Annotated in this window: 65 protein-coding genes; 37 read left to right on the forward strand and 28 right to left on the reverse strand. The window is 65.3% G+C overall.

Translation table 11 applies throughout. The features are described 5' to 3' along the window. Positions 1-50: 50 nt before the first annotated feature. The 16 genes from rpsJ (at position 51) to CCA01S_RS16195 (ending at position 11,942) form a co-directional block, all read left to right on the forward strand. Positions 51-362, forward strand: a complete 312-nt coding sequence (gene rpsJ / locus CCA01S_RS04390; protein WP_043679008.1) for a 30S ribosomal protein S10 — start codon at positions 51-53, stop codon at positions 360-362. A 238-nt stretch (positions 363-600) separates the two neighbouring features. Then, on the forward strand, positions 601-1,290 hold the full coding sequence (rplC, locus tag CCA01S_RS04395) for a 50S ribosomal protein L3 (RefSeq protein ID WP_066454616.1): 690 nt from the start codon (positions 601-603) through the stop codon (positions 1,288-1,290). Between the two features lie 2 nt (positions 1,291-1,292). Then, the gene (gene rplD / locus CCA01S_RS04400) at positions 1,293-1,916 is read left to right on the forward strand and encodes a 50S ribosomal protein L4 (RefSeq protein WP_066454619.1); all 624 of its coding nucleotides are present in this window, start codon (positions 1,293-1,295) and stop codon (positions 1,914-1,916) included. After that, positions 1,913-2,209: a 50S ribosomal protein L23 gene (gene rplW / locus CCA01S_RS04405; protein WP_066454627.1), complete on the forward strand. Its 297-nt coding sequence runs from the start codon at positions 1,913-1,915 to the stop codon at positions 2,207-2,209. Before rplD ends, rplW begins: the two co-directional genes overlap by 4 nt. Then, positions 2,210-3,037: a 50S ribosomal protein L2 gene (gene rplB, locus CCA01S_RS04410; RefSeq protein ID WP_066454631.1), complete on the forward strand. Its 828-nt coding sequence runs from the start codon at positions 2,210-2,212 to the stop codon at positions 3,035-3,037. 12 nt (positions 3,038-3,049) lie between these two features. Next, positions 3,050-3,325, forward strand: a complete 276-nt coding sequence (rpsS, locus tag CCA01S_RS04415; protein ID WP_066454635.1) for a 30S ribosomal protein S19 — start codon at positions 3,050-3,052, stop codon at positions 3,323-3,325. Between the two features lie 3 nt (positions 3,326-3,328). Beyond that, positions 3,329-3,658 (forward strand): 50S ribosomal protein L22, encoded by a 330-nt coding sequence (gene rplV / locus CCA01S_RS04420; protein ID WP_066454639.1) that lies wholly within the window; start codon positions 3,329-3,331, stop codon positions 3,656-3,658. Positions 3,659-3,667: 9 nt separating this feature from the next. Continuing rightward, positions 3,668-4,456: a 30S ribosomal protein S3 gene (gene rpsC / locus CCA01S_RS04425; protein WP_066454642.1), complete on the forward strand. Its 789-nt coding sequence runs from the start codon at positions 3,668-3,670 to the stop codon at positions 4,454-4,456. Positions 4,457-4,458: 2 nt separating this feature from the next. After that, positions 4,459-4,875, forward strand: coding sequence for a 50S ribosomal protein L16 (gene rplP, locus CCA01S_RS04430; protein WP_066454643.1), 417 nt, complete (start codon positions 4,459-4,461; stop codon positions 4,873-4,875). An 11-nt stretch (positions 4,876-4,886) separates the two neighbouring features. Then, complete coding sequence (gene rpmC / locus CCA01S_RS04435; protein ID WP_066454649.1) at positions 4,887-5,078, forward strand: 50S ribosomal protein L29; 192 nt, start codon at positions 4,887-4,889, stop codon at positions 5,076-5,078. A gap of 1 nt (position 5,079) precedes the next feature. Beyond that, positions 5,080-5,361 carry a 30S ribosomal protein S17 gene (gene rpsQ / locus CCA01S_RS04440; protein WP_066454651.1) on the forward strand — a complete coding sequence of 94 codons (282 nt, stop codon included), beginning with the start codon at positions 5,080-5,082 and terminating at the stop codon, positions 5,359-5,361. 214 nt (positions 5,362-5,575) lie between these two features. Beyond that, complete coding sequence (ggt, locus tag CCA01S_RS04445; protein WP_066454652.1) at positions 5,576-7,351, forward strand: gamma-glutamyltransferase; 1,776 nt, start codon at positions 5,576-5,578, stop codon at positions 7,349-7,351. Positions 7,352-7,481: 130 nt separating this feature from the next. After that, the gene (locus CCA01S_RS04450) at positions 7,482-8,771 is read left to right on the forward strand and encodes an SLC13 family permease (protein ID WP_066454654.1); all 1,290 of its coding nucleotides are present in this window, start codon (positions 7,482-7,484) and stop codon (positions 8,769-8,771) included. Continuing rightward, positions 8,772-9,581: an amidohydrolase family protein gene (locus CCA01S_RS04455; protein WP_066454657.1), complete on the forward strand. Its 810-nt coding sequence runs from the start codon at positions 8,772-8,774 to the stop codon at positions 9,579-9,581. Next, positions 9,578-10,324, forward strand: a complete 747-nt coding sequence (locus CCA01S_RS04460; RefSeq protein WP_066454659.1) for a GntR family transcriptional regulator — start codon at positions 9,578-9,580, stop codon at positions 10,322-10,324. Before CCA01S_RS04455 ends, CCA01S_RS04460 begins: the two co-directional genes overlap by 4 nt. Before the next feature lie 46 nt (positions 10,325-10,370). Then, complete coding sequence (locus CCA01S_RS16195) at positions 10,371-11,942, forward strand: methyl-accepting chemotaxis protein (protein ID WP_066454665.1); 1,572 nt, start codon at positions 10,371-10,373, stop codon at positions 11,940-11,942. Here the strand turns inward: CCA01S_RS16195 and CCA01S_RS04470 are convergent. From CCA01S_RS04470 to CCA01S_RS04490, 5 genes are all read right to left on the reverse strand, one after another. Beyond that, a complete protein-coding gene (locus CCA01S_RS04470) occupies positions 11,906-13,597 on the reverse strand; it encodes an AMP-binding protein (protein WP_066454668.1) in 1,692 nt (563 codons plus the stop codon). The two genes, CCA01S_RS16195 and CCA01S_RS04470, sit on opposite strands and share 37 nt — an antisense overlap. A 31-nt stretch (positions 13,598-13,628) precedes the next feature. Beyond that, positions 13,629-14,324, reverse strand: a complete 696-nt coding sequence (locus CCA01S_RS04475; protein WP_066454670.1) for a chalcone isomerase family protein — start codon at positions 14,322-14,324, stop codon at positions 13,629-13,631. After that, on the reverse strand, positions 14,321-14,848 hold the full coding sequence (locus CCA01S_RS04480) for a DUF4442 domain-containing protein (RefSeq protein ID WP_066455138.1): 528 nt from the start codon (positions 14,846-14,848) through the stop codon (positions 14,321-14,323). The genes CCA01S_RS04475 and CCA01S_RS04480 overlap by 4 nt, the downstream gene beginning before the upstream one ends. Before the next feature lie 176 nt (positions 14,849-15,024). Beyond that, positions 15,025-16,371, reverse strand: coding sequence for an OmpP1/FadL family transporter (locus CCA01S_RS04485; RefSeq protein ID WP_066454671.1), 1,347 nt, complete (start codon positions 16,369-16,371; stop codon positions 15,025-15,027). A 188-nt stretch (positions 16,372-16,559) separates the two neighbouring features. Further along, on the reverse strand, positions 16,560-17,324 hold the full coding sequence (locus tag CCA01S_RS04490; protein ID WP_084386476.1) for a TetR/AcrR family transcriptional regulator: 765 nt from the start codon (positions 17,322-17,324) through the stop codon (positions 16,560-16,562). A gap of 169 nt (positions 17,325-17,493) precedes the next feature. On the opposite strand from CCA01S_RS04490, the gene CCA01S_RS04495 reads away from it, so the two are divergent. The 21 genes from CCA01S_RS04495 (at position 17,494) to CCA01S_RS04595 (ending at position 31,590) form a co-directional block, all read left to right on the forward strand. Continuing rightward, positions 17,494-19,398: an EAL domain-containing protein gene (locus CCA01S_RS04495; RefSeq protein ID WP_066454672.1), complete on the forward strand. Its 1,905-nt coding sequence runs from the start codon at positions 17,494-17,496 to the stop codon at positions 19,396-19,398. A gap of 298 nt (positions 19,399-19,696) precedes the next feature. Continuing rightward, positions 19,697-20,065, forward strand: coding sequence for a 50S ribosomal protein L14 (gene rplN / locus CCA01S_RS04500; RefSeq protein WP_066454675.1), 369 nt, complete (start codon positions 19,697-19,699; stop codon positions 20,063-20,065). Positions 20,066-20,075: 10 nt separating this feature from the next. Next, positions 20,076-20,396 (forward strand): 50S ribosomal protein L24, encoded by a 321-nt coding sequence (gene rplX / locus CCA01S_RS04505; RefSeq protein ID WP_066454681.1) that lies wholly within the window; start codon positions 20,076-20,078, stop codon positions 20,394-20,396. Between the two features lie 12 nt (positions 20,397-20,408). Further along, on the forward strand, positions 20,409-20,948 hold the full coding sequence (gene rplE, locus CCA01S_RS04510; RefSeq protein ID WP_066454689.1) for a 50S ribosomal protein L5: 540 nt from the start codon (positions 20,409-20,411) through the stop codon (positions 20,946-20,948). Between the two features lie 9 nt (positions 20,949-20,957). Then, positions 20,958-21,263, forward strand: a complete 306-nt coding sequence (gene rpsN / locus CCA01S_RS04515) for a 30S ribosomal protein S14 (RefSeq protein WP_066454692.1) — start codon at positions 20,958-20,960, stop codon at positions 21,261-21,263. An 11-nt stretch (positions 21,264-21,274) separates the two neighbouring features. Beyond that, positions 21,275-21,670, forward strand: coding sequence for a 30S ribosomal protein S8 (rpsH, locus tag CCA01S_RS04520; RefSeq protein ID WP_066454694.1), 396 nt, complete (start codon positions 21,275-21,277; stop codon positions 21,668-21,670). A 13-nt stretch (positions 21,671-21,683) separates the two neighbouring features. Then, entirely contained in the window at positions 21,684-22,217 is a 534-nt protein-coding gene (gene rplF, locus CCA01S_RS04525; protein ID WP_066454697.1) for a 50S ribosomal protein L6, read from the forward strand. Between the two features lie 21 nt (positions 22,218-22,238). Then, complete coding sequence (gene rplR, locus CCA01S_RS04530) at positions 22,239-22,604, forward strand: 50S ribosomal protein L18 (RefSeq protein WP_066454708.1); 366 nt, start codon at positions 22,239-22,241, stop codon at positions 22,602-22,604. A gap of 9 nt (positions 22,605-22,613) precedes the next feature. Then, positions 22,614-23,135, forward strand: coding sequence for a 30S ribosomal protein S5 (rpsE, locus tag CCA01S_RS04535; RefSeq protein WP_066454710.1), 522 nt, complete (start codon positions 22,614-22,616; stop codon positions 23,133-23,135). A 3-nt stretch (positions 23,136-23,138) separates the two neighbouring features. Continuing rightward, positions 23,139-23,324: a 50S ribosomal protein L30 gene (gene rpmD, locus CCA01S_RS04540; protein ID WP_066454712.1), complete on the forward strand. Its 186-nt coding sequence runs from the start codon at positions 23,139-23,141 to the stop codon at positions 23,322-23,324. A 14-nt stretch (positions 23,325-23,338) separates the two neighbouring features. Continuing rightward, a complete protein-coding gene (gene rplO, locus CCA01S_RS04545) occupies positions 23,339-23,779 on the forward strand; it encodes a 50S ribosomal protein L15 (protein ID WP_066454714.1) in 441 nt (146 codons plus the stop codon). Between the two features lie 9 nt (positions 23,780-23,788). Further along, positions 23,789-25,111, forward strand: coding sequence for a preprotein translocase subunit SecY (gene secY / locus CCA01S_RS04550; protein ID WP_066454720.1), 1,323 nt, complete (start codon positions 23,789-23,791; stop codon positions 25,109-25,111). Between the two features lie 6 nt (positions 25,112-25,117). Further along, positions 25,118-25,336, forward strand: coding sequence for a translation initiation factor IF-1 (gene infA, locus CCA01S_RS04555; RefSeq protein ID WP_043678924.1), 219 nt, complete (start codon positions 25,118-25,120; stop codon positions 25,334-25,336). Positions 25,337-25,363: 27 nt separating this feature from the next. Then, entirely contained in the window at positions 25,364-25,477 is a 114-nt protein-coding gene (gene rpmJ, locus CCA01S_RS04560) for a 50S ribosomal protein L36 (protein ID WP_003805360.1), read from the forward strand. A 33-nt stretch (positions 25,478-25,510) separates the two neighbouring features. Continuing rightward, on the forward strand, positions 25,511-25,876 hold the full coding sequence (gene rpsM / locus CCA01S_RS04565; protein ID WP_066454721.1) for a 30S ribosomal protein S13: 366 nt from the start codon (positions 25,511-25,513) through the stop codon (positions 25,874-25,876). A gap of 13 nt (positions 25,877-25,889) precedes the next feature. After that, a complete protein-coding gene (gene rpsK, locus CCA01S_RS04570) occupies positions 25,890-26,288 on the forward strand; it encodes a 30S ribosomal protein S11 (RefSeq protein WP_066454722.1) in 399 nt (132 codons plus the stop codon). A gap of 10 nt (positions 26,289-26,298) precedes the next feature. Further along, entirely contained in the window at positions 26,299-26,922 is a 624-nt protein-coding gene (gene rpsD / locus CCA01S_RS04575) for a 30S ribosomal protein S4 (RefSeq protein ID WP_066454723.1), read from the forward strand. A 135-nt stretch (positions 26,923-27,057) separates the two neighbouring features. After that, a complete protein-coding gene (locus CCA01S_RS04580; RefSeq protein WP_066454724.1) occupies positions 27,058-28,056 on the forward strand; it encodes a DNA-directed RNA polymerase subunit alpha in 999 nt (332 codons plus the stop codon). Between the two features lie 192 nt (positions 28,057-28,248). Then, positions 28,249-28,629, forward strand: a complete 381-nt coding sequence (gene rplQ, locus CCA01S_RS04585; protein ID WP_066454726.1) for a 50S ribosomal protein L17 — start codon at positions 28,249-28,251, stop codon at positions 28,627-28,629. A gap of 172 nt (positions 28,630-28,801) precedes the next feature. After that, on the forward strand, positions 28,802-29,233 hold the full coding sequence (gene cutA / locus CCA01S_RS04590; protein ID WP_084386478.1) for a divalent-cation tolerance protein CutA: 432 nt from the start codon (positions 28,802-28,804) through the stop codon (positions 29,231-29,233). Between the two features lie 104 nt (positions 29,234-29,337). After that, the gene (locus CCA01S_RS04595; protein WP_066454728.1) at positions 29,338-31,590 is read left to right on the forward strand and encodes a cytochrome c biogenesis protein CcdA; all 2,253 of its coding nucleotides are present in this window, start codon (positions 29,338-29,340) and stop codon (positions 31,588-31,590) included. 89 nt (positions 31,591-31,679) lie between these two features. Here the strand turns inward: CCA01S_RS04595 and tatC are convergent, their stop codons facing one another. The 23 genes from tatC to CCA01S_RS04710 all read right to left on the reverse strand — a co-directional run bounded on the left by tatC (position 31,680) and on the right by CCA01S_RS04710 (position 53,344). After that, entirely contained in the window at positions 31,680-32,498 is an 819-nt protein-coding gene (gene tatC, locus CCA01S_RS04600; protein ID WP_066454731.1) for a twin-arginine translocase subunit TatC, read from the reverse strand. Next, on the reverse strand, positions 32,495-33,070 hold the full coding sequence (gene tatB, locus CCA01S_RS04605) for a Sec-independent protein translocase protein TatB (protein ID WP_066454734.1): 576 nt from the start codon (positions 33,068-33,070) through the stop codon (positions 32,495-32,497). The genes tatC and tatB overlap by 4 nt, the downstream gene beginning before the upstream one ends. 26 nt (positions 33,071-33,096) lie before the next feature. After that, entirely contained in the window at positions 33,097-33,330 is a 234-nt protein-coding gene (tatA, locus tag CCA01S_RS04610; protein WP_066454736.1) for a Sec-independent protein translocase subunit TatA, read from the reverse strand. Between the two features lie 9 nt (positions 33,331-33,339). Next, positions 33,340-33,708: a histidine triad nucleotide-binding protein gene (locus tag CCA01S_RS04615; protein ID WP_066454738.1), complete on the reverse strand. Its 369-nt coding sequence runs from the start codon at positions 33,706-33,708 to the stop codon at positions 33,340-33,342. Positions 33,709-33,855: 147 nt separating this feature from the next. Further along, positions 33,856-34,203 (reverse strand): phosphoribosyl-ATP diphosphatase, encoded by a 348-nt coding sequence (locus tag CCA01S_RS04620; protein WP_066454745.1) that lies wholly within the window; start codon positions 34,201-34,203, stop codon positions 33,856-33,858. 25 nt (positions 34,204-34,228) lie between these two features. Beyond that, positions 34,229-34,672, reverse strand: coding sequence for a phosphoribosyl-AMP cyclohydrolase (hisI, locus tag CCA01S_RS04625; protein ID WP_066454747.1), 444 nt, complete (start codon positions 34,670-34,672; stop codon positions 34,229-34,231). Further along, positions 34,669-35,520 carry an imidazole glycerol phosphate synthase subunit HisF gene (gene hisF, locus CCA01S_RS04630; protein ID WP_084386480.1) on the reverse strand — a complete coding sequence of 284 codons (852 nt, stop codon included), beginning with the start codon at positions 35,518-35,520 and terminating at the stop codon, positions 34,669-34,671. Before hisF ends, hisI begins: the two co-directional genes overlap by 4 nt. Continuing rightward, positions 35,517-36,308: a 1-(5-phosphoribosyl)-5-[(5-phosphoribosylamino)methylideneamino]imidazole-4-carboxamide isomerase gene (gene hisA / locus CCA01S_RS04635; protein WP_066454754.1), complete on the reverse strand. Its 792-nt coding sequence runs from the start codon at positions 36,306-36,308 to the stop codon at positions 35,517-35,519. Before hisA ends, hisF begins: the two co-directional genes overlap by 4 nt. A 48-nt stretch (positions 36,309-36,356) precedes the next feature. Further along, positions 36,357-37,076: an imidazole glycerol phosphate synthase subunit HisH gene (locus tag CCA01S_RS04640; RefSeq protein WP_066454757.1), complete on the reverse strand. Its 720-nt coding sequence runs from the start codon at positions 37,074-37,076 to the stop codon at positions 36,357-36,359. Beyond that, complete coding sequence (hisB, locus tag CCA01S_RS04645) at positions 37,077-37,664, reverse strand: imidazoleglycerol-phosphate dehydratase HisB (RefSeq protein WP_066454760.1); 588 nt, start codon at positions 37,662-37,664, stop codon at positions 37,077-37,079. A gap of 95 nt (positions 37,665-37,759) precedes the next feature. Continuing rightward, positions 37,760-39,061, reverse strand: a complete 1,302-nt coding sequence (gene hisD, locus CCA01S_RS04650) for a histidinol dehydrogenase (protein WP_066454763.1) — start codon at positions 39,059-39,061, stop codon at positions 37,760-37,762. Between the two features lie 114 nt (positions 39,062-39,175). Continuing rightward, positions 39,176-39,841, reverse strand: a complete 666-nt coding sequence (hisG, locus tag CCA01S_RS04655; protein WP_066454770.1) for an ATP phosphoribosyltransferase — start codon at positions 39,839-39,841, stop codon at positions 39,176-39,178. Positions 39,842-39,862: 21 nt separating this feature from the next. Further along, positions 39,863-41,116 carry a UDP-N-acetylglucosamine 1-carboxyvinyltransferase gene (murA, locus tag CCA01S_RS04660; RefSeq protein ID WP_066454773.1) on the reverse strand — a complete coding sequence of 418 codons (1,254 nt, stop codon included), beginning with the start codon at positions 41,114-41,116 and terminating at the stop codon, positions 39,863-39,865. Then, positions 41,109-41,360: a BolA family protein gene (locus tag CCA01S_RS04665; RefSeq protein ID WP_066454775.1), complete on the reverse strand. Its 252-nt coding sequence runs from the start codon at positions 41,358-41,360 to the stop codon at positions 41,109-41,111. The genes murA and CCA01S_RS04665 overlap by 8 nt, the downstream gene beginning before the upstream one ends. Before the next feature lie 3 nt (positions 41,361-41,363). Continuing rightward, on the reverse strand, positions 41,364-42,122 hold the full coding sequence (locus CCA01S_RS04670) for an ABC transporter permease (RefSeq protein ID WP_066454779.1): 759 nt from the start codon (positions 42,120-42,122) through the stop codon (positions 41,364-41,366). Between the two features lie 76 nt (positions 42,123-42,198). Next, the gene (locus CCA01S_RS04675) at positions 42,199-42,990 is read right to left on the reverse strand and encodes an ABC transporter ATP-binding protein (RefSeq protein WP_066454781.1); all 792 of its coding nucleotides are present in this window, start codon (positions 42,988-42,990) and stop codon (positions 42,199-42,201) included. 131 nt (positions 42,991-43,121) lie between these two features. Beyond that, positions 43,122-43,763 (reverse strand): MlaC/ttg2D family ABC transporter substrate-binding protein, encoded by a 642-nt coding sequence (locus CCA01S_RS04680; protein WP_066455144.1) that lies wholly within the window; start codon positions 43,761-43,763, stop codon positions 43,122-43,124. Positions 43,764-43,848: 85 nt separating this feature from the next. Continuing rightward, entirely contained in the window at positions 43,849-44,691 is an 843-nt protein-coding gene (locus tag CCA01S_RS04685) for an MlaA family lipoprotein (protein WP_066454785.1), read from the reverse strand. Between the two features lie 158 nt (positions 44,692-44,849). Continuing rightward, a complete protein-coding gene (gene mlaD, locus CCA01S_RS04690) occupies positions 44,850-45,383 on the reverse strand; it encodes an outer membrane lipid asymmetry maintenance protein MlaD (protein WP_066454787.1) in 534 nt (177 codons plus the stop codon). Between the two features lie 12 nt (positions 45,384-45,395). Continuing rightward, entirely contained in the window at positions 45,396-46,184 is a 789-nt protein-coding gene (gene mlaE / locus CCA01S_RS04695; protein WP_066454789.1) for a lipid asymmetry maintenance ABC transporter permease subunit MlaE, read from the reverse strand. Continuing rightward, positions 46,181-47,002, reverse strand: coding sequence for an ABC transporter ATP-binding protein (locus CCA01S_RS04700; protein WP_066454791.1), 822 nt, complete (start codon positions 47,000-47,002; stop codon positions 46,181-46,183). The genes mlaE and CCA01S_RS04700 overlap by 4 nt, the downstream gene beginning before the upstream one ends. Positions 47,003-47,168: 166 nt before the next feature. Next, entirely contained in the window at positions 47,169-48,632 is a 1,464-nt protein-coding gene (locus CCA01S_RS04705; protein WP_066454792.1) for a glutamate synthase subunit beta, read from the reverse strand. 14 nt (positions 48,633-48,646) lie between these two features. Next, complete coding sequence (locus CCA01S_RS04710) at positions 48,647-53,344, reverse strand: glutamate synthase-related protein (protein ID WP_066454797.1); 4,698 nt, start codon at positions 53,342-53,344, stop codon at positions 48,647-48,649. Positions 53,345-53,651: the final 307 nt, after the last annotated feature.

A 53,651-nucleotide genomic window follows, 5' to 3' on the forward strand; every position in this document is an offset into this window, starting at 1 on the left:
CGCAGGCGAAGGCTTCGGCCTTCGCCCAGACTCGTTCTTTAGGGATACCCATGAAAAGCCAGAAAATCCGCATCCGCCTCAAGGCGTTCGACTACAAGCTGATCGATCAGTCCGCCGCCGAGATCGTCGATACGGCCAAGCGCACTGGCGCCGTGGTTCGTGGCCCGGTGCCGCTGCCCACGCGCATCCGTCGCTATGACGTGCTGCGTTCGCCGCACGTCAACAAGACCTCGCGCGATCAGTTTGAAATGCGCACCCATCAGCGCCTGATGGACATTGTCGATCCCACCGACAAGACCGTGGACGCCCTGATGCGTCTGGACTTGCCCGCTGGCGTGGACGTCGAAATCGCGCTGCAGTAATCCGGTAGCCCGCCCCCCTGTGGGGCGTATACCTCAAGCCGCTCTGTTTGTCTAGGCAGAGCGGCTTTTGCATGTTAGAATGCAAGGCTTCGCTATCTGTATTTATGGGTAGCGTGCGCGGCGCTTGCAGTACGCGCCGTCTGGGATGGCGTTTGCAGCATCAGGGCGCCGCCCATCGAGCCCCGGCCAATCGTAGTCGGGATTTAAGCTTACGGGTTTCAATACCCCGGAGAAAACAATGTCGAATTCGACACCTACGCCCGCGGCCTGGCGCCTCGGGCTCGTGGGACGCAAGGTCGGCATGACCCGCATCTTTACCGAGGAAGGCGAGTCCATCCCGGTCACTGTGCTGGACGTGTCCAACAACCGCGTCGCCCAGGTCAAGACGCCTGAAGTCGACGGCTATGCGGCTGTGCAGCTTGCCTATGGCACGCGGCGCGCCACGCGCGTAACCAAGGCGCAAGCCGGTCATTACGCCAAAGCAGGCATCGAAGCTGGCTCCAGCCTCAAAGAATTCCGTCTCGATCCCGCCCGCGCCGCCGAATTCACGGCAGGTGCCGTGGTCGCCGTCGAGTCCGTGTTCGAAGTGGGTCAACAGGTTGACGTCACGGGCACCTCGATCGGTAAAGGCTTTGCCGGTACGATCAAGCGCCACAACTTCGGTTCGCAGCGCGCTTCGCACGGCAACTCCCGCTCGCACCGCGTGCCCGGCTCCATCGGCCAGGCGCAAGATCCGGGCCGCATCTTCCCCGGCAAACGCATGTCCGGTCACATGGGCGACGTCACCTGCACCGTGCAGAACCTGGACGTCGTGCGCGTGGACGCCGAGCGCGGTCTGCTGCTGGTCAAGGGCGCCGTCCCCGGCCACAAAGATGCCGACATCGTCGTGTGCCCTGCCGTCAAGGCAGCGCCCAAGAAAGGAGCCTAATCATGGAACTCAAGCTCCTGAACGATCAGGGTCAGTCGTCGGCCACCGTTGCCGGCAACGATGAAATTTTCGGTCGCGAATTCAACGAAGCGCTGGTTCACCAGATCGTGGTGGCCTACCAGGCCAACGCCCGCATGGGCAACCGCGCGCAAAAGAATCGCGAAACGGTCAAGCACTCCACGAAGAAGCCCTGGCGCCAGAAAGGCACCGGTCGTGCGCGCTCCGGGATGACGTCCTCGCCCATCTGGCGTGGGGGTGGTCGCGCGTTCCCGAACTCGCCCGACGAAAACTTTAGCCACAAGGTCAACAAGAAAATGTACCGCGCAGGTCTGCGCGCCATTTTCTCGCAGCTGGTGCGCGAAGACCGTCTGGCCGTGGTGGAAAGCTTCACCCTCGAAGCCCCGAAGACCAAGCTGGCTGCCGCCAAGCTGAAAGATCTGGGCATCGCCGAGTCCGTCCTCATCATCACTGATGCGCTGGACGAAAACGTCTATCTCGCGACGCGCAACCTGCCTCACGTGGCGGTCATTGAAACGCGCTACGCCGACCCGCTTTCGCTGGTGCACTACAAGAAAGTGCTGGTCACCAAGCCGGCGGTCGCCCAACTCGAGGAGTTGCTGGGATGAATGCCGAACGTCTGATGCAAGTCATTCTGGCGCCCGTGGTCACTGAAAAGGCCACGATGATCGCCGAAAAGAACAACCAGGTCGCTTTCCGCGTGATTGCCGACGCCACCAAGCCCGAAATCAAGGCCGCCGTCGAGCTGCTGTTCAAGGTCGAGGTCGAGTCCGTGCAGGTTGCCAACCGCAAGGGCAAGGAAAAGCGTTTCGGCCGTTTCATCGGTCGTCGCCGCAACGAGCGCAAGGCCTTCGTCTCCCTGAAGGCCGGCCAGGAAATCGACTTTACGGAGGTAAACTAAATGCCGCTGGTTAAAGTCAAACCGACGTCCGCTGGCCGTCGTGGCATGGTCAAGGTCGTGCACCCCGAACTGCACAAGGGCCCGGGCTATGCGCCGCTGCTCGAACAGAAAACGCGTGGCTCTGGTCGCAACAACAATGGCCACATCACGGTGCGCCATCGTGGGGGCGGTCATAAGCAGCACTACCGCGTCGTCGATTTCCGTCGCAACAAAGACGGCATCGTCGCCAAGGTAGAGCGTCTCGAATACGACCCCAACCGCACGGCCCACCTGGCCCTGCTGTGCTACGCCGATGGCGAGCGCCGTTACATCATCGCTCCGCGCGGTCTTGAAGTCGGTGCCACCGTGGTGTCCGGCGCCGAAGCCCCCATCCGCTCCGGCAACACGCTGCCCATCCGTGCCATCCCCGTGGGTGCCACGATCCACTGCATCGAAATGCAGCCGGGCAAGGGCGCCCAGATGGCCCGCTCGGCCGGCGCATCCGCCGTGCTGCTGGCCCGCGAAGGCGTCTACGCCCAGGTTCGTCTGCGCTCGGGCGAAGTGCGCCGCGTGCACATCGATTGCCGCGCCACCATCGGTGAAGTCGGCAACGGCGACCACAGCCTGCGCCAGATCGGCAAGGCCGGTGCCACGCGTTGGCGCGGTATCCGCCCGACCGTTCGTGGCGTGGTCATGAACCCGGTGGATCACCCGCACGGTGGTGGTGAAGGCCGCACAGGCGAAGGCCGCGTGCCCGTCAGTCCGTGGGGCACTCCGACGAAGGGTTATCGTACCCGTCGTAACAAGCGCACAGACAATATGATTGTCTCGCGCCGCAAGCGCAAATAAGGGGCGAACACTATGTCACGTTCGATCAAGAAAGGCCCATTCGTCGATGCGCATCTGATCAAAAAGGTCGATGCCGCCGTCGGGGGCAAAGAAAAGAAGCCGATCAAGACCTGGTCGCGTCGTTCCACCATCCTGCCCGAGTTCATCGGTCTGACGATTGCCGTGCACAATGGCCGTCAGCACGTTCCCGTGTACATCAACGAGAACATGGTCGGTCACAAGCTCGGCGAATTCGCCCTGACGCGTACCTTCAAGGGTCACGCGGCAGACAAAAAGGCCAAGAGGTAAGCCATGGAAACTACCGCAGTCATTCGCGGCGTCCATATTTCCGCTCAGAAGACCCGCCTGGTGGCGGATCTGATCCGTGGAAAATCCGTGGCGCATGCGCTCAACATCCTGACGTTCAGCCCGAAAAAGGCGGCTGGCATCCTCAAGAAAGCGCTCGAATCGGCCATCGCCAATGCCGAGCACAATGACGGTGCCGACATCGACGAACTGAAGGTCACCACCGTTTATGTGGACAAGGGCCAGTCGATGAAGCGTTTCTCGGCACGCGCCAAGGGCCGTGGCAACCGCATCGAAAAGCAGACCTGCCACATCGTGGTCAAGGTCGGGGCGTAAGGAGTCGCAATGGGACAGAAAATCCACCCAATCGGGTTCCGCCTCGCGGTCAACCACAACTGGACTTCTCGCTGGTACGCCAACGATAAGGTCTACGGCGACATGCTGGCCGAAGACATTCGTGTGCGCGAGTACCTGAAGAAGAAACTGAAATCGGCTTCGGTCGGTCGTGTCGTCATCGAACGTCCAGCCAAGAACGCCCGCATCACGGTCTACTCGGCTCGCCCGGGTGTGGTGATCGGCCGTCGCGGCGAAGACATCGAGACGCTCAAGACCGATCTGCAGCGCCTGATGGGCGTGCCCGTGCACGTCAACATCGAAGAGATCCGCAAGCCTGAAACCGACGCGCAACTGATCGCCGACTCGATTGCCCAGCAACTCGAAAAGCGCATCATGTTCCGTCGCGCCATGAAGCGTGCCATGCAAAACGCCATGCGTCTGGGTGCCCAGGGCATCAAGATCATGTCGTCGGGCCGTCTGAACGGCATCGAAATCGCGCGTACCGAATGGTATCGCGAAGGCCGTGTGCCGCTGCACACCCTGCGTGCCAACATCGACTACGGCTTCTCCGAAGCGCAGACGACGTACGGCATCATCGGCATCAAGGTCTGGGTCTACAAGGGCGACATGCTGCCCAACGGCGAAATGCCGCCGGAAACCGCTGCCCCGCGCGACGAAGAACGTCGCCCGCGCCGCCCGCGTGGTGATCGTCCGGGCCGTCCCGGCGACAACCGTGGCCGTGGCCGTGGCCCGCGCCGCGACGCCGCCTCGGCGGCACCGGCGCCTGAAGGAGAATAACCATGTTGTCACCCTCTCGCAGGAAATACCGCAAAGAGCAAAAAGGCCGCAACACCGGCCTGGCGACGCGCGGCACCAACGTGTCGTTTGGCGAGTACGGCCTGAAGTCCACCGATCGCGGCCGCCTCACGGCGCGCCAGATCGAGGCTGCCCGTCGTGCCATCAACCGCCACATCAAGCGCGGCGGCCGCATCTGGATCCGCATCTTCCCGGACAAGCCCATTTCCCAAAAGCCCGCCGAAGTCCGGATGGGTAACGGCAAGGGCAATCCAGAATTCTGGGTCGCTGAAATTCAACCTGGCAAAGTGCTGTACGAAATGGAAGGCGTGTCCGAAGAAGTCGCACGCGAAGCATTCCGTCTGGCCGCCGCCAAGCTGCCCCTGCGCACGACCTTCGTGTCGCGCCGCGTGGGCGCCTAAGGGGACCATCTATGAAAGCCAGTGAACTGCGCGAAAAAGATGCCGCCGGGCTCCAGACCGAGCTCGAGAGCCTGCTGAAGGCACACTTCAACCTGCGCATGCAGCGTGCCACTCAGCAGCTTTCCAACACCAGCCAGTTGGGCAAGGTGCGCCGCGACATCGCGCGCATCCGCACCATCATGACTGAGAACGCAGGAAAGTAATATGACTACCGAAACGCAAAAAGACACCGCGAAGCGTCAACGCACGCTGACCGGCAAGGTCGTCAGCAACAAGATGGACAAGACGGTCGTCGTCAGCGTCCAGACCCGCGTCAAGCACCCCGTGCTGGGCAAGTTCGTCAACCGCACCGCGAAGTACAAGGCGCATGACGAAGCCAACCAGTACAACGAAGGCGATACCGTCGAGATCGCCGAAGGCCGTCCCATCTCCAAGCAGAAGTCCTGGACGGTGGTGCGCCTGATCGAGGCTGTGCGCATCATCTGATGCCGCCGTGTCCGGCTGGGGCTTGCGCCCTGGCTGGTCGGCCCGATTCGTGTGACCTCGCAGTACCCCAAGCCCCGCCCCGTGCGGGGTTTGTTCGTTGTGCGGCGTCCGTGGATGTCGCCTCCCGGCTGGTGACGAACGGCTTCAGGCCTGGTGAATCGGCCAAGTCCCGTGTTAGCGTAGCAGGCAGAAAAACCCCAAGAGGAGACCTGCCATGCCGATACGCCGATTGTTTCTGCCGCTGGCGGTGGTGGCCGCGCTGCTGTCCGCCTGCGCCACGCCCGCCCCGCACGATGCCGCGCGCGCCGCGCCGACCACCACCGCCGCGGCGCAGTCCGCCGCTGCCGCCTACGACTTCGACATGGACGTCTTCCATCCGGTCGTGGCCAAGCACGGCATGGTGGTCTCCGAACAGGCCCTGGCCAGCCAGGCGGGCCTCGAAACCCTCAAGGCGGGTGGCAATGCGGTGGATGCCGCCGTGGCCGTGGGCTTTGCCCTGGCGGTGGTGCTGCCCAATGCCGGCAACCTGGGCGGTGGCGGTTTCATGATGGTGCACAGCGCCCAGGATGGCCGCGACATTGCCCTCGATTTCCGCGAGACGGCGCCGGGCCGGGCGTCGCGCGACATGTATCTGGACGCCAGCGGCCAGGTGGCGGATGGCCGTTCGCTGTTCACGCACCTGGCTGTGGGCGTGCCCGGCAGTGTGGCCGGCCTCACCCATGCCCAGCAGCGCTGGGGCACGCTGCCGCTGTCGCGGGTGATGGCGCCCGCCATCCGCCTGGCCGAACGGGGCTATCCGGTCAGCCAGACCCTGGCCGAGACCCTGGCCAAGACGGCCAAGACGATGGGCCAGTGGCCGGCCACGCGCGCCATCTTCTGGCGCGATGGCGCGCCCCTCAAGGCGGGCGACCCGCTGGTGCAGAAAGACCTCGCCCGCTCGCTGCGCCTGATCGCCAGCCAGGGGGCCAGGGCTTTCTACCAGGGGCCCATCGGCCAGAAGATCGTGGCCGAAATGGCCCGGCACGGCGGCCTCATCAGCGCCCAGGATCTGGCCCGCTACCGGGTGGTCGAACGCACGCCCATCGTGGGTGAGTATCGCGGCTTTCGGGTGGTCACCATGCCGCCGCCCAGCTCGGGTGGCATTCACCTGGTGCAGATTCTCAACATGATGGAAGGCTGGCCCGTCCGCGACTGGGGCGCGGGCAGCGCGCAGACCATCCATCACATGGCTGAAGCCATGAAGCTGGCCTACGCCGACCGCTCCGAATATCTGGGTGACACCGACTTCGTCAAGGTGCCCGTGGCGGGGCTTACCTCCAAGGCCTACGCGCGCGCGCTGGCGGCCACTATCGACGCGACCCATGCCCGGCCCTCCAGCGACATTCACCCCGGCAAGCCGCAGCCCTACGAAAGCGACCAGACCACGCACTTCTCGGTGGTGGATGCCGCGGGCAACGCGGTGGCGGTCACCTATACGCTCAACACCAATTTCGGCAGTGGCATCGTGGCGGATGGCACCGGCATCCTGCTGAACAACGAAATGGACGACTTCTCCGCCAAGCCGGGCGTGGCCAACGTCTATGGACTCATTGGCGGCGAGGCCAACGCCATCCAGCCAGACAAGCGTCCCTTGTCGTCCATGACGCCCACGCTGGTGATGAAGGACGGGCAGCCCTGGCTGGTCACGGGCAGCCCGGGCGGGGCGCGCATCATCACCACCGTGCTGGAAACCGTGGTGGATGCGATCGATTTCCAGATGAACCCGGCCGAGGCCGCCGCCACCCCGCGCTTTCACCACCAGTGGTGGCCCGACCAGCTGCGCGTCGAAAAGGGCTTCAGCCCCGATACGCTGCGCCTGCTGCGCGGCTATGGCCAGCACATTGCCGTGATGCCCACGATGGGCCGCACGCAGACGGTGCAGGTGCGCGACGGGCTGCTGTATGGCGCCTCCGACCCGCGCAACCCGGATGGCGCAGCCCTGGGGTACTGAGAGAGCCCCGGGCGCAGGAGGACTTGAACTGTCGGAATGCCGATCGCTTGGAATCTGAAATAAGGGGTCAAATGATCTATTCATATAGATGACTGGATGATACAATTCGCCATCTTTCGTGGGTATTTCTATGACTTTCCTTATCGTGGGCGCCATTCTGCTGTCGATCGCAGTGGGCTACCGGACAAAAATCAACATCGGCTTTTTTGCCATCGTGTTCGCCTATCTGATCGGCGCCTACGGCATGGGCATGTCGGCTTCGCAGGTGGTGCAGTTCTGGCCAGTGAAGATTTTCTTCGTCATCCTGTCGGTGACGCTGTTCTACAACTTCGCCATGGCCAATGGGGCGCTGGAGAAGCTGGCCGGACATCTGCTATACGCCTGTCGGCATTTTCCGGCGCTGCTGCCCCTGGCCATCTTCGCCGCGTCCACCCTCATCGCCGCCCTGGGGGCGGGCTTCTACACGGTGCTGGCCTTCATGGCCCCGATGACGCTGCTGCTGTGCCAGAAAACCGGCATGAGCAAGATGATCGGCGGCATGGCGGTCAATTACGGCGCGCTGGCGGGAGCCAATTTCATGACCTCGCAAAGCGGCGTGATCTTTCGCGGCCTGATGGAAGGGGCGGGTGTGGCGCCGTCGGCGGCCTTCACCTATGCCTCGGCCATGTTCATCACCACGCTGATCCTGCCGCTGCTGGTGGTGGGCGGCTATGTGCTGGTGTTCCGGCACCGACTCAACATCCGCGTCGCCACCGAAAAGCCGGCTCCTTTCGATGCCCGGCAGAAGCAGTCGTTGTGGCTCATCATCCTGCTCATGGCACTGCTGCTGGTGTTTCCGCTGCTGCACATCCTGTTTCCGGAAAACCACAGCATCACGTACCTGAATGCCCGGGTGGACATCGCCTTCATGGCCATCATCTTCTCCGTCATCAGCCTGCTGCTGCGCCTGGCCGACGAGAAGAAGGTCGTGGCCTTCGTCCCCTGGGGCACGCTCATCATGATCTGCGGCGTGGGCATGCTCATCGAGGTGGCAATCAAGGCCGGGGTCATCAGCACGCTGTCCGACTGGGTGTCCACCACCATCCCCCTGTGGATGATTCCGCTGGCCATGTGCGTCATCGGCGCCATCATGTCCTTGTTTTCAAGCACGCTGGGCGTGGTGACGCCCGCCCTGTTTCCGGTGGTGCCCGCCATTGCAACGGCCACCGGCTACGACCCCATGATCCTGTTCGTCTGCATCGTGGTTGGGGCGCAGGCGTCCGCCATTTCGCCGTTCTCGTCGGGCGGCAGCCTGATTCTCGGCTCGGCGCCGCACGGCATGGATCAGCGGCGGCTGTTCAACGATCTGTTGTTTCGTGCCGTGCCGCTGGGGTTTGGCGCGGCGCTGCTGGCAACAGCGGTGCTGCAGGGGGTGCTGTAAATGAAGCAGGTCGATACCCATGCGCACGTATTCCGCGCCGACAGCCCCCTGGCGCCTGGCGCTCGCTACCGCCCCGCGGCGGACGCCACGCCGCAGGCCTATCTCGCGCACCTCGACCAGCACGGCTTTGAATACGGCGTGCTGATCCAGCCCAGCTTTCTGGCCTGCGACAATACGCAGATGCTGGCGGCGATCGCCGCCAATCCGCAGCGACTGAAAGGGGTGGCCGTGGTGGCCGCCGACAGCGATCCGGCGGCCCTGAAGGCGCTGGATCAGCAGGGCATCGTGGGCCTGCGCCTGAATCTGTTCGGGCAGCCGACCCCCGATCTGTCCGGCCCGGCCTGGCGCCGCCTGTTGGCGCAGGCCGAGGCGCTGGGCTGGCAGATCGAGCTGCACTGCCCCCCGCGGCTTGCCCACGGGCTGATGGCGCAGCTGCGCGATTATCAGGCGCCCGTGGTGCTGGATCACTTCGGCCGTATCGATCCCGACCAAGGCGTCCAGGATCCCGATTACCAGCGCGTGCTGGCGTTGCTCGATCCGGGCCGCCACTGGGTCAAGGTGTCGGGTTTCTACCGGCTGGGCCAGGGGCACCGGGGTGAATCCCTGGCCCAGGAGGCGCTGGCCTTGCTGCTCGATCTGGGCATGCGCGATCATCTGGTCTGGGGCAGCGACTGGCCGCACACGCAGTTTCACCAGTCGATGACGTACGAGGCCGCCGTTGCTTTCATGGCACACTTGCTGCCCGACGCTGCTTTGCGCAGCCAGATCCTGGCAGACAATGCCTGCCGCCTGTTTGGGTTTCCCGCATGACGACTTCACCCCTGCCCAGCGCCCAGACGCTGGAAAACCTCAGCATCCCGCGCTACGAGCGCGTGCGCATTGCCATCCAGCAAAGGCTGGCGCAGCAGGCCTGGGGTGTCGATCAGCCGATTCCGACCGAGCAAGAATTCGCTCGGGAATACGGTGTGTCGATCGGCACTGTGCGCAAGGCGATCGAGCGGCTGGTGGCCGATGGGCTGCTGGTCAAGCGCCAGGGCAGCGGCACGTTTCTGCGACGCCCCGATTTCAGCCATTCGCTGCTGCGCTTCTTTCGTCTGCGCGACGCCGCGGGCCAGCCTGTCTTGCCGGTGGGCGTCGTCAAGCAGGTGGCGCTGGCGGCCGGTGATGCCGTCATCAACCAGAAGCTGCAACAGCCCGAGGACGCGCGCCTGGTGCACCTGACGCGCATCCGCCTGGTGGAAAACAGCGTCGTGCTCAGCGAGCGCATCTGGCTGCCCGCCGCCTTGTTCGCCGCCCTGGCCGAGGTGCCCGCCGCCCGCTTCGGCAATCTGCTGTACCCCTTTTTTGAAGAGACCTGTCAACAGCGGGTGTTTTCCGTCGAAGAGACCCTGTCGGTTTCCTGTGACTGCACGGACGCCTACCTGGGTGTGCGCCCGCCCGATCCGGTGGTCTGCATCGAGCGGGTGGCGCACGACCTGGTCGGGCAGCCCCTCGAGTACCGGAAGTCGTACGGCTTGCCGCAGCACTTCCGCTATCAGGTCAAAATCCACTGAAAGGCGCCGGGGGCCGCGGCCCGTCCGGCACGCCAAGAGACTCATCATGTTCAAAAATATCAAGATTTCCAATACCCTGCTGACCGTCGTCCTGGCCTTCATCTGCCTGCAGGCGGTGCTGGGCGGACTGGGGTACTGGGCCCTGAATCGCGTCAACGACCGGGTGCAGACGCTCTACCAGAGCGCCATCGTGCAGACCAATACGGTCAATGCCGCCACGCTTTCCCTCATCACGGCGCGCACCGACCTCAGCCGCTACTCCACCCGGGTCGCCCAGAATCACCCGGAGCAAAACGACACCCTGCTCAATGCGCGCAAGTTGATCGCCGCCGCGGACGTTCGCATCGCCGATCTGCAAAAAGGCCTCGGGGCCGATGACGCGCGCGCCATGGCGCCGTTTCTGACGGCCTACCGGCAGTACAGCGACAACCTCAAGGGGGTCGATCGCGTCTTGTCGGCGGGCGACATGCAGGCCTACCTGAAGCAGGGCACCCAGAAGGTGCAGGACAACTACATGTCGGTGCGCGATCGCTTCGTGAGCAATGCCGAACAATTTGGGCAAAGTACCATGCAGCGCATCGAGTCGTTCTACACGCTGTTCATCGGCGCCCTGGCCGTGACGCTGCTGGTCAGTCTGCTGGCGGCCCTGGGCGTCAACGTCATGGCGCGACGCCTGATCGTGCGTCCCCTGCTGGCTGCCGCCGAGCAGTTCAAGCGGATTGCGGCGGGCGACCTGACGCGCCGGATTCACGCCGACGGACGCAACGAGATCGGCGTGCTGCTGCGCGCCTTGCAGGACATGCAGCATAGCCTGGTGGGCTTGGTGGCCCAGGTGCGCGAAGGCGTACAGGAAATCCACCTCAGCACGCAGGAAATTTCGGCGGGCAATACCGATCTGTCCAGCCGCACCGAAGAACAGGCCGCCTCGCTGCAGGAGACGGCGGCCAGCATGGAGCAGCTGTCCTCCACGGTGAAGCAGAACGCCGAGCACGCCCATCAGGCGAGCAGCACGGTGTCCGCGTCTTCCTCGGTGGCGCAGCGCGGCGGCGAGGCGGTCGAGGGCGTCATCCAGACCATGGGCGCGATTGCCGACAGCTCCGCTCACATGGCGGAAATTGTGGGCGTCATCGACAACATTGCCTTCCAGACCAACATCCTGGCGCTCAATGCCGCCGTCGAGGCGGCGCGCGCGGGCGAGCAGGGCAAAGGCTTTGCCGTGGTGGCCTCCGAGGTGCGTGCCCTGGCGCAGCGCAGCGCGGGCGCGGCCAAAGAGATCAAATCGCTGATCGACGACTCGGTGCTGAAAGTCTCCACCGGCACCCAGCAGGTCAGTCGCGCGGGCGACACGATCCGCCAGGTGGTTGATTCAGTGGCGCAAGTGACGCGCATCATGAGCGAAATCTCGACGGCATCGGCTGAACAGGCGAGCGGCATCGGGCAGATCAATACGGCGGTCTCGCAGATGGACGGCGTCACGCAGCAAAACGCGGCGCTGGTCGAGCAGGCCGCCGCTGCGGCCCAGGCCCTGCAGGATCAGGCGCAGCACCTGGCGCAGGCCGTGGCCTTGTTCAAGCTGCCCCTTCAGGCTGACGGCGTGGCGCTGCTGGCCGCTTCTTGATTTTTCAGTTCGCGGCGCAAGATCTTGCCGACGTTGCTGCGCGGCAGGTCGTCGCGGAATTCGACGAACTTGGGCACTTTGTAGCCGGTCAGCAGCTTGCGGCAGTGCGCGATGACCTCGGCCTCGGTGAGATTGGGGTCTTTGCGGATGACGTACAGCTTGACAACCTCGCCCGAATGGCCGTTGGGCACGCCGATGGCGGCGGCTTCGAGGATGCCCGGGTGCTCGATGGCGGCAGCCTCGACTTCGTTGGGATAGACGTTGAAGCCGGACACCAGAATCATGTCTTTCTTGCGATCCAGCAGAAAGACGTAGCCCTTGTCGTTCATGTAGCCGATGTCGCCGGTGAGCAACCAGCCATCGGCGTCGAAGACCTTGGCGGTTTCTTCGGGACGGTTCCAGTAGCCTGACGTCACTTGCGGGCCCTTGACGCAGATTTCGCCCGATTCGCCGATGGCCATGCTGCGGTTGTCGGTGCGCACGGCCACGTCGGTGGATGGCACGGGCAGGCCGATCGAGCCGTTGAAATCGACCTTGTCGAGCGGGTTGATGGTGACCGCGGGCGAGGTTTCCGTCAGGCCATAGGCCTGGGCGATGGGTTTGCCGGTGACCTTCAGCCAGCGCTCGGCGATGGCTTCTTGCACGGCCATGCCGCCGCCCAACGTGGTGTGCAGGCTGCTGAAATCCAGCTTGGCAAAATCGGGGTTGTTGAGCAGGGCGTTGAACAGGGTGTTGACCCCCGTGAGCGCCGTGAATTTGACGCTGCCCAGCTCTTTGACGAAACCCGGGATGTCGCGCGGGTTGACGATGAGCAGGTTGCTGGCCCCCAGCTTCATGAAGGTGAGGCAGTTGGCCGTGAGCGCGAAGATGTGATAGAGCGGCAGGGCCGTGACCACGCATTCGCGTTCGCCCGCGCAGAAGGGCTTGACCCAGCTATAGGCCTGGCAGACGTTGGCGATGAGGTTGCCGTGGCTGAGCATGGCGCCCTTGGCCACCCCGGTGGTGCCGCCCGTGTATTGCAGCGCCGCCAGGTCGTGGTGCGTGAGCTCGGGGCGCTGGTAGGATGCCCGGGCGCCCGCGGTCAGCGCATCTTTGAGCCGGAAGGCCCCGGGGATGCGCCAGGCCGGCACCATCTTTTTCACGTGGCGCACCACCAGGTCGGTGATGAGGCCCTTGGGAAACCCCAGCATCTCGCCCAGCGAGGTGACCACCACGCGTTGTACGGTGGTGCCCGGCATGGCTTCTTGCAGTGTATGGGCGAAGTTTTCGGCCACCACCACGGTGGTGGCGCCCGAGTCGGCCAGCTGGTGGTTGAGCTCGTGCGCGGTATACAGCGGGTTGGTGTTGACCACCACGGCACCCGCCATCAGCGTGCCGAACAGGCAAATGGGGTACTGCAGCAGATTGGGCATCATCAGGGCCACGCGGTCGCCCTTGGCCACCCCCTGCGTTTGCAGCCAGGCGGCGAAATGCTGGGCCCGTTGATGCACTTCGGTGTAGCTGAGGGACGCACCCATGCTGATGTACGCCGTGTTGTGGGCGTACAGCCGACAGCTTTCCTCGAAGAGATCGGCCAGGGATTGGTAGCTTGCGGCCATCTCCGTGATGTCAGCCGGCACCCCGTGCGGGTAATGTTCCAGCCAGATGCGTTCCATGGTGTGTTTCCTTATTGCAAATCGGGATCAATCAGTTGTTTGCGGATTTCTGACCCAACAGGGCCAGTTTCAGCGATTCTTGCGCTGGCGTCGAGCCCAGCCAGACTTTCAGCAGCGCGGTGGCGAAGCGCGGGTCGTTGACTTCGCCCAGCGCCTTGCCCTTGAACGTCACGGCCACCTTGCCCTGCTGGAAGACGATGTCCACCAGATCGCCCGAGGCGCCTTCGCCGCCCGTCTGCATGAAGGCTTCAAAGGCCTTGATGGTGGCGCCCATGGCGGCCAGCTCGGCTTCGCTGTTGTTGGCCTTGAGGCCGTCGTTCAGTGCGTCGGTGAGGGCCTTGCTGTTGATGTCGCGCAAGAGCGTCAGGCGCAGCAGCTGCGGCTCGCTGCTCTTCAGGATGGCCTCCACGTCGTGCGTGGGCTGCGGGCGGTAAAGCGCCGCCACATAGATGTGGAAGACAAAGCGTTGGCGCAGGCCCGCGCCATTGAGCACCAGGGCCTGGCCATCGACGGTCTGCTGCTCGGGGACGTTGACGGTGCCGACGGTGACCGCTTGGGCTGCGGGGCTCAGGCCCAGGGCCGCGCCGGCCAATGTCAGGGCCAGCAGCGTTTCGCGCATGGCTGTCGTGGCGCGTTGCCGTGTGTTGCCGCGCTTGTCCTGGCGGACGCTGGCGGCCGGGCGGCGTGGCAAGGCATTGAAAATGACCGATGGAAGGCGGAATGTCATGTGGGGTCTCCTGCCGCGCCGTGGCGCAGCTTGTGTTGTTTGTACCAGGCCTTGTCGGCCAGATAGAGCGTGCGTTGCACTTCGGTATGCACCGTGCCGTCCGGGCCCTTGAGCTCGACGGGGTAGGTGCGCTCGGTTTCGTGGTCGCGCCGCAGGGCCTCGCGGATGTCCCGCAGTTCGGCTTCCGACAGGCGGAAGTCCGCCGTCAATGTGTGGAAGGCGGGCTTGCGGTAGCGGATGGTGGCGGCCTTGTCCCAGACGATGACGTCGCTGCCGAGCCGCGCCATCAGCATGCCGGCGTGCACGCCGTCCGTGACGGCAAACAGCGAGCCGCCATAGATGGAGCCCACCAGGTTGCGCGTGCGCCGGGTCAGCGCCAGGCGCACGCGGATGTGCAGCAAGTCAGGCGCGACGAAGACCACCCGGCCGCCGGTTGCCCGGAAGGCCGGGTGGAGATTGAAGCCCATGCGCATGGCACGGGCCGCCCATCGTGGCGACAGGCGGGATAACTGCGACAGCTTCATGCCCGTGTCCTGCCCTTTATCGACCAGACGGCATTTGCCGACTTGGCGCCGACCCGCGCGGCCAGAGCCGATCGGGTTGAATACAAGCTGCCGGGCTTGGGGCAGGCCGAGGATGCCGCATTCGAGCCTGGCCAAAACCGCAGCGGGCAAAACACAGGGTTCACAGCGTCTCCTGCTCAGAAACGATGCGAGAACTGCACGCCGATCAGGTCGGCGCTGCTGTCGTAGGTGCCCTTCAGCGTGCCGGCCGAGCTGTCCGCCGAGTGGTTGTTCACCGAGGTGCTCTTGACGAACAGGTGGGCATAGCCGACGTCGATGCTGGTGTTCTTGCTGAAGTTGTACTTCGCGCCCAGCGACACCCAGTAGCGGTCATTGTCCGGCAGCGCGGAGGGACGGTAGGCATCGCTTTGCACCGGCGATTGATCCCAGGCCACGCCGCCCTTGAACGTCCAGCTGTCGCTGTAGCGGTAGTGCGCGCCCAGGGCCACGCGCCAGGCATCCTTGAAGCGCAGATCGAGCTCGGCATCCGGCACGCCGCTGTTCTTGATCTTCAGCTCGGGGATGCTGCTCCAGCCCGTCCACGAGACGTCGCCCAGCAGCGTCCAGCGATCGTTCAGGTTATGGACGACGCTGAAGATGGCCGTGTCGGGCAGTTCGATGGAGGCGTCGGCGCTATGCGAGCCGAGGATCCCCTGGGCCTGCAGGCCGCCTAGAATCGTGGCGTTGGCGACATCCCTATTGCTGATTTTTGTCGTCCCATCCGCGTCGATTTTGACCTTGGATCGGTAGGACAGACCCAGCCGTGTATCTGGGGTCGCTTGCCAGAGAACGCCTGCGTTCCAGCCCCAGCCGTCGCCGTCGGCCTTGACCTTGGCATTGAGATCACCCATGTAGGTGCCTGCTCCCGGCATCGGGGCCGGCACGCGAACGGCCTGCGCTTTACGGTAGTCGGCGTTCAGCTGCATCCAGTTCAGGCCGACGCCGAAAGACAGGGTGTCAGTGGCCTTGAAGGCAATGGACGGATTGACGTTGATGCTTTCAATCGAGAATTTTTCCGAGTGATAGCGTCCAGCCCAGCCTTTTTCGTAGTCTGTCATCAGGCCAAACGGCGCGCCGATGCCCAGGCCCAGCCATACCTTGGGATTCACTTCCCAGGTGAAGTAGGCGTTGGGGACGACGCCCCAGGATCCCGCGTTGCCTCCGTCAGAGCCGCCCGAAGGTTGGCCGGAGAGGGCCGGGACACCGTTGTTTCCCTTGGTCGTGCCGTCATTCGAAAACTCGAAATTCGGCTTGATGGCCACCACGCCCGCGCTGGCGTTCATGCCGGGCAGCAGCGTCATGCCGGCCGGGTTGAAGAACACGGTGCTGGCGTCCTCGGCGATGGCCGCCGAGCCCGCGAAGGCGCTGCCGATGCCGCTGGCGTTCTGTTCCAGCAGCTGGAAGCCCGCGGCATGGGCCACGCCCACACTGCCCAGGCCCAGGATCAGGGCCGACAGGGTCTTGATCGGGTGATGCGATTTCATAGGTTCTCCTCCAGTGATGAGTGTCGGGGCTTGTTCGTCCGAGAAATTCAGGCGCGCAAAGACCCCTGCCGCACCCGGTGGGGCGGCGTTCAAGGCATACAGAAGCCCGCACGGCGCTCGTGAGCGCAGTGTCTGGGTGTTTTCAGAAAGACGCCGGGATCAGACCGGCATGAGCGGGGGATCAGCCATCATTTGGTGTCATGAATGCCCCCCTGAGAAGATGAAGACGTGTGGTGGTCGGTGGCCGCCCGCGCGGAGGCTCCGGCCGGTGCGTGCGCCTGCCCGGCGGGCAGGGCGGAAAGCTGGGTGGGCAGCGGCGCGCGCAGCCCGCCCAGCAAAAATGTCATCAAACGGTTGAGCAGTTCTTCGGCGTTGATGCTGGTGTCGCCTTGCAGGTTCATGACCTGGCTGGAGGACTCGGCCCCCATGATGGCGTAGGCCGTGGCCCCCAGCATGAAGTGGAAGCGCCAGACGATCTCGGCTTCGGGCACGCCGGGCAGCGACGTCAGCAGGGCACGGGTGAAGCGGTGGGCCACGACGGAGCGCTCGGCCTCGAACAGGGCGGTGATGGCCCCGTTGGGGTCGGACAGGTTGCTGCTTTGCAGCGGCATGAAGGCGCGCCGTTCGGCCCCCGCGCTGCAGGCGTGGCGCACGAGCGGGCCGAAGTAGGCCTCGACGATGGCCGATGGTTTCAGGGGCTGGCCCCCGGCCTGGGTCTCGAGGTCGTCGAGGATGCGCAGGCGTTCGTCGTTGAGGGCGTCCAGCCGACGCTGGAAAACCGCTTCAATCAGGGCGTCTTTGGAACCAAAATGATAATTGACCGCCGACAGGTTGACCTGCGCCGTCTTGGTGATCTGGCGCATGGATGTCTTGTCGTGCCCTTGCTCTGCGAACAGGCGTTCTGCGGCATCGAGAATGGCATCACGGGTGAGGGAGGAGCGGGAAAGTGTCATGTCTGATTCAAACGTTTGTTTTAAAACTATACACAATCCGTTGGCAAACGGTATACGTGTTAGCCCTAGGACGGGTGGTATCCGTCAACGATTTGATGCTTTTCTTGGGGATTCAGAGCGCAAAGGATACACTTTCGAAGTTCGTTTCAAAGTGATATAGAGGAGCACGATGGCGTCTGTTCGGCAGCTGCTGGTGATCTCGACCCTGGTCATTGCCTGCATCCTCGTCGGGATGCTGGCGGTCGGCACCCGAATGATGGATCGGCAGCTCGATGGCCAGCTGCAGATCGACGGCGACAATGCCGTCGCCACGCTGGCCCTGCTGGTCAGTGTGCAGCCCGATGCCGCCGCGCGGGCCCGCGTGCTTGCGGCCGCCTTCCAGCAGGGGCGCTTTGCCGCGCTCGCGCTGCGGGGGGATGACGACACCGTGGCGTTCGAGGCCCGCCGCCTGTCGCCCGGCGTGGCCGGAGCGCCCAGCGGCCTGATGGCCTGGGCCGACATCCAGCCGCACCAGGCCCAGCGGCAGATAGCGGGGGTGGGGCGCCTGTCCCTGGTGCTCGATCCCACGCCCGCGCGCGAGGCCTTGTGGGCCCACGTGGCGCAGTGGCTGTGGCTGGCCCTGGGCATCGCCGCCTTCTGGGCGCTGTTTTTGGCCGCGTTGCTGGCACGCCTGCGCAAGGCGCTGGCCGAGACCCCCGCCGCCGAAGGCCCCGAGATCAAGGTCACGCAAACGCACGGCGATGAAAACGCCGAGCTGCTCGACGAAGTGCGCGAGCGGGTGGCGCCCTCGATGGGCGAACAGATGGCGCGCATCGAGCAGCTGGAAATCGAACTCAACCGCGATCCGGTCACCGGCCTGGCCAACCGCGTCTATTTTCTCAACGAACTCAAGCGCGTCTTGCGCGACGACACCCGCCAGGGGGCCGTCAGCGGCTATGTGCTTCTGGTGCGCCAGCGCGACATGGCGCGTCTGCAAAATCAAAGCGATCGCCAAGAAATGGACGATTGGCTGCGTCTGCTGGGCAGTCGCCTCACCGAAGTGCTGGCGGGCTTTCCCCAGGCCCGCGCCATGGCGGCGCGCCTGAACGGCGCTGATTTCGTGGTGCTGTTTCCCGTGGGCGGCGGGCCCGAGGTCATGCGCCCGGTGCAGCGCCTGCACGAACTCTTCGAGACATTGCGCGTCAAGCTCGACAGCCACAATCTGTCGCGCTGGGCCTTTGCGCTGACGGACTACACGGCGCAGTGCACGCCCAAAGACGTGCTGACGCGCCTCGACCTGGCCCTGATGTGCGCCGAGAGCGCCGGGCACTCCGAGGTCGAGTTCCTGTCGCACGCCGACCGCGAGACGGGCGAGCTGCGCATGGGCGAGGCTTCCTGGCGCACGCTGATCTCGCAGGCGCTCGACCACGACCGCCTGTCGCTGGACGTGCGCGCCGTGCGCTACGAGGGCGATGACATCGCGCAGCGCTACGAGGCTTCGCTCAGCCTGCAGGAAGACGACCCCGCGCAGCCGCCGCTTTCGGGCTATCTCTTCATGCCGCCCGCCGCGCGCCTGGGCCTGTCGTCCGATTGCGACATGCGCGCCCTGGCCCTGGCCCTGAGCTGGCTGGGCGAGCACGAAGGCGTGCTGGTCGTGCGCATGTCGATGTCCTCGATCCTGGATTCCCAGTATCTGGACGAGGTGCGCCGCGTGGCCGACTTCGCCGATCCCGAGCTTTTGCGGCGCGTGGTGGTCGAACTCGACGCCTATGGCCTGAGCCGCCACTTCGAGGCCTTCAAGGTCTTTGCCCAGGGGCTCATTCAGCTGGGCATTGCGGTGGGCCTGCGCGGGCTCGATCAGCAGCCCGATGCCTTGCGCAAGATCCACGAGGTCGATTTCGCCTATGTGAAGCTGGGGGGCGCCTTCGTGCGCGAGCTGCTGTCCAGCCCCGGCGGGGTGCAGATGATGGTGGCGGTCACTGAAACAGCCATCGGCATGGGCATGCGGGTCTATGTGGATGATGCCGACGATGAGGCCACCCGGCAGATGGTCATTGAATACGGCGGCCTGCCGCGCCTGCAACAGGGCGGGTGACTTTTTGCTTGCTTTCCATATCACGACATGCCTATAATGTCGATCTTGGCCTAACTACCTAGTGGGTAGTATTCATCAGGGATGCCGCAGGGCTTCTTTTGTTGCCAGCCACCGGGTCGGGTCAAGTTGGTAATCTCGTTTATGTGCAAAGTCTTTGCACAAACAGGAATTTCAACCCAGAGCTTGTGCGCCGTCAGTGCGCCGGGCTTGACGGGACCAAAACTGGCTGCGTAGCTGAAGGTCGGTCTGACCAAGACCATTCCTTGGGCCTCGTTGTTAAGTTGGAACAGGAAAAATCATGATCCAAATGCAGACCACGCTGGACGTGGCCGACAACACAGGTGCACGCTCTGTCATGTGCATCAAGGTGTTGGGCGGCTCCAAGCGCCGCTATGCCGCCATTGGCGACATCATCAAGGTGTCCGTCAAAGACGCAGCACCCCGCGGGCGCGTGAAAAAAGGCGAAATCTACAACGCCGTGGTGGTGCGTACCGCCAAGGGCGTGCGCCGTAAAGATGGTTCGTTGATCCGCTTTGGCGGCAACGCGGCCGTGTTGCTCAACGCCAAACTCGAGCCCATTGGCACGCGTATCTTCGGACCGGTCACGCGCGAACTGCGTACCGAGAAGTTCATGAAGATCGTGTCCCTGGCGCCCGAAGTGCTGTAAGGAGCAGATCATGCAAAACATTCGCAAAGGCGACGAAGTCATTGTCCTCAGCGGCCGCGATCGCAGCCGTCGCGGCACCGTCATCGCGCGCGTCGATGACGACCACGTGCTGGTCGAGGGCATCAACGTCGTCAAGAAGCACAGCCGTGGCAACCCCATGGCGGGCGTGCCCGGCGGCATCGTCGACAAGACCCTGCCCATCCACATCTCCAATGTGGCGATCTTCAATCCCGAAACCGGCAAGGGCGACCGCGTAGGCGTCAAGGTGGTTGACGGAGCCAAGGTCCGCATTTTCCGCTCCAACGGCGCTGTCGTTGGCGCGAAGGCATAAGGGGCGCAACAAATGGCTCGTTTACAAGATTTCTATCGCACCAAGGTCGCTGCCGACCTGCAAGCCAAGTTCGGCTACAAGTCGGTCATGGAAGTGCCGCGCATCACCAAGATCACGCTCAACATGGGTGTGTCCGAGGCCGTTGCCGACAAAAAGATCATCGAAAACGCCGTGGGCGATCTCACCAAGATCGCTGGTCAGAAACCCGTGATCACCAAGACCCGCAAAGCTATCGCGGGCTTCAAGATCCGTGAAGACTACCCGATCGGCTGCATGGTCACCCTGCGCGGCCAGCGCATGTACGAATTCCTCGATCGTCTGATCTCCATCGCCCTGCCGCGCGTGCGCGACTTCCGTGGTGTGTCCGGTCGTGCCTTCGATGGCCGTGGCAACTACAACATCGGCGTGAAAGAACAGATCATCTTCCCCGAAATCGAATACGACAAGATCGATGCCGTGCGCGGGATGAACATCAGCATCACGACCACCGCAAAGACCGACGAGGAAGCCAAGGCGCTCTTGAGCGCATTCAGCTTCCCCTTCCGCAACTAAGGGGCTGACGTGGCAAAACTTTCCCTCATCAATCGCGATATCAAGCGCGCCAAGCTGGCCGAGAAATTCTCCGCCAAGCGCGCGGCACTGAAGGCCGTCATTGCCGATCAGTCCAAATCCGACGAAGAACGCTATCAGGCTCGCCTCGCTTTGCAAGCGCTGCCGCGCAACGCCAACCCCACCCGCCAGCGCAACCGCTGCGTGGTCACGGGTCGCCCGCGCGGTGTGTTCAGCAAGTTTGGGCTGACGCGCCACAAACTGCGTGAAATGGCCATGCGCGGCGAAGTGCCGGGCATGACCAAGGCCAGCTGGTAGGAGAATTACACATGAGCATGAGCGATCCCATCGCCGATATGCTGACCCGCCTGCGCAATGCGCAAATGGTCAACAAGACGTCGGTTTCCATGCCCTCCTCGAAGCTGAAGGCTGCCATCGCAGCCGTGCTCAAGGATGAAGGCTACATTGAAGATTTCCGCGTGGCCGGCGAACAAGCCAAGCCGCAGCTCGAAATCACCCTGAAATACTACGCCGGCCGTCCGGTCATCGAGCGCATCGACCGCGTCTCGCGTCCCGGCCTGCGCATCTACAAGGGCAGCAATCACATTCCTCAGGTCATGAACGGCCTGGGCGTGGCGATTGTCTCCACCCCCCGTGGCGTCATGACGGACCGCAAGGCCCGCGCCAACGGTGTGGGCGGCGAAGTGCTCTGCTACGTGGCATAAGGGGGTAACAGACATGTCACGTATCGCTAAATACCCCGTCGCGCTGCCCAAGGGCGTCGAAGCCACCATCAGCGCCGGTCAGATCGTCGTCAAGGGCCCGCTGGGCACCCTGACGCAAGCCCTGAGCGGCAACGTCCGCGTGGCCCAGGAAGACGGTCAGCTCACGTTTGCCGTCGCCAACGATTCCCGCGAGGCCAATGCCATGTCGGGCACCACGCGCGCGCTGGTCAACAACATGGTCACGGGCGTGAGCCAGGGCTTCGAGCGCCGTCTCACCCTGGTTGGCGTGGGTTTCCGTGCCCAGGTGCAAGGCAATGCGCTGAAACTGCAACTTGGTTTTTCGCACGACATCCTGCACGACATCCCCGCCGGGATCAAGATCGAGTGCCCGTCCCAGACTGAAGTCGTGGTCAAGGGCGCCGACAAGCAGGCTGTCGGTCAGGTGGCCGCCGAGATCCGTGCCTACCGTCAACCCGAGCCCTACAAGGGCAAGGGCGTACGGTACGCGGACGAGCGCGTCATCCTGAAGGAAACCAAGAAGAAATAAGCGCGCAGGCAAGGACGAATCATGGATAAGAAACTCTCCCGTTTGCGTCGTGCTGCGGCCACCCGCCGCAAGATTCACGAACTGCGTGTGCACCGCCTGTCGGTGTACCGCACGAATCTGCACATCTACGCCAACATCATCTCCCCGGAAGGCGATCGGGTTCTGGTCAGCGCCTCGACGCTCGAGCCCGAAGTCCGCAAGGAACTCGCCAGCCAGCAGGCCAACGGCGGCAACGCCGCCGCGGCCAGCCTGGTCGGCAAGCGTGTGGCCGAGAAGGCCAAGGCTGCCGGTATCGAACTCGTCGCTTTCGACCGTTCGGGCTTCCGTTACCATGGCCGCGTCAAGGCGCTGGCCGAAGCCGCGCGTGAAGCCGGCTTGAAGTTCTAAGGGAATCACATGGCTAAAGCACAAGGCAAGCACGCCGCCGAGCAGGAACGCGACGACGGCATGCGCGAAAAAATGATCGCGGTCAACCGCGTCAGCAAAGTCGTCAAGGGTGGTCGCACCATGAGCTTCGCTGCGCTGACCGTGGTGGGCGATGGCGATGGTCGCATCGGCATGGGCAAGGGCAAGGCACGCGAAGTGCCGGTCGCGGTTCAAAAGGCAATGGAACAGGCCCGTCGCGGCCTGGTCAAGGTTGCCCTGAAGAACGGCACGCTGCACCACACGGTGGTGGGCAAGCATGGCGCCTCCACGGTGCTGATCTCGCCCGCTGCGGAAGGTACTGGCGTCATCGCCGGCGGCCCGATGCGCGCCATCTTTGAAGTCATGGGTGTGCGCAACGTCGTGGCCAAGAGCCTCGGTTCGAGCAACCCCTACAACATGGTGCGCGCCACGCTCAACGGCCTGCGCGCCTGCTCCACCCCGTCGGAAATCGCTGCCAAGCGCGGCAAGACCGTCGAAGAAATCCTGGGGTAAGACATGGCACAGAAGCAAATCAAAGTCACGCTCGTGCGCTCTGTCATCGGCACGCACAAGTCTCACCGCGCCACCGTGCGTGGTCTGGGCTTGGGCAAGGTCAACAGCAGCCGCGTCCTGATCGATACTCCCGAGGTGCGTGGGATGATCCGCAAGGTGGATTATCTCGTCACCGTCTCGGAAGCCTGAAGAAAGGAATTCAGATGTCCGTTACTCAACTGAATACACTCGCGCCCGCCGAAGGTGCCAAGCGTCCCCGCCGTCGCGTGGGTCGTGGCATCGGTTCGGGCCTGGGCAAGACCGCGGGCCGCGGCCACAAGGGCCAGAAGTCGCGCGCAGGCGGCTTCCACAAGGTCGGCTTTGAAGGCGGTCAAATGCCGCTGCAGCGCCGCCTGCCCAAGCGCGGTTTCACGCCGCTGGGCCGTCACCTGTACGCCGAAGTCCGCCTGTCCGACCTGCAAGCGCTGCCCGTCGATGAAATCGACGTGCAAGTGCTCAAGGCCGCCGGCGTCGTGGGCGAAATGGTGCGCTATGCCAAGGTCATCAAGACCGGCGAACTCACCCGCAAGGTGTCGCTCAAGGGCATCACCGCCACGGCGGGCGCGCGTGCCGTGATCGAAGCTGCTGGCGGTTCGCTGGCTTAAGGGGCAGCAGTGGCCAAAGCTCAGGCACATAAGCCCGGTGCGGGATACGGCGATCTCAAGCGCCGCATCCTGTTTCTCGTGCTGGCGCTGATCGTCTACCGCATGGGGACGCACATCCCCGTGCCCGGCATCAACCCCGACGCACTGTCCGACCTGTTCCAACAAAACCAGGGGGGTATCCTGGGCTTGTTCAACATGTTCTCGGGTGGTGCACTCGAACGCTTCTCGGTGCTGGCGCTGGGTATCATGCCGTACATTTCGGCGGCCATCATCATGCAGCTGCTGGCAGTGGTGGTGCCCAGTCTCGAAGCCATCAAGAAAGAAGGGCAGTCGGGGCAGCGCAAGATCACGCAGTACACCCGCTATGGCACGGTGTTTCTGGCACTGTTCCAGGCAGTGGGCATTTCGGTGGCACTCGAATCCCAGCCTGGCCTGGTGATCGATCCGGGGCTGATGTTCCGCTTCACCACCATCGTGACGCTGGTCACCGGCTCCATGTTCCTCATGTGGCTGGGTGAGCAGATCACCGAACGTGGCCTGGGCAATGGCATTTCCCTGCTGATCTTCGCCGGGATCGTGGCCGGCCTGCCGGGCGCGCTGGGCGGCATGCTCGATCTGGTGCGCACAGACTCGATGTCGGTGCTGTCGGTGCTGTTCATCCTGGCCCTGGTGGTCGCGGTCACCTACTTCGTCGTCTACGTCGAACGGGGCCAGCGCCGCATCACGGTCAACTATGCCAAGCGCCAGGTGGGCAACAAGCTCTACGGCGGCCAGTCCTCGCACCTGCCGCTCAAGCTGAACATGTCCGGCGTGATTCCGCCCATCTTTGCCTCGTCGATCATCCTGCTGCCCGCCACGGTGACCAGCTGGTTCTCCAGCAATCCCAACATGCGCTGGCTGGGTGATCTGGCTGCGGCGCTGTCCCCGCGCCAGCCGCTGTATGTCACCTTGTATTCGGGCCTGATCATCTTCTTCTGTTTCTTCTACACGGCGCTGGTGTTCAACAGCCGTGAGACGGCGGACAACCTGAAGAAAAGCGGTGCCTTCGTGCCCGGGATTCGTCCCGGCGAGCAGACGGCGCGCTACATTGACAAGATTCTCATGCGGCTGACGCTGTCGGGGGCCATCTATGTCACTTTGGTGTGTCTGTTGCCCGAACTGATGCAGATGCGCTGGAACGTGCCGTTCTACTTTGGCGGCACCTCGCTGCTGATCATCGTCGTCGTCGCCATGGATTTCATGGCCCAGGCACAGGCCTACATGATGTCTCAACAGTACGATTCGTTGCTCAAGAAGGCGAACTTCAAGGGTGCGGGTCTTCCAATGCGCTAAAGAATCATGTCCAAGGACGACGTCATCCAGATGCAAGGGGAGGTCATCGAGAACCTGCCCAACGCAACGTTTCGTGTCAAGCTTGAAAACGGCCACATGGTGCTGGGCCATATTTCCGGCAAGATGCGTATGCACTATATCCGGATCCTTCCGGGCGACAAGGTCACAGTGGAGCTCACGCCCTATGACCTGTCGCGCGCCAGGATAGTTTTCCGCTCCAAATAAGCGGCCGGTCAAAACCAGGAGAATCCCATGAAGGTAATGGCATCGGTAAAGCGGATCTGCCGCAACTGCAAAATCATCAAACGTCACGGCGTGGTGCGAGTCATCTGCACCGACCCGCGTCACAAGCAACGCCAAGGCTAAGGCCGGGCATCACGGATTTCACGAGGAACAGTCATGGCCCGTATTGCTGGCATCAATATTCCGCCGCATCAACACACCGAAATTGGCTTGACCGCCATTTTCGGCATCGGACGCGCTCGTGCCCGCAAGATTTGCGAAGCGACAGGTATCGAGTATTCCAAGAAGATCAAAGATCTTTCCGACGCTGAACTGGAAAAGATCCGCGAGCAAGTGCATTCTTTCACGGTTGAAGGCGACCTGCGCCGTGAAGTGCAGCTGTCGATCAAGCGCTTGATCGACCTGGGCACGTACCGTGGCATGCGCCACAAGCGCGGCCTGCCGGTGCGTGGTCAACGTACCCGCACGAATGCGCGTACCCGCAAGGGCCCGCGTCGCGCAGCAGCGTCCCTGAAGAAATAATTAAGGAATCACCATGGCGAAAGCACAAGCCGGCGCCACTCGCGTCCGCAAGAAAGTCAAGAAGAACGTGTCCGACGGGATTGCTCACGTCCACGCGTCCTTCAACAACACCATCATCACCATCACCGACCGCCAGGGCAATGCCCTGTCGTGGGCCACTTCGGGTGGCGCCGGCTTCAAGGGTTCGCGCAAATCGACCCCGTTCGCCGCTCAGGTGGCTGCTGAATCCGCTGGCCGCGTGGCCCAGGAATACGGCATCAAGACGCTCGAAGTGCGTATCAAGGGCCCGGGCCCGGGCCGCGAATCTTCGGTGCGCGCCCTGAATGCCCTGGGGATCAAGATCTCCAGCATTTCCGACATCACGCCGGTGCCGCACAACGGCTGCCGTCCGCCCAAGCGCCGTCGCATCTAAGGGGATCATCTTGGCTCGTTATACTGGACCCAAATGCAAGCTTTCGCGTCGCGAAGGCACCGACCTGTTCCTGAAGAGCGCCCGCCGCTCGCTGGACTCCAAATGCAAGCTCGAATCCAAGCCCGGCCAGCATGGCCGCACCTCGGGTTCGCGCACCTCCGACTTCGGTCTGCAGCTGCGTGAAAAGCAAAAGCTCAAGCGCATGTACGGCGTGCTGGAAAAGCAGTTCCGCCGCTACTTCGAAGAGGCCGATCGCCGCCGTGGCAACACCGGTGAGACCCTCATCCAGCTGCTCGAATCGCGCCTGGACAACGTCGTCTACCGCATGGGCTTTGGCTCGACGCGCGCCGAAGCGCGCCAGCTGGTGAACCACCGCGCCATCGAAATCAACGGCCACACCGCCGACATCGCCTCCATCATCGTGAAGGCGGGCGACGTGGTTGCCGTGCGCGAAAAGGCCAAGAACCAGATTCGCATCAAAGAATCGTTCGAGCTGGCTTCCGGCAATGGTCTGCCCCAGTGGGTGGAAGTCGATGCCGCCAAGCTGTCGGGTGTCTACAAGCAGGCCCCCGATCGTGCCGACGTGGCGCACGACGTCAACGAATCGATGGTCGTGGAATTGTATTCCCGCTAAGCGATCGCGCTGGTTTCACTCAGCCCACCTCTGGCTTTGCGGCCAGGTGGGCTGTGGTCATTCTCCGGCCTGGCCGGTTTTATTCCCATCAGCCTTATCGGTGTAACGAGCCGAGGGTATTGAAAAGGAACATTCATGTCTGCACAAGGTTTTCTCAAGCCCCGCACCATCACGGTCGAGTCCGTGGGCCCCTACCACGCCAAGGTCGTCATGGAACCTTTCGAGCGTGGCTATGGCCACACGCTGGGCAATGCGCTGCGCCGCATCCTGCTGTCGTCCATGACCGGCTATGCTCCCACCGAGGTGCAGATCGTCGGCGTGGTGCACGAATACTCCACCATCGCGGGTGTGCGCGAAGACGTGGTCGATATCCTGCTCAACCTCAAGGGCGTGGTGTTCAAGCTGCACAACCGTGAAGAAGTCACGTTGCAGCTGAACAAGCAAGGCCCGGGCGAGGTGCGCGCGCGCGACATCGATCTGCCGCACGACGTCGAGATCATCAACCCCGACCACCTCATCGCCACGCTGACCGACACGGGCCGCATCGAGATGCAGATCAAGGTCGAGCAAGGCCGCGGCTATGTGCCGGGCAACGTGCGCGCCCTGGTGGACGACCGCTCGGCCACCATCGGCCAGATCGTGCTGGATGCCTCGTTCAGCCCCGTGCGCCGCGTCAGCTACGCCGTGGAAAACGCTCGCGTCGAACAGCGCACCGACCTCGACAAGCTGGTGCTGGACGTGGAAACCAACGGCGTCATCAGCCCCGAAGAAGCCGTGCGCCAATCGGCCCGCATCCTGATGGATCAGGTGGCGGTGTTCGTGTCGCTGGCCGACAAGGACGCTGGCCAGCTCACCACCAGCACGCCGCTGGGCGGCCAGTCGGCCCCCATCGACCCGGTGCTGCTGCGCCCGGTGGACGACCTCGAACTCACCGTGCGTTCGGCCAACTGCCTGAAGGCCGAAAACATCTACTACATCGGCGATCTCATTCAGCGTACCGAAAACGAGCTGCTCAAGACCCCCAATCTGGGTCGCAAGTCGCTCAACGAGATCAAGGAAGTGCTGGCTGCACGTGGCCTCACCTTGGGCATGAAGCTCGAGAACTGGCCGCCCGTGGGGCTTGAGCGCCCCTGATGTCAGCCGCCTGGCGGCCCCTGGTCTTGCTGGCTGGGGGCCGCCAGGCGATCGCGGCCCCTGTCTGGCTGCGTGGTAAAATACCGCGCCTGTCCATCTGGACGGCGATCATCAACCCATCCGGGCCGCAGCACCGGGCTTTGCCCCCGCTGATAGAAGATCCGGGTTTATAGATTCAACAAGGAAAGCAAAATGCGCCATCGTCACGGCCTACGTAAACTCAACCGCACCAGCAGCCACCGTCTGGCCATGTTCCGCAACATGGCGGTCTCGCTGCTGACGCACGAAGCCATCAAGACCACGCTGCCCAAGGCCAAAGAACTGCGCCGCATCGTCGAGCCCCTCATCACCCTGGGCAAGAACCCTACGCTGGCCAACCGCCGCCTGGCCTTTGCCCGCCTGCGCGATCGTGAACTCGTCACCAAGCTGTTCGCCGATATTGGCCCGCGCTTTGCCGCGCGCAACGGTGGCTACACGCGTATCCTGAAGATGGGCTTTCGCCAGGGCGACAACGCCCCCATGGCGTACATGGAACTGGTCGATCGCCCCGAGACCGAGTCCGCTGCCGAATAAGCACGCATGGACGGCGCCCGTCAGGGCGCGCCAGCCTGCCGCAAAACCCCCGCATGGTGTGCCCTGCGGGGGTTTTTCTTGGACGCCATCCGCGCACAGGCTTTGACATGAGTCCTATGGAATCAGGGAAAACCCGTGTAGAATCAAACGGTTTCGTTCAGTTGAGCCTGCCATGACCAATCCTGCCGATGCGCCTGTCCCTGCCGACCCCCAACGCCCCCAGGCCGGGCCGACAGCGCCCGAAACCGCCGCCTTGCTGTGGCGCCAGGACAGGCAGCCCAGCGACACGGTGGTGGTGGCCACTACGGCGCCCGACGAGCTGCTCGCCAAGCGCATCGCCCACATTCTGGTGGAAGAATCGCTGGTGGCCTGTGCCCATGTGGGCGCCGCCGTCACCTCGATGTACTTGTGGCAGGGCAAGCTGGAAGGCACGGACGAAGTGCCGCTGACCTTCAAGACGACCGCGCAGGCCTTGCCCGCTTTGTACGCGCGCTTTGCCGAGCTGCATCCCTACGAGATCCCCGAGTTTCTCGTGCTGGGCGTGCCGGTGGGCAGCGCGGCGTATCTCAACTGGGTGGCGCAGTCCGTGCAGCCGCGGGCCTGAGACCGCACGGTGGCGCGTATGCCTGGCGGGCGGTTCAATCACCGTTCGCCTGGCCCGAAATCGGGGTGTGCCGCGCGCACGCCCCTGCTGTGAGCGAAGTATTCATGAAGACGTGGTTCTCTCTGCTGTTCCTGTTGCTCTCCCTGCTTGGGGGGGCGCACCCGGCCTGGGCTGAAGACGGGTTTCTCGACCCCGAGCAGGCCTTCGTGCTGACGGTGGCCAATCCCGACCCCAAGACGCTGGACGTGCACTACGCAATCGCCCCCGGCTATTACATGTACCAAGAGCGCTTCGAGGTCAAGGTGGAAGACGCCGATGGCCAGCTGCTGCTGTTTCGCCGCTCGGCGCTGACGCCCGACGATGTCGAGACGCGCACGCCGCGCTGGACGGCGCCCCTGTTCCTGCCCAAGGGGCAGGTGAAATACGACCCCACCTTTGAAAAGAACATGGAGGTCTTTCACGGTGGCGTCACCTTGCGCGTGCCGTTGTCGGCGGGCGCCGCCGCGCCCCTGCAGGTGAGCGTGACCGGGCAGGGCTGTTCGGATGCGGGCCTGTGCTATCCGCCCATGACACAGCAGATCGCGCTGCAGGCCCGAGGCGACGGCTACGCGGCCCAGGGCCCGTTCGTTGCGGCCCGCGTGCCCGCGCCGCAAGACGAGCAGGCTCCCGCGGGCACCACCCGCGCGGCGGAGCCTGGCGCTGGTTCCGGGCTGGACTTGCTGGCGGGTGACCGGCAGGCTGGCACAGGCACAGGCACAGGCACAGGCACAGGCACAGACACAGGTGCAGGTGCAGGTGCAGGTGCAGGTGCAGGTGCAGGTGCAGGCGCGGGCGCGGGCGCGGGCGGCGGATCGGGCGCCGGCCCGGCTTTCGCCGCGAATGGTCAGCCGGGCGCCGCCGCCGGGGCTGGCGCCCTGCTCGATCTGGGCGATACCGGTATGGCGGCCTGGCTGCACCAGGCGCCGCTGTGGCAGATTCTGGGCCTGAGCGTCGTGCTCGGGCTGCTGCTGTCTTTCACGCCGTGCGTGCTGCCCATGGTGCCCATCTTGCTGGCCGTGATCGCCGGACGGGATCACCGCACGGTGGGGCGCTTGCGCGGCCTGGGCCTGGCCGCCGTCTACGTGCTGGGCATGTCACTGGTGTATACCGCCCTGGGCGTGGCCGCGGGCCTGCTGGGGGCCGGGCTGGCCGCCTGGCTGCAGTCGCCCTGGGTGCTGGGCGCCTTTGCCGTGCTGCTGGCCCTCTTTGGCTTCGCCATGCTGGACGTCTTTACCCTGCAGGCGCCTGTCGAGCTGCAATCGCGCTTGCAGACCTGGATGCAGCGCCTGCCCGGCGGCCAGGCCGGCGGCGTGTTCCTGATGGGGATGCTCTCGGCGCTCATTGTCGGGCCCTGCGTGGCGGCGCCGCTGGCGGGCGTGCTGCTGTTCATCTCCCAGACGGGTGACGTCGTCATTGGCGGGGCGGCGCTGTTCGCCATGGCCTGGGGAGAGGGCGTTCTGCTCCTGCTGGTGGGCGCGGGGGCCGGGGCCTTGCTGCCGCGCGCCGGCGCCTGGATGACGCCGTTGAAATCAGGCTTTGGCGTGCTGCTGCTGGCCACCGCCTGGTGGATGGCGCGCCCCATCCTGGCCGATGGCGCATACGTGGCCGGCTGGGTCTTGCTGGCGCTGTGGGCCGCCTTGCTGCTCTGGGGGGCGGCGGGGGCGCGGCACACCGGACGGGGCTCAAGCGCGGACGGCGCACGGGGCGATACCTCGTCCGGACTTGCGATGGCTGGGCCCCTGCACTTGCTGACCCGCGCCGTCGCCCTGATGCTGGCCCTGTGGGGGCTGGCGCAAGGGGCTGGCCTGCTGGCGGGGGGCCACGACATGCTGCGGCCTCTGGCGCCGTTTACGCAGGCCGCATCCGGCTTTGCCGCTGTGGGCGCCGCGGTTGCGCCGGGCGTTGCCTCGGGGGCCACGGTCGGCGCTCCGGCGGCTGCCGCGAGCCCGGAGGCGATCCGGGCGCGCTTCACCCGGGTGGCTTCCGTGGCCGCGCTGGATGCCGCGCTCGCGGCCACCGACCGTCCGGTCATGCTGGATTTCTATGCCGACTGGTGCGTGTCTTGCCTGGAGATGGAGAAATTCACTTTCAGCCACCCCGAGGTGGCGGCGCGCATGGGTCAAATGCGGCTGCTGCAGGTGGACGTCACCCGCATGACGGCCGACGACAAGGCGCTATTGGCCCGGTTCGATCTCTTTGGCCCGCCGGGCATCCTGTTTTTCGATGCCCGCGGTCAGCTGCTGCCTGATGCGCGCGTGATCGGCTTCAAGAAGGCCGAGGCGTTTTTGCAGGTGCAAGAGCGCGTGCTGGGCGGCTAGTCTGTACGTTTGATTCGAGCAGGCGCTTCGAGCCGGCACGCCGTCCTGGCGAGGCGCGCACTGCCGTGATCGCCGTGCTGCCGCGAGGCTCAGGCGGATTCTTTCTTGTCGGCCTGCTCGTCGTCTTGCGTGGCAAGCGCACTGCCGGTGTCGTCGTCTTCTGGGGTGGTGCGCCGTTTTTCGATGGCGGCCCCGGCCAGGATGCCGATTTCATAGAGCAGGCACAGCGGCGTGGCGAGCAAGACCTGGCTGAGCACGTCGGGCGGCGTGACCACGGCGGCCAGGATGAAGGCACCCACGACCACGTAGCCGCGCACTTCGCGCAGTTTCTTGACAGTGACGATGCCGGTCTTGACCAGCAGCACGACGGCCACGGGCACTTCGAAGGTGACACCGAAGGCCATGAACATGGTCATGACGAAGTTGACGTAGGCCTCGATGTCTGGCGCCGGGGTGATGGAGTGCGGTGCGAAGTGCGCGATGAAGCGAAAGACCGTGTGAAAGACCACGAAGTAGCAGAAGGCCATGCCCAGCAGAAACAGGAAGGTGCTGGAAATGATGAGTGGCAGGGCCAGGCGTTGTTCGTGGCGGTAGAGCCCCGGTGCGACGAAGGCCCAGGCCTGGTAGAGCACCACGGGCAGGGCCAGCACGAAGGCCGCGAGCAGCGTGACCTTGATGGGCACCATGAAGGGTGTGATGACCCCCGTGGCGATCATGCGTGTGCCCTCGGGCAGCGAGTTGAGCATGGGCTGGGCCAGCACGTCGTAGATGGCTGAGGGCCCCGGGTAGAGGAACAGCACGACGAAGATGCCCAGGACGGCCATGACGGCCCGCAACAGGCGTGTGCGCAGTTCGATCAGGTGCGAGATGAAGGTGTCCTGGGACGAGGCGTCGGTTGCGTCGGTCATGCCGTGGGCGTCTGGCTGGATTCGGGGGAGGCGGGCTCTTGGGCGCGCGCGGGTTCGGGCTGCGCGGGTTCACCGACGCGCGGCTGGATGACGGCCGGTGTCGGGATGGTGGGCGCGGCGGGGATTTCGGGGGTCGGCGCGGACGCGGGCTGCGCTGCCGCTTCGGGCACCGGGGCACTGCGATTGGCGTCGGTCTGGCTTGCGGGCGCGCTGGATTCGGCGGCGGGGGCCGTGGCCGCCGTGGCGTGGATATCCAGCGCCTGGCGGGCCTCGTCCAGCGAGTCTTTGAGCGCCTGCGTAGGCTGGGTGACGGCGGCCTTGAGGTCGTCCACCGACGACGTCATGGACGACTGCACCGAGCGGGCGGCGTCTTCCATCTGGTTCTTGATGTCGCCGATTTCCTTGAGATCGATTTCTTTCTGGATGTCGGATTTGACTTCGTTGACGTAGCGCTGGGCACGGCCCAGCAGGTGCCCGACGGTGCGGGCAACCTTGGGCAGGCGTTCGGGGCCAATGACGATCAGCGCGATGACGCCGATGAGCATCAACTCGCTGAAGCTGACATCAAACATGGTGGCTGTGACTCAAGGACGAGGGATCAGGCGTCGGTCTTTTCGCGGGCCTGGACATCCACGGTGTTGGTGTCGTCCTGAACCTTCTGGGTGACGGCGGGTTTGCTTTCGGCTTCGTCCTGGGCGTCTTTCATCCCCTTTTTGAAGCCCTTGACGGCACCGCCGAGGTCTTCACCGATGTTGCGCAGCTTTTTGGTGCCGAAGATGAGGGCCACGATGACCAGAACGATCAGCCAGTGCCAGATGCTGAAACTACCCATGAGTGCTCCTTAGGCGGCGGGGGCCGCGCGTTTTGACCAGGGGCGTGCGCCGCCCATGATGTGAAAATGCAGGTGGTCGATTTCCTGGCCGCCTTCGGTGCCAGTATTGGCGACCAGCCGGAACCCCCCTTCGGGCAGCGGGTTGCAGCCATTGGCGAAGGCCAGCTCGGGCACGAGTTGCAGCATGCGCGCGAGCCAGGGCTGGTCGTCGGCGGTGATGCTTGCCAGCGACGCGACGTGGTGCTTGGGGATCAGCAGCAGATGCACGGGGGCGGCCGGATTGATGTCGTGAAAGGCGAGAAATTCGTCGTCTTCGTGCACGATTTTGGCCGGGATTTCGTGCCGGGCGATTTTACAGAACAGGCAATCGTGGCTCATGGGAATCAACACAGATGGGGCCGGACATCGACCCGCTCAACTTCGTATGTTGCCACAATTTTCAAGAGACTGTACTGATCTAGGCCAAGGCGCGCGCGGCCCGAGGGTTATCCCCCAAGACCGGCGCGTGGGCGGGCCTGGCCGGGTTCAGTCTTTGGGGCGGGCGGCCTTTTCCGCCAGGCCGGACAGGCCTTCGCGGCGGGCGAGTTCGGCCAGCACGTCCTCGGGGCGCAGATTGAAATGCGTGAGCGCGACCAGGCAGTGAAACCAGAGGTCGGCGGTTTCGGCCACGATGCGCTCGGGGCGCTCGTCCTTGGCGGCCATGACCAGTTCGGTGGCTTCTTCGCCGATTTTCTTCAGAAAGGCGTCGGGGCCGCGCGCGAGCAGCTTGGCCGTGTAGGAGGTGGCCGGGTCGCCACCGTGGTCGGGACGGCGGGTCGCCAGGGTGTCGGCCAGGCGGGCGAGGATGTCGGTATTGGAATCAGTCGGGGTCATGGGGATGGAAACGGGCGGTGAGCCGTCAGGGGTGCGTGTGGCCTGACCCGTAGATGGCCTGCGGGTCTTTCAGCACGGGGTCTTGCGCGACCCAGGCAGGGTCGGGGCGCGTGCGCTCGAGGCTGCGATAAAAGCAGCGTTCGCGGCCGGTATGGCAGGCGATGCCGCCCACCTGGGTGATTTTCAGCAGCAGCACGTCGCCGTCGCAATCGAGGCGGATGTCGTGCACCTGCTGGACGTGGCCAGATTCTTCGCCCTTGCGCCACAGGCGCTGGCGCGAGCGGGAAAAATAGACGGCCCGGCCCGTGCGCACGGTTTCTTGCACGGCTTCGGCGTTCATCCAGGCCATCATCAGCACGGTGCCCGTGTGCGCGTCTTGTGCGATGGCGGGGATGAGGCCTTGCGCGTCGAAACGCAGCTCGGACAGCCAGGCGGGCGCCGGTTGGGCGGGGACTTGCTGCGGGCTCATCGGCGCACCTGGATGCCCTGGGCGGCCAGATAGTCTTTGGCCTGGGCCAGCGTGTATTGGCCGAAGTGAAAGATGCTGGCGGCCAGCACGGCGCTGGCGTGGCCCTGGAGGACGCCGTCGGCCAGGTGCTGCAACGTGCCCACGCCCCCGGAGGCGATCACGGGGATGGGGACGGCATCGGACACGGCGCGCGTGAGTTCGAGGTCGAACCCCGCTTTGGTGCCGTCACGATCCATGCTGGTGAGCAGCAGTTCGCCCGCACCGAGGTCGGCCATGCGCTGCGCCCACTGCACGGCGTCGATGCCCGTGCCCTTGCGTCCGCCGTGGGTGAAGATTTCCCAGCGGGGGGGCTCGCCGTCGCCCGACACCCGGCGGGCGTCGAGCGCCACGACGATGCATTGCGAGCCGTGGTGGCTGGCGGCTTCGGCCACGAGTTCGGGGCGGGCCACGGCGGCGCTGTTGATGGAGACCTTGTCGGCCCCGGCGTCGAGCAGGCGCTGGATATCGGCCACCTGGCGCACCCCGCCGCCCACAGTGAGGGGGATGAAGACCTGGCGGGCCACGGCTTCGATGATGGGCAGGATGAGGCCGCGGTCGTCGGAGGTGGCGGTGATGTCGAGGAAGGTGAGTTCGTCAGCGCCTTGTTCGTCGTAGCGGCGGGCGATTTCGACCGGGTCGCCCGCGTCGGTGAGGTTGACGAAGTTGACGCCCTTGACCACCCGCCCCGCATTGACGTCCAGGCAGGGGATGATGCGGCAGCACAGGCCGGAGTCAGGTTGGGGGGGCGTGATGTCAGATCGGCTGGCGGGGGCCTGACTTGCCTGCGAGGAGGCGTGCGTGGGGGTCATGCCGACTGCCCGGGCTCGGCGTCCGCCGCGTCGTCGGGGTCGTCTTCGCGTTCGTCGAGCGTGTCGGCCAGCGCCTGGGCCTGGGCGAGGTCGAGCGTGCCTTCGTAGATGCTGCGCCCGAGGATGGCCCCGTCGATGCCTTCGCCCGCGACCGCGCACAAGGCGCGGATGTCGTCCAGCGAGGCCACGCCGCCGGAGGCGATGACCGGGATGCGCACCTGCTGCGCGAGGCGCACGGTGGCTTCGATGTTGACACCGCTGAGCATGCCGTCGCGCCCGATGTCGGTGTAGATGATGGCGTCGCAGCCGTAGTCTTCGAACTTGCGGGCGAGGTCGATGACGTCGTGGCGCGTGAGCTTGGACCAGCCGTCGGTGGCCACCTTGCCGTCGCGCGCGTCGAGCCCGACGATGATGTGGCCGGGAAAGGCTGAGCAGGCATCGCTGAGAAACCCAGGGTCTTTGACGGCGGCCGTGCCGATGATGACGTAGGAGATGCCGTTGTCCAGGTAGTATTCGACGGTGTCGAGGTCGCGGATGCCGCCGCCGATCTGGATGGGGATGTCTTCGTCGGTGGCATCCACGATGGCCTGGATGGCGGCGCGGTTGCGCGGCTTGCCGGCCACGGCGCCGTTGAGGTCAACCAGGTGCAGGCGGCGGGCGCCCTGGTCTACCCACTGCCTGGCCATGGCGGCGGGATCGTCGGAAAAGACGGTGGCATCGGCCAGGTCACCTTGGCGCAGGCGCACGCAGCGCCCGTCTTTGAGGTCGATGGCAGGGATCAGAAGCATGGTCGTCGTGTCAGTGCAGGAGGAACTTGAAAACGGATCCGGATGGATTCAGGGGTGCCAGCGGGCGAAGTTGCGGTACATCCGCAGGCCGGGTGCGGCGCTCTTTTCTGGGTGAAACTGTACGGCAAAAATATTGTCGGCCGCAACGCCGCAGCAAAACGGCTGGCCATAGCGGCTGGTGGCGATGATCAGGGCTGGATCGGCGGGGTCGGCGTAGTAGCTGTGTACGAAATAAAACGGGGTGTCCTGGGCGATGCCGTGCCACAGCGGGTGGGCGCGTGTCTGGGTGACGGCGTTCCAGCCCATGTGCGGCACTTTCAGGCGCATGGCCGGGCCGGGGCCTGTCGCCATCGGCTGCGCGGCGGTGTCGGGCGGCGTCGGGGCTGCGGACAGGCAGCTGGGGCCGTCGGCGACGGGGCGTTCGAAGGCGGGGCCCTGGAAGCGGCGCACGCGCCCCTGGAACAGGCCCAGGCCGGGAGTGTCGCCTTCGTCGCTGTCCTCGAAGAGCATCTGCTCGCCCACGCACACGCCCATGAGCGGCTTGCTGCGGGCGGCCTGCAGGACGGCCTCGCGCAGGCCCGAGGCGTCGAGCGTGTGCATGCAGTCGGGCATGGCGCCCTGGCCGGGAAAGACGATGCGATCCGCCGACTGGATGTCGCCCGCGCTGCGGGCGATGCGGATGGTCTGTTCGGGGGCGGCGGCTTGCAGAGCGCGCGCCACCGAGTGGAAATTGCCCATGCCGTAATCGACGATGGCGATGTGGGCCATTTAGAGCGCCCCCTTGGTGGAGGGGATGGTGCCGCCGGCGCGCGGATCGACTTCCGTGGCCATGCGCAGCGCCCGGCCGAAGGCCTTGAAGATGGTTTCACACTGATGGTGGGCGTTTTCGCCCCGCAGGTTGTCGATGTGCACGGTGGCCTGGGCGTGGTTGACGAAGCCCTGGAAGAATTCGCGCGCCAGATCGACGTCGAAGGTGCCGATGCGTGCGCGGTGGTAATCGACGAAATAGAACAGGCCCGGACGCCCGGAGAGATCGACGACCACGCGTGACAGGGCTTCGTCCAGCGGCACGTAGGCGTGCCCATAGCGGCGCAGGCCCGCCTTGTTGCCCACGGCGGCGGCAAAGGCCTGCCCCAGCGTGATGCCCACGTCTTCGACGCTGTGGTGGTCGTCGATGTGGGTGTCGCCCTGGCAGTGGATGTCGAGGTCGAACAGGCCGTGGCGGGCGATCTGGTCGAGCATGTGATCGAGAAAGGGCACGCCGGTGGCCAGCGTGCGTGCCCCGGTGCCGTCGAGGTTGATGCTGACGCGGATGCGGGTTTCCTGGGTGTTGCGTTCGATCGTGGCGGTGCGCATGACGTGAGACTGAGCCTGGTGATTAAGCGGGGTGAAGGCCGCGGGGAGGGCGGGGGCTGGCTGCCGGGTATCTGCTGCGGGGCGGCATGCGGGCGTCAGGGGTCGAGGCGCAGCGTGGCGCTGGCCGCGTGGGCGTGCAGCCCCTCGCCGGTGGCCAGCACTGCGGCGATACGCCCCAGGGTTTGCGCCCCGGCCTTGGAGACCTGGATGAGGCTGCTGCGCTTTTGAAAGTCGTAGACGCCCAGCGGAGACGAGAAGCGCGCCGTGCGCGCCGTGGGCAGCACGTGGTTGGGCCCGGCGCAGTAGTCGCCCAGGGATTCGGAACTGTAGGCGCCCAGGAAGATGGCGCCCGCGTGGCGGATGTGCGGCAACAGGGCCTGCGGGTCTTGCACCGAGAGTTCGAGGTGTTCGGGGGCGATGCGGTTGACGATCTCGCAGGCCTGCCGCAGGCTGGCCGTGTGGATGAGTGCGCCGCGCTTGGCAAGGCTGGTGCGCAGGATGTGTGCGCGCGGCTGGCCGGGCAGCAGGCGTTCGATGGCGGCGTAGACGGCATCCAGGTAGGCCGCGTCGGGGCACAGCAGGATGGCCTGGGCGAGTTCGTCGTGTTCGGCTTGCGAGAAGAGGTCGATGGCCAGCCAGTCGGCGGGCGTGCTGCCGTCGGCCAGGATGAGGATCTCGGAGGGCCCGGCGATCATGTCGATGCCCACGGTGCCGAAGACGCGGCGCTTGGCGGCGGCCACGTAGGCGTTGCCCGGGCCGACAATCTTGTCCACGGCGGGCAGCGTTTGCGTGCCGTAGGCCAGGGCGCCCACGGCCTGGGCCCCGCCGATGGCGAAGACACGATCGACCCCGCCCAGCGCGGCGGCGGCCAGCACCATGGGGTTGCGCGTGCCGCCCGGCGTGGGGGTGACCATGATGAGTTCGGGCACGCCGGCCACCTTGGCCGGGATGGCGTTCATCAGCACCGAGGACGGGTAGGCGGCCTTGCCGCCGGGCACGTACAGGCCCACGCGGTCGAGCGGGGTGATTTTCTGCCCCAGCAGCGTGCCGTCGGGTTCGGTGTAGGTCCAGGTGTCGGCGCGTTGGCGTTCGTGGTAGCTGCGCACGCGCTGGGCGGCGGCCTGCAGGGCGGCGCGCTGGTCGGCGGGCAGACCGTCGAGCGCCGCCTGCCAGTCGGCGCGCGGGATTTCGAGGGCCGAGAGCTGCGTGGCCTGCACGTGGTCGAAGCGTGCAGTGTAGTCGAGCACGGCGGCGTCGCCGCGGCTTTGCACGTCGTGCAGGATGTCGCGCACCGTGGACTCGATGGATTCGTCCTGCGAGGCGTCGTAGGCCAGCAGCTGGGTGAGTGCGGCGTCGAAATCGGCGGCACGGGCATCGAGACGGTTGATGAGCGACATGACAGTTTGAGCGTGTAAAAGGCTATCTTACCGAATTTGCCGCAGGCGGGCGCTCAGGCATGTTGCCGACCGTGTCTGTGCCGGGCGCCGTGGGGGCTGCCCGGCGGGCGGGCCTCAGGCCATCTGGGTGGAGGCCTGGGCGAAGGCATCCAGAAACGGCTGCAGGCGCGGGCCGTGCATCTTGAGGGCGGCCTGGTTGACGATCAGGCGCGAGGAAATCTGGCGGATTTCCTCGACTTCGACCAGCTGGTTGGCGCGCAGCGTGCCGCCCGACGAGACCAGATCGACGATGCAGTCGGCCAGGCCCACCAGCGGGGCGAGTTCCATCGAGCCGTAGAGCTTGATGATGTCCACGTGCACGCCCTTGGCGGCGAAGTGCTCGCGGGCGGCACGCACGTATTTGGTGGCGACGCGCAGGCGCGAGCCCTGGCGCACGGCGATCTGGTAGTCGAAACCCTTGGGGGCCGCCACGCACAGGCGGCAGCGCGCGATGTTGAGGTCGATGGGCTGATACAGGCCGCCCGGGTGCTGGGCCATGTGCTCATAGAGCACGTCTTTGCCGGCGATGCCGAAATCGGCCGCGCCGTACTGTACGTAGGTGGGTACGTCGGAGGCGCGCACGATGATGATGCGCAGGGCGTCGGAGTCGGTGGGCAGGATCAGCTTGCGCGAGGTTTCGGGGTTTTCGGGCACCCCCACTCCCGCGGCGGCCAGCAGCGGCAGGGTTTCTTCGAAGATGCGCCCTTTGGACAGGGCCAGGGTGAGGGGGGCTTGTGCCATGTGGTGTCTCGCTGATCGGGCTTATTGGATGCGCTGGATGTCGGCGCCCAGGGCCTGGAGTTTACGCTCCATACGTTCGTAGCCGCGATCCAGGTGGTAGATGCGCTCGACGGTGGTCTGCCCCTGGGCGGCCAGGCCGGCGATGACCAGGCTGGCCGAGGCACGCAGGTCGGTGGCCATGACGGTGGCGCCCAGCAGCTGCTCGCCGCCCTTGACCACGGCGGTGTGACCGTCGATTTCGATGTCGGCGCCCATGCGGCAGAGTTCTTGCACGTGCATGAAGCGGTTTTCGAAGATGTTCTCGGTGATGACGGCGGTGCCTTCGGCCAGGGTGTTGAGCGCCATGAGCTGGGCCTGCATGTCGGTGGGAAAGCCGGGGTATTCGCTGGTGCGAAAGCCCGTGGCCTGTGGGCGGCGGTGCATGCGGGCGCGGATCCAGTCGGGGCCGGTGGTGATGTCGAGCCCCGTGTCGCGCAGCTTGTCGAGCACGGCACCCAGGGTGTCGGGTGCCGCGCGGCGCAGCGTGATGTCGCCGCCCGTGGCCGCCACGGCGCACAGAAAGGTGCCGGCTTCGATGCGGTCGGGCACGATGTGGTGGCGCGCCCCGTGCAGCTGCCCGACCCCGTCGATCACGATGCGGTCGGTGCCGTGGCCTTCGATGCGCGCGCCCATGGCGATGAGCATGTTGGCCAGATCGACGACTTCGGGTTCGCAGGCGGCGTTTTCCAGCACGGTGCGGCCTTCGGCCAGGGTAGCCGCCATCAGCAGGTTTTCTGTGCCGGTGACGGTGACCATGTCGGTGAGGATGTTGGCGCCGCGCAGGCGCGGGGCCTCGGCGACGACGAAACCGTGCTCGATGTGGATGCTGGCGCCCATGGCCGCCAACCCCTTGATGTGCTGGTCAACGGGGCGCTGGCCGATGGCGCAACCGCCGGGCAGGCTGACGCGGGCGCGCCCGAAGCGCGCCAGCAGGGGGCCGAGCACCAGGATCGAGGCGCGCATGGTCTTCACCAGCTCGTAGGGCGCTTCCTGGCTGTGGATGTGATCGGCCTGCAGCGTGACCTGTTCGTCGCCGGGGCGCTGGGTGCGCACGCCCATGCGTTCGAGCAGCGACAGGGTGGTGCCGATGTCGCGCAGGGCCGGGACGTTGTCCAGCTCGACGGCGTCGGCGGTGAGCAAGGCAGCGCACAGGATGGGCAGGGCGGCGTTCTTGGCCCCCGAGATGGTGACCTCGCCTTGCAGGGGGCGTCCGCCCTGGATCAGCAGCTTATCCATTGTCTTGCGAGGCCGCGTATTCGGCGGGGGTGAGGTTGCGCATGGACAGTGCGTGGATTTCGGCGCGCATGCGGTCGCCCAGTGCCTGGTAGACCGTGCGGTGGCGCGCCAGGGTGTTCTGGCCTTCGAAGGCCTTGCTGACGATGAGCGCTTCGAAGTGGGCGCCGTCGCCATAGACTTCGAGGTGCTCGCAGTCGAGGTGCTCGGCGATGTATTGGCGGACGTGTTCGGGGGTCGGCTGCATGGCTTAACTCCGTAGTTTGTAGCCGCGCGCCAGCAGGCGCAGGGCGAAGAGGCTGAGGGCGACGGCGACGGCCAGCACGACGGCCAGGCCAAGCCAGGGAGAAACGTCGGACACCGCGAAGAAACCGTAGCGGAAACCGTCGATCATGTAGAACACCGGGTTCCAGCGCGAGACGGCCTGCCAGAAGGGCGGCAGGCTGTGGATGGAGTAGAACACACCCGAGAGGAAGGTGGCGGGCACGATGAGAAAATTCTGGAAGGCGGCCAGCTGGTCGAATTTTTCCGACCAGAGGCCGGCAATGAGCCCCAGCGTGCCCAGTATCCAACAGGACAGCACGGCAAACGCCAGCATCCACAGCGGCGCCGTGACCGGCAGGCGCACGAAGAACAGCGCCACGGCCCAGATGCACAGGCCCACGCACAGGCCGCGCGTCACCGAGGCGACCAGGTAGGCGGTGAAGATCTGCCGGTGCGAAAACGGCGGCAGCAGCACGAAGATGAGGTTGCCGGTGATGCGGCTCTGGATGAGCGAGGACGAGGGGTTGGCAAAGCTGTTTTGCAGCATGCTCATCATCATCAGGCCAGGGATGAGAAAGGCGGTGTACGGCAGGCTGTTGTACACCTGCACGCGGTCTTCCAGGACGTGCGAGAAGATCAGCAGGTACAGCAGCGCCGTGACGACGGGTGCCGCAATGGTTTGCAGGCCCACCTTCCAGAAGCGCATCAGTTCTTTGTGCAGCAGGGTGGGAAAGCCCGACCCCATCGCCGGGCGAGCTTGAGAAACGGGACGGATCACGACGAGGCCTTGTCTGTAGCGGGTGAAACGGCGGGGGTGCGGCTCATGGCGCGACCTCGACGAGCGAGTCGTCGTGCATGATGTGCACGAAGGCGTCTTCGAGGTCGCGGCCGCCGAAGCGCGCCATGATGGCCTGGGTGGTGTCCAGGGCGACGATGTGGCCGGCCTTGAGCATGGCCACGCGCCCGCACAGGGATTCGGCTTCTTCGAGGTAGTGGGTGGTGAGCAGGATGGTGTGGCCCGCCTGGTTCAGCCGCGTGATGAAATCCCACAGGGTGCGGCGCAGATCGACGTCCACCCCGGCCGTGGGTTCGTCGAGAATGATGACCGGCGGGCGGTGCACCAGCGCCTGGGCCACCAGTACGCGGCGTTTCATGCCGCCCGAGAGCGCGCGCATGTTGGTTTCGGATTTGTCGAGCAGGCCCAGGTTGTCGAGGATTTCGTCGATCCAGTCGTCGTTGTTGCGCAGGCCGAAGTAGCCCGATTGCAGGCGCAGGGTTTCACGCACCGTGAAGAAGGGGTCGTAGACGATTTCCTGGGGCACCACCCCCAGCGACTGCCGGGCGCGGCGAAAATCGGCGACCACGTCGTAGTCGCAGACGCGCGCCGTGCCCCGCGTGGCGTGGGCCAGGCCCGCCAGGATGGAGATGAGCGTGGTCTTGCCGGCCCCGTTGGGGCCCAGCAGGCCGAAGAATTCGCCGTGTTCGACGGTCAGGCTGACGTCGTGCAGGGCTTGAAAGCCCCGGGGGGCGGGGCGCCTCAGCAGGCGCTCGCGCAGGGGCTGATGCGCCGGCGCGTAAATCTTGGAAATATGTTGCAGGTCGAGAGCAGGCATGTCGGGCGGGAAAACCCCAAGTGGGCACCACCCAGCATTATATCGTTTGCCGCTGCCTTGCCTGAATGGCGGGTATGAACCCGGCGGCCGCGCATCAGCGGGGCGTCCGGCCGCTGTGCCGATAGGCCGGGCTAGCCACCGTTCTTGGCGTTCAGGGCCTGGATGAGGCCGTCGATGCCGCTGCGGGCGATTTCCTGGGAAAACTGGTTGCGGTAGTTCTGGATGAGCCAGATGCCTTCGACGGCCAGGTCGTAGACTTTCCAGCCCGCGTCGGTCTGCTCCAGGCGGTAATCGACGTTGATGGGCGAGCTGTTGGATTGCGACACGGTGGTGCGCACGACGGCGTCGCCCGTGGCGTCGTCACCGCGGAAGGGCAGCAGGGCCATGGAGGTGTCGGGGGTCACCTTGGTGAAGGCGCCGCTATAGGTGCGGATGAGCGTGCCCATGAAGGCGTCCACCAGCGCCTGCTGCTGGGCGGGCGTGGCCTGGCGCCAGTAGCGTCCGGCGGCCAGGCGGGTGGTCTTGTTCATGTCCACGTACGGCAGCGCGTATTCGCGCACCAGGGCGGTGATGTGGCTGGTGTCGCCCTGCAGCGCCTTGGGGTCGGCCTTGACGGCGTCGAGCATGTTGCCGGCCACGGCCATCATGAAGGCGTCGGGGGCCGCCTTGGGGTTGACGGCCTGCCTGGCTTGTGCGGCAGGCAGCACGGCCAGGCTCAGGGCCAGCCCCAGCAGCGCGGTGCGGCTGGATTGGAAAAAACGGGAGAAGAACATCGTCATGGTTGGAGGCTCCGGGGGGTCGGGACGGGCGCCGACACCCGAGTGGTTGCACCGGCCCGCGTCGGGCGGCAAGGGCGCGTCAGTGGGTGTCGGGGGCGTCCGGGTCTTCGTAGACGGGCAACGCGCCCTGGTCGGCAGGCCGGGCGGCCTGGTCGAGCGTGTCTTCGGTGCTGGCCTGCGCGCCCGTCTGGCGGCTATCCAGCATAGCCTTGCGGCGCTGCAGGTAGGCGTCGCGAATGAAACTGTATTTGTCCAGCGCGATCTGGTCGACCAGGCGGTCGGCCTGCAGCAGGCCGGCACGGGTATCGACGATGTACAGGCCGAAGAGGGAGTTGCGCACGGGGACGTTGTCGATGGCGAGCACCGCCGCCGTGGGGGTGACGGGTGCTGCCAGCGTGACCGCCGTGCCCGCGCCGTCGCGCACGGTGCTGGGGCCCAGGAACGGCAGTACCACGTAGGGGCCCTGGCCAAAGCCCCACACGCCCAGCGTCATGCCGAAGTCGTTGGGGATCTTGCGGGCGCCATGCATCGAGGCGACGTCGATGCAGCCGCCCAGGCCCGCCGTGGTGTTGAACAGCACGCGCCCGAAGGTATCGACGAAATCGCGGCCGCGACCCTGCAGCAGGCTGTTGATGCCCGACCAGACGTCGCCCAGGTTGCCGAAGATGTTGTGGATGCAGGTGCGCACCGGCTGCGGCGTGACCTTTTCGTAGCCGGTGGCGATAGGCTTGAGCACGGCCCGATCCACCGTGTCGTTGAAGGTGTACATGCCCCGGTTGTAGGATTCCCAGGGGTCGTTGGGCGAGGGGTGGGGTACGTTTGCACAACCGGCCAGCACGACTGCGGCGGCCCCTGCCGCGAGGGTGCGCGCAAGGCGGCGGTGGCGGATACAGGGCGGACGGGGCTGGGCGGTCGTGGTCATGGTGAAGAAAAGTCGGAGGCGGTCAGGTCGGGGGTGTTCGGATCGGGCTGAATGTGCTTCGCATTGTAACGGATGGCCTGGAGGCGGCGGTGGCGGACACGGGGCGGGCGGCGCGGGACGGGCGGCCGGTGCACCGCGCGGGGCATGGCGGCCCGGTGTCAGTGCGCGGCGGCGGGGGCTGCCGCGCTGCCGCCCGCCGCCGCGGGCGCCGCGCCCGTATCCGGGGCCGCCGAGCCTTGTTTCTCTGCCGAGTTGTACAGGAATTTGCTGATCAGGTCTTCGAGCACGACCGCCGATTGCGTGAAGCGGATGGTGCCGCCGTCGGCCAGGTTCTTGTCTTCGCCGCCCGGCGTGAGGCCGATGTATTGTTCGCCCAGCAGCCCCGAGGTGAGGATGGAGGCCGAGGAATCGACCGGGAATTGATACTGTTTTTCGAGATCGACCACCACGCTGGCTTGAAAGCGCTGGTTGTCGAAGCCGATGGAGGCCACGCGCCCCACCACGACCCCGCTGCTCTTGACGGGCGCGCGCACCTTGAGGCCGCCGACGTTGTCGAAGTAGGCCTGCACCTGGTAGGTGGGGGCAAACGAGAACGAGCTCATGTTGCCCGCCCGCAGGGCGAGGAAGACCAGGGCAATGATGCCCAGCAGGATGAACAGGCCAACCCAGAAATCGGTTTTTTCGCGTGTCATGAAATAGAACCCTCAGTGCGCGAACATGAGCGCGGTGAGCAGAAAGTCGAGCCCCAGCACGGCCAGTGCGCCATTGACGACGGTGCGGGTGGTGGCGCGCGAGACGCCTTCGGGGGTGGGCTGGGTCGTCCAGCCCTGGTACAGGGCGATGAGCGTGACCACCACGCCGAACACGAGGCTTTTGATGACGCCGTTGAGCACGTCGTTGAGGACGTCCACGCCGCCTTGCATCTGCGACCAGAAGGCGCCCGGGTCGATGCCGATGAGCACCACGCCCACGAACCAGCCCCCCAGGACGCCCACCATGGAAAACACGGCGGCCAGCACGGGCATGGCGATGACCCCGCCCCAGAAGCGTGGGACGAGCACCCGGCGGATGGGATCGACGGCCATGACTTCCATGGCCGAGAGTTGTTCACCGGCCTTCATGAGGCCGATTTCGGCGGTGAGCGAGGTGCCTGCCCGCCCGGCGAACAGCAGCGCCGTGACCACGGGCCCCAGTTCGCGTACCAGCGACAGGGCCACCAGCAGGCCCAGGGCTTCTTCGGAGCCGTAGCGGTTGAGGGTGTAATAGCCCTGCAGGCCGAGCACGAAGCCCACGAACAGCCCCGAGACGCCGATGATGAGCAGCGAGTGGTTGCCGATGAAGTGCACCTGCTGGGCGGTGAGCCGAGGGCGGCGCCAGAGCACGCTGCTGCGCGCCAGGATGGCGGCGAGCAGGCGGGCGAAGGCGCCCAGGCCAGTGAGCAGGGCGATGAGCCCGTGTCCCAGGGCCGCGATGCGGTGCGTCAGCGTTTTCATGCGGCCCCCCGGCGCGCGGCCAGCCAGCGTTCGAAGGCGGGCGTGAGCGGGTAGTGAAAGCCGATGGGGCCGTCGGGCTTGCCCTGCAGGAACTGCTGCAAGTAGTCGTCTTGCGCCGCTGAGAGCTGGGCCGGGGTGCCGTGCGCCATGAGCCGCCCCTGACCAATGAGGTAGACCTGATCGACGATGGCGAAGGATTCGGCCACGTCGTGGGTGATGAGGATGGAGGCGCAGCCGAGCTTGTCGGTCATGCCGCGGATGAGCTGGGCCGTGATGCCCAGGGAAATGGGGTCGAGCCCGGCGAAGGGTTCGTCGTAGAGGATGAGTTCGGGTTCGAGCACGATGGCGCGCGCCAGGGCCACGCGCCGCGCCATGCCGCCCGAGATTTCGGCGATGCGCAGGTGCGCGGCGTGGCGCAGGCCGACGGCTTCGAGCTTGTCGAGCACGCGTTCGAGGATTTGTTGTTCGGAGATGCAGGTGTGTTCGCGCAACGGAAACGCCACGTTCTCGAAGACGTCGAGGTCGGTGAACAGGGCCCCGCCCTGAAACAGCACCCCCATGCGCTGGCGGGTTTCGCGCAGGGCCTCGCCGCGCAGCGTGGCCATGTCGCGGCCAAACACCGTGATGGTGCCGGCGCGGGCCGGCAGCTGCCCGGTGACGGCGCGCAGCAAGGTGGTCTTGCCCGAGCCCGAACCGCCCATCATGGCCACGACCTGGCCCGGCATGACTTGCAGGTCGATGTCGCGCAGCACCGTGAAGTCGCCGTAGCCCAGGGCAACGTCGGCGAATGTCACGAGAGGAGTGGGGGTGGGGGTCATGAGAACGGAGCGCGCCTTCTGGCCTTCTGCTATGACTCTGGATTGTACCTGTTGTGTTGCGCGCCGATCGTGAAAACGCCGCCGCGCCCGTCAAGGGCACGGCGGCGTTCGTGCGCGGGTGCGCGGTCGGTCGTGCGTCAGCGCGCCCCTGGCGCGGCAGGGCGGTTCAGCGTGGCAGCACCGATGCGCCCATCAGGTACTCGTCCACCGAGCGCGCGCATTGGCGCCCCTCGCGGATGGCCCAGACCACCAGCGACTGCCCGCGGCGCATGTCGCCCGCGGCGAATACCTTGGCGCGGCTGCTGCAGTAGTCGTCGGTGTTGGCCAGCACGTTGCCGCGCGGGTTCACCTCGACGCCGAAGGCATCCAGGACGGAGCGCACCGGCGCGACGAAGCCCATGGCCAGCAGCACGAGGTCGGCCTGGATTTCGAAGCGGGAGTCTTTCACCTCGCGCATCTTCATCTGGCCGGTGGCCTTGTCCTTGAGCCATTCGAGGCGCGTGGCCACGAGTTTTTCCACTTTGCCGCCCTTGCCCTCGAAGGCCTGCGTGCCCACCGCCCAGTCGCGCTGGCAGCCTTCCTCGTGCGAGGTCGAGGTGCGCAGCTTGATGGGCCAGTAGGGCCAGGTGAGCAGTTTGTTTTCTTCTTCGGGGGGACGGAACATCAGCTCGAACTGGGTGACCGAGGCGGCCCCCTGGCGGTTGCTGGTGCCCACGCAATCCGAGCCCGTGTCACCGCCGCCGATCACGATCACGTGCTTGCCCTTGGCGTTGATGGGCTTGGCGATGCGGTCGCCATGGTTGACCTTGTTCTGCTGGCGCAGAAAGTCCATGGCGAAGTGCACGCCGCGCAGATCGCGCCCGGGCACCGGCAGGTCGCGCGGGTGCTCACAGCCGCCGGCGAGCACCACGGCGTCGTGGCTGGTCAGCAGATCATCCGGGGCGATGGTGTTCAAGCCGTCCTCGGCGTCCTCGGGGCGGCCGATGTAGGTGGAGGGGAAAAACTCCACGCCTTCGGCCTCCAGCTGCGCCAGGCGCCGGTCGATATTGGTCTTTTCCAGCTTGAAGTCGGGGATGCCGTAGCGCAGCAGGCCGCCGATGCGGTTGCTCTTTTCGTAGACCGAAACGCTGTGGCCCGCGCGCGCCAGTTGCTGGGCACAGGCCAGGCCGGCGGGCCCCGAGCCGACGATGGCCACTTTCTTGCCCGTCTTGCGGGCGGGCGGCTGCGGCACGACCCAGCCTTCCTGCCAGCCGCGCTCGATGATGGTGTGCTCGATCGACTTGATGCCCACGGCGGTGTCGTTCAGGTTGAGCGTACAGGCGGCTTCGCAGGGCGCCGGGCAGATGCGCCCGGTGAACTCGGGGAAGTTGTTGGTGGACAGCAGCGTGTCCAGCGCGCGCTTCCAGTCCTGCTTGTAGACCAGGTCGTTCCAGTCGGGGATGATGTTGTTGACCGGACAGGCGTGGGTGCAGAAGGGGACGCCGCAGTCCATGCAGCGCGCGCCCTGCACGCGTGCTTCTTCGTTGGTGAGCGGCGAGACGAATTCCTTCCAGTGGTGCATGCGCACCTCGGGGGCCTGCTTGGCGGGCGAGACCCGGTCGAATTCCATGAAACCAGTGATTTTTCCCATGATGCAGTATTCCTTCAGGCGGCCAGGTCGCGGGATTGAGCGGCCTGCCACAGTTCGGCCAGCGCGCGGCGGTATTCGATCGGCGTCACTTTGACAAAGGCGTTGCGCGCCTGATTCCAGTCGTCCAGCATCTCGCGGGCGCGGAAGCTGCCGGTGTGGCGGAAGTGGTTTTCCACCAGGCGGCGCACGATGGTCTCGTCGGTCTCGCGCTCGCTGTCGCGGCTTTGGTGGTGCCAGAACTGCACCTCGCCCGCCTGCTGCTGGGCTTCGTGCGTCGTGACGGGTTCCAGGTGCACCATGTCGCTGTTGCAGCGGCGCGCGAAGACGTGTTCCGGATCCCAGACGTAGGCCACGCCGCCGGACATGCCGGCGGCAAAGTTGCGCCCGGTTTCGCCCAGCACGATGACGGTGCCGCCCGTCATGTATTCGCAGCCGTGGTCGCCCGTGCCTTCCACCACGGCCACCGCGCCCGAGTTGCGCACGGCAAAGCGTTCGCCCGCCACGCCGTTGAAGTAGGCTTCGCCGCCCGTGGCGCCGTAGAGCACGGTGTTGCCCGCGATGATGTGATCCGGGCCAAAGCCGCGGAAGTCGTTGGGCGAGCGCACGATGAGGCGGCCACCCGAGAGGCCCTTGCCGACGTAGTCGTTGGCCTCGCCCACCAGGTCGAGCGTGATGCCGTGCGCGAGGAAGGCGCCGAAGCTTTGCCCGGCGGCGCCGTTGCACTGGATGTGGATGGTGTCGTCGGGCAGGCCTTCATGGCCGTAGCGGCGCGCCACTTCGCCCGAGAGCATGGCACCGATGGTGCGGTTGCGGTTGCGCACGGGGGTGATGAAGGACACTTTTTCGCCGCGTTCGAGCGCCGATTTGCTGCGTTCGATCAGTTGGTGATCCAGTGCGTGGCTCAGGCCGTGATCCTGGTTTTGCGCGTGGTGCACCGGCTCGTCGGTCGTCACCTGGTGGAAGATGCGGCTGAAGTCGAGCCCGTGCGCCTTCCAGTGGCTGATGCTCTTGCGCATGTCGAGCAGATCGACGCGGCCCACTAGTTCGTCGAAGGTGCGGATGCCCAGTTGTGCCATGATTTCGCGCACTTCTTCGGCGACGAAGAAGAAATAATTGACGACGTATTCGGGCTTGCCGTTGAATTTCTTGCGCAGTTCGGGGTCTTGCGTGGCCACGCCCGTGGGGCAGGTGTTCAGGTGGCACTTGCGCATCATTACGCAGCCTTCGACGATGAGCGGCGCGGTGGCAAAACCCACCTCGTCGGCACCCAGCATGGCGGCGATCGCCACGTCGCGCCCGGTCTTCATCTGGCCGTCGGCCTGCACGCGGATGCGGCTGCGCAGGCGGTTGAGCACCAGCGTCTGCTGGGTTTCGGCCAGGCCCAGTTCCCAGGGGATGCCGGCGTGCTTGATCGAGGACACGGGCGAAGCCCCCGTGCCGCCGTCGTGCCCGGCAATGACGACGTGGTCGGCCTTGGCCTTGGCCACGCCGGTGGCCACCGTGCCCACGCCCACTTCGGCCACCAGCTTCACCGAGATCGACGCGCGCTCGTTGACGTTCTTCAGGTCGTGGATGAGCTGGGCCAGGTCTTCGATGGAGTAGATGTCGTGGTGCGGCGGGGGTGAAATCAGCCCCACGCCGGGCACCGAATAGCGCAGCTGGGCGATGTAGTCCGACACCTTGTGGCCCGGCAGCTGGCCGCCTTCGCCCGGCTTGGCGCCCTGGGCCATCTTGATCTGGATCTGGTCGGCGCTGCACAGGTATTCGGCGGTGACGCCAAAGCGCCCCGAGGCCACCTGCTTGATGCGCGAGCGCAAAGAGTCACCGGCGGCCAGTGGGATGTCGGCCACGACACGGTCTTTGCCCAGCACCGAGGCGATGGTGTCGCCCTTGCGTACGGTGGGCTTGCCCGCGCGCATCTCGGCGCGGTAGCGCAGGGCGTCTTCGCCGCCCTCGCCGGTATTGGACTTGCCGCCGATGCGGTTCATGGCCACGGCCAGCGTGGTGTGCGCTTCGGTGGAGATCGAGCCCAGCGACATGGCGCCCGTGGCAAAGCGCTTGACGATTTCCTTGGCGGGCTCCACTTCGGACAGCGGGATGGCGTTGGCCGGATCGACGCGGAATTCGAACAGGCCGCGCAGCGTCATGTGGCGGCGCGACTGGTCGTTGATGAGCTGGGCGTATTCCTTGAAGGTGGAGTAGTTGTTGGCGCGCGTGGCGTGCTGCAGCTTGGCGATGGAGTCGGGCGTCCACAGGTGCTGTTCGCCGCGGATGCGGAAGGCGTAATCGCCGCCTTCGTCCAGCCGGTCGGCCAGCACGGGGCTGGCGCCAAAGGCAGCCTGGTGCGTGCGCAAGGCTTCTTCGGCCACCTGGAAGATGTCGATGCCCTCGATGTTGCTGGGGGTGCCGGTGAAGTATTTCTGCACCAGGCTGCTGTGCAGGCCGACCGCTTCGAAGATCTGCGCCCCGGTGTAGGACATGTAGGTCGAGATGCCCATCTTGGACATGACCTTCTTCAGGCCCTTGCCGATGGCGTGAATGTAGTTTTCCGTGGCGTGCGGGATTGTGGCTTCCAGCCCGGCCAGCGCTTCGAGTGCGAGCCAGGGATGCACGGCCTCGGCGCCGTAGCCGGCCAGCAGCGCGAAGTGGTGCGTTTCACGCGCCGAGCCGGTTTCCACGATGAGGCCGGTCTTGGTGCGCAGCCCGGCGCGGATCAGGTGCTGGTGGATGGCCGAGGTGGCCAGCAGCGCCGGGATGGCGACGCGCTCGGCGTCCACCTTGCGATCGCTCAAGAGCAGGATGTTGTTGCCGCTGCGCACGGCATCGGCCGCCGTGGCACACAGCGAGGCCAGGCAGGCTTCGATGCCCTCGCGGCCCCAGGTCACGGGGTAGGTGATGTCCAGCTCGTAGCAGCGGAACTTGTCATTCGTCTGCTGGCTGATGTGGCGCAACTGCGCCATGGCGGCCTGGTCGAGCACCGGCTGGCTGATTTCCAGGCGCAGCGGCGGGTTGACGTTGTTGATGTCCAGCAGGTTGGGCTTGGGGCCGATGAACGACACCAGCGACATCACCAGCTGCTCGCGGATCGAGTCGATCGGCGGGTTGGTCACCTGGGCGAACATCTGGCGAAAATAGTTGTAGAAGGGCTTGGGCCGGTCGGACAGCACGGTGAGCGGCGCGTCGTTGCCCATCGAGCCGATGGCTTCCTGGCCGGTGGTGGCCATGGGTTCGAGGATGAACTTGAAGTCTTCCTGCGTCCAGCCAAAAGCCTGTTCGCGGTCGAGCAGGCTGGCGCCGGGGGTGGGCAGGTCGTCGGCCTTGAGCAGGGGCAGGTCGTCGAGCTTCATGCGCAGACGCTGAATCCACTGCGGGTAGGGGTGCGCGTTGGCCAGCTGTGACTTGATTTCGGCGTCTTCGATGATGCGGCCCTGCTGCAGGTCGATGAGCAGCATCTTGCCGGGTTGCAGGCGCCACTTCTTGACGATGCGGTGCTCGGGGATGGGCAGGGTGCCGGCTTCCGAGGCGAGAATCACCATCTTGTCGTCGGTGATGAGGTAGCGCGCCGGGCGCAGGCCGTTGCGATCCAGCGTGGCGCCGATCTGGCGGCCATCGGTGAAGGTGACGGCGGCGGGCCCGTCCCAGGGCTCCATCATGGCGGCGTGGTATTCGTAGAAGGCGCGCCGCGATTCGTCCATGTCGGCGTGCTGTTCCCAGGCCTCGGGAATCATGATCATCATGGCGTGGGCGAGCGAATAGCCCGACATCACCAGCAGTTCGAGGCAGTTGTCGAAGGTGGCGGTGTCAGACTGTCCTTCGTAGACGATGGGGTAGAGTTTGGCGAGGTCTTCGCCCAGCACCGCCGAACTCATCACCCCCTCGCGGGCGCGCAGCCAGTTGAAGTTGCCCTTGACCGTGTTGATTTCGCCGTTGTGCGCGATCATGCGGTAGGGGTGGGCCAGCGGCCAGGCGGGGAAGGTGTTGGTGGAAAAGCGCTGGTGCACCATGGCCAGGGCCGAGACGACGCGCGTGTCGGTGAGGTCGCGGTAGTACACCCCCACCTGGCTGGCCAGCAGCAGGCCCTTGTAGACCACGGTGCGCACCGAGATGGAGGGCACGAAGTATTCCTGCCCGTGCGCGAGCTGCATGCGCTGGATCGCGTGGCTGGCGGTCTTGCGGATGACGTACAGCTTGCGCTCCAGCGCGTCGGGCACCATGATGTCCGGCCCGCGGCCAATGAACAGCTGGCGGATGACGGGCTCGCAGGCGCGTACCGTGGGCGACATTTCCATGTCGTGGTCGATGGGCACGTCGCGCCAGCCCAGCACCACCTGGCCCTCGTCGCGCACGGCGCGTTCCAGTTCGCGTTCACAGGCCAGGCGCGAGGCGGTTTCCTTGGGCAGAAACACCATGGCCACGCCGTAGTCGTCGGGCGGCGGCAGGGTGACGCCCTGGGCGGCCATGTCTTCGCGGTACAGCTGGTCGGGAATCTGGATCAGGATGCCGGCGCCGTCGCCCATCAGCTCGTCGGCCCCCACGGCGCCCCGGTGATCCAGGTTTTCCAGGATCTTCAAGGCCTGCTGGATGATGGTGTGGCTTTTGTGCCCTTCGATGTGGGCGACGAAGCCCACGCCGCAGGCGTCGTGTTCGTATTCGGGGTGGTAGAGACCCTGGGCGGCCGGCAGGCCGGGGGGACAGGAGACAGGGTGGGTCATGGCTGGACTCGCTAGGGTGACACGGAAGCCGACGACGGCGGCCTCATGGAATGCCCGCCCGGCAGGTCTGCGCGCGGCGCCCGCAGGGTGGAATCAGAAAATTACGCCCACAAGCCCTTGTCCACAATAGGTTTTTACTTGATACGTCCCTATTTACTTCGCCTATATATCAAATGATTTATAAATGGGGACATATCAAATTCGATGAAAAATAAAATGAGCCGTCTCACTGTTCAAAGCGATGGCTCAGGGAAAGCCCGGGTTGAATGCGTGCGGAATTTTCTGGGCACGGCTGTGGCGCCCGTTG

The organism is Castellaniella caeni NBRC 101664, assembly GCF_001592225.1.
Lineage (GTDB): Bacteria > Pseudomonadota > Gammaproteobacteria > Burkholderiales > Burkholderiaceae_B > Castellaniella > Castellaniella caeni.

Coding starts and splice junctions, on each gene's coding strand:
- rpsJ (WP_043679008.1), top strand. CDS start 51: ATGAAAAGCCAGAAAATCCGCATCCGCCTCAAGGCGTTCGACTACAAG.
- rplC (WP_066454616.1), top strand. CDS start 601: ATGTCGAATTCGACACCTACGCCCGCGGCCTGGCGCCTCGGGCTCGTG.
- rplD (WP_066454619.1), top strand. CDS start 1,293: ATGGAACTCAAGCTCCTGAACGATCAGGGTCAGTCGTCGGCCACCGTT.
- rplW (WP_066454627.1), top strand. CDS start 1,913: ATGAATGCCGAACGTCTGATGCAAGTCATTCTGGCGCCCGTGGTCACT.
- rplB (WP_066454631.1), top strand. CDS start 2,210: ATGCCGCTGGTTAAAGTCAAACCGACGTCCGCTGGCCGTCGTGGCATG.
- rpsS (WP_066454635.1), top strand. CDS start 3,050: ATGTCACGTTCGATCAAGAAAGGCCCATTCGTCGATGCGCATCTGATC.
- rplV (WP_066454639.1), top strand. CDS start 3,329: ATGGAAACTACCGCAGTCATTCGCGGCGTCCATATTTCCGCTCAGAAG.
- rpsC (WP_066454642.1), top strand. CDS start 3,668: ATGGGACAGAAAATCCACCCAATCGGGTTCCGCCTCGCGGTCAACCAC.
- rplP (WP_066454643.1), top strand. CDS start 4,459: ATGTTGTCACCCTCTCGCAGGAAATACCGCAAAGAGCAAAAAGGCCGC.
- rpmC (WP_066454649.1), top strand. CDS start 4,887: ATGAAAGCCAGTGAACTGCGCGAAAAAGATGCCGCCGGGCTCCAGACC.
- rpsQ (WP_066454651.1), top strand. CDS start 5,080: ATGACTACCGAAACGCAAAAAGACACCGCGAAGCGTCAACGCACGCTG.
- ggt (WP_066454652.1), top strand. CDS start 5,576: ATGCCGATACGCCGATTGTTTCTGCCGCTGGCGGTGGTGGCCGCGCTG.
- CCA01S_RS04450 (WP_066454654.1), top strand. CDS start 7,482: ATGACTTTCCTTATCGTGGGCGCCATTCTGCTGTCGATCGCAGTGGGC.
- CCA01S_RS04455 (WP_066454657.1), top strand. CDS start 8,772: ATGAAGCAGGTCGATACCCATGCGCACGTATTCCGCGCCGACAGCCCC.
- CCA01S_RS04460 (WP_066454659.1), top strand. CDS start 9,578: ATGACGACTTCACCCCTGCCCAGCGCCCAGACGCTGGAAAACCTCAGC.
- CCA01S_RS16195 (WP_066454665.1), top strand. CDS start 10,371: ATGTTCAAAAATATCAAGATTTCCAATACCCTGCTGACCGTCGTCCTG.
- CCA01S_RS04470 (WP_066454668.1), bottom strand. CDS start 13,597: ATGGAACGCATCTGGCTGGAACATTACCCGCACGGGGTGCCGGCTGAC.
- CCA01S_RS04475 (WP_066454670.1), bottom strand. CDS start 14,324: ATGACATTCCGCCTTCCATCGGTCATTTTCAATGCCTTGCCACGCCGC.
- CCA01S_RS04480 (WP_066455138.1), bottom strand. CDS start 14,848: ATGAAGCTGTCGCAGTTATCCCGCCTGTCGCCACGATGGGCGGCCCGT.
- CCA01S_RS04485 (WP_066454671.1), bottom strand. CDS start 16,371: ATGAAATCGCATCACCCGATCAAGACCCTGTCGGCCCTGATCCTGGGC.
- CCA01S_RS04490 (WP_084386476.1), bottom strand. CDS start 17,324: ATGACACTTTCCCGCTCCTCCCTCACCCGTGATGCCATTCTCGATGCC.
- CCA01S_RS04495 (WP_066454672.1), top strand. CDS start 17,494: ATGGCGTCTGTTCGGCAGCTGCTGGTGATCTCGACCCTGGTCATTGCC.
- rplN (WP_066454675.1), top strand. CDS start 19,697: ATGATCCAAATGCAGACCACGCTGGACGTGGCCGACAACACAGGTGCA.
- rplX (WP_066454681.1), top strand. CDS start 20,076: ATGCAAAACATTCGCAAAGGCGACGAAGTCATTGTCCTCAGCGGCCGC.
- rplE (WP_066454689.1), top strand. CDS start 20,409: ATGGCTCGTTTACAAGATTTCTATCGCACCAAGGTCGCTGCCGACCTG.
- rpsH (WP_066454694.1), top strand. CDS start 21,275: ATGAGCATGAGCGATCCCATCGCCGATATGCTGACCCGCCTGCGCAAT.
- rplF (WP_066454697.1), top strand. CDS start 21,684: ATGTCACGTATCGCTAAATACCCCGTCGCGCTGCCCAAGGGCGTCGAA.
- rplR (WP_066454708.1), top strand. CDS start 22,239: ATGGATAAGAAACTCTCCCGTTTGCGTCGTGCTGCGGCCACCCGCCGC.
- rpsE (WP_066454710.1), top strand. CDS start 22,614: ATGGCTAAAGCACAAGGCAAGCACGCCGCCGAGCAGGAACGCGACGAC.
- rpmD (WP_066454712.1), top strand. CDS start 23,139: ATGGCACAGAAGCAAATCAAAGTCACGCTCGTGCGCTCTGTCATCGGC.
- rplO (WP_066454714.1), top strand. CDS start 23,339: ATGTCCGTTACTCAACTGAATACACTCGCGCCCGCCGAAGGTGCCAAG.
- infA (WP_043678924.1), top strand. CDS start 25,118: ATGTCCAAGGACGACGTCATCCAGATGCAAGGGGAGGTCATCGAGAAC.
- rpmJ (WP_003805360.1), top strand. CDS start 25,364: ATGAAGGTAATGGCATCGGTAAAGCGGATCTGCCGCAACTGCAAAATC.
- rpsM (WP_066454721.1), top strand. CDS start 25,511: ATGGCCCGTATTGCTGGCATCAATATTCCGCCGCATCAACACACCGAA.
- rpsK (WP_066454722.1), top strand. CDS start 25,890: ATGGCGAAAGCACAAGCCGGCGCCACTCGCGTCCGCAAGAAAGTCAAG.
- CCA01S_RS04580 (WP_066454724.1), top strand. CDS start 27,058: ATGTCTGCACAAGGTTTTCTCAAGCCCCGCACCATCACGGTCGAGTCC.
- rplQ (WP_066454726.1), top strand. CDS start 28,249: ATGCGCCATCGTCACGGCCTACGTAAACTCAACCGCACCAGCAGCCAC.
- cutA (WP_084386478.1), top strand. CDS start 28,802: ATGACCAATCCTGCCGATGCGCCTGTCCCTGCCGACCCCCAACGCCCC.
- CCA01S_RS04595 (WP_066454728.1), top strand. CDS start 29,338: ATGAAGACGTGGTTCTCTCTGCTGTTCCTGTTGCTCTCCCTGCTTGGG.
- tatC (WP_066454731.1), bottom strand. CDS start 32,498: ATGACCGACGCAACCGACGCCTCGTCCCAGGACACCTTCATCTCGCAC.
- tatB (WP_066454734.1), bottom strand. CDS start 33,070: ATGTTTGATGTCAGCTTCAGCGAGTTGATGCTCATCGGCGTCATCGCG.
- tatA (WP_066454736.1), bottom strand. CDS start 33,330: ATGGGTAGTTTCAGCATCTGGCACTGGCTGATCGTTCTGGTCATCGTG.
- CCA01S_RS04615 (WP_066454738.1), bottom strand. CDS start 33,708: ATGAGCCACGATTGCCTGTTCTGTAAAATCGCCCGGCACGAAATCCCG.
- CCA01S_RS04620 (WP_066454745.1), bottom strand. CDS start 34,203: ATGACCCCGACTGATTCCAATACCGACATCCTCGCCCGCCTGGCCGAC.
- hisI (WP_066454747.1), bottom strand. CDS start 34,672: ATGAGCCCGCAGCAAGTCCCCGCCCAACCGGCGCCCGCCTGGCTGTCC.
- hisF (WP_084386480.1), bottom strand. CDS start 35,520: ATGACCCCCACGCACGCCTCCTCGCAGGCAAGTCAGGCCCCCGCCAGC.
- hisA (WP_066454754.1), bottom strand. CDS start 36,308: ATGCTTCTGATCCCTGCCATCGACCTCAAAGACGGGCGCTGCGTGCGC.
- CCA01S_RS04640 (WP_066454757.1), bottom strand. CDS start 37,076: ATGGCCCACATCGCCATCGTCGATTACGGCATGGGCAATTTCCACTCG.
- hisB (WP_066454760.1), bottom strand. CDS start 37,664: ATGCGCACCGCCACGATCGAACGCAACACCCAGGAAACCCGCATCCGC.
- hisD (WP_066454763.1), bottom strand. CDS start 39,061: ATGTCGCTCATCAACCGTCTCGATGCCCGTGCCGCCGATTTCGACGCC.
- hisG (WP_066454770.1), bottom strand. CDS start 39,841: ATGGCACAAGCCCCCCTCACCCTGGCCCTGTCCAAAGGGCGCATCTTC.
- murA (WP_066454773.1), bottom strand. CDS start 41,116: ATGGATAAGCTGCTGATCCAGGGCGGACGCCCCCTGCAAGGCGAGGTC.
- CCA01S_RS04665 (WP_066454775.1), bottom strand. CDS start 41,360: ATGCAGCCGACCCCCGAACACGTCCGCCAATACATCGCCGAGCACCTC.
- CCA01S_RS04670 (WP_066454779.1), bottom strand. CDS start 42,122: ATGGGGTCGGGCTTTCCCACCCTGCTGCACAAAGAACTGATGCGCTTC.
- CCA01S_RS04675 (WP_066454781.1), bottom strand. CDS start 42,990: ATGCCTGCTCTCGACCTGCAACATATTTCCAAGATTTACGCGCCGGCG.
- CCA01S_RS04680 (WP_066455144.1), bottom strand. CDS start 43,763: ATGTTCTTCTCCCGTTTTTTCCAATCCAGCCGCACCGCGCTGCTGGGG.
- CCA01S_RS04685 (WP_066454785.1), bottom strand. CDS start 44,691: ATGACCACGACCGCCCAGCCCCGTCCGCCCTGTATCCGCCACCGCCGC.
- mlaD (WP_066454787.1), bottom strand. CDS start 45,383: ATGACACGCGAAAAAACCGATTTCTGGGTTGGCCTGTTCATCCTGCTG.
- mlaE (WP_066454789.1), bottom strand. CDS start 46,184: ATGAAAACGCTGACGCACCGCATCGCGGCCCTGGGACACGGGCTCATC.
- CCA01S_RS04700 (WP_066454791.1), bottom strand. CDS start 47,002: ATGACCCCCACCCCCACTCCTCTCGTGACATTCGCCGACGTTGCCCTG.
- CCA01S_RS04705 (WP_066454792.1), bottom strand. CDS start 48,632: ATGGGAAAAATCACTGGTTTCATGGAATTCGACCGGGTCTCGCCCGCC.
- CCA01S_RS04710 (WP_066454797.1), bottom strand. CDS start 53,344: ATGACCCACCCTGTCTCCTGTCCCCCCGGCCTGCCGGCCGCCCAGGGT.